58 protein-coding genes (1 of these 58 running past the window's edge) are annotated in these 54,824 nt (G+C 63.7%); 22 read left to right on the top strand and 36 right to left on the bottom strand.

The window, feature by feature from the left end:
- A protein-coding gene (locus FJ957_RS22785; protein ID WP_140835088.1) for an aminotransferase crosses the window boundary here: on the bottom strand, positions 1–932 show its 5' portion. The gene continues 487 nt to the left of window position 1, outside the view; the window shows 932 of its 1,419 coding nt (coding positions 1–932); its start codon is at positions 930–932; its stop codon lies off the left edge, out of view.
- A 291-nt stretch (positions 933–1,223) separates the two neighbouring features.
- Between FJ957_RS22785 and FJ957_RS22780 the strand changes: the two genes are divergently transcribed.
- Genes FJ957_RS22780 through FJ957_RS22770 form a run of 3 tightly spaced genes read left to right on the top strand, consistent with a single transcriptional unit; the run spans position 1,224 to position 4,070 of the window.
- Complete coding sequence (locus FJ957_RS22780; RefSeq protein WP_140835087.1) at positions 1,224–2,141, top strand: ABC transporter permease; 918 nt, start codon at positions 1,224–1,226, stop codon at positions 2,139–2,141.
- Entirely contained in the window at positions 2,138–2,959 is an 822-nt protein-coding gene (locus tag FJ957_RS22775) for an ABC transporter permease (RefSeq protein WP_140835086.1), read from the top strand. The genes FJ957_RS22780 and FJ957_RS22775 overlap by 4 nt, the downstream gene beginning before the upstream one ends.
- 37 nt (positions 2,960–2,996) lie before the next feature.
- The gene (locus tag FJ957_RS22770) at positions 2,997–4,070 is read left to right on the top strand and encodes an ABC transporter ATP-binding protein (RefSeq protein WP_140835085.1); all 1,074 of its coding nucleotides are present in this window, start codon (positions 2,997–2,999) and stop codon (positions 4,068–4,070) included.
- On the opposite strand, the gene FJ957_RS22765 is transcribed toward FJ957_RS22770, so the two are convergent.
- Complete coding sequence (locus tag FJ957_RS22765) at positions 4,071–5,030, bottom strand: SDR family oxidoreductase (protein ID WP_140835084.1); 960 nt, start codon at positions 5,028–5,030, stop codon at positions 4,071–4,073. It lies immediately after the preceding gene.
- Between the two features lie 81 nt (positions 5,031–5,111).
- On the opposite strand from FJ957_RS22765, the gene FJ957_RS22760 reads away from it, so the two are divergent.
- Entirely contained in the window at positions 5,112–5,981 is an 870-nt protein-coding gene (locus tag FJ957_RS22760) for a helix-turn-helix transcriptional regulator (RefSeq protein ID WP_181177707.1), read from the top strand.
- Here the strand turns inward: FJ957_RS22760 and FJ957_RS22755 are convergent.
- The 5 genes from FJ957_RS22755 to FJ957_RS22735 all read right to left on the bottom strand — a co-directional run bounded on the left by FJ957_RS22755 (position 5,968) and on the right by FJ957_RS22735 (position 11,094).
- Positions 5,968–7,269 (bottom strand): flavin monoamine oxidase family protein, encoded by a 1,302-nt coding sequence (locus FJ957_RS22755; RefSeq protein ID WP_140835083.1) that lies wholly within the window; start codon positions 7,267–7,269, stop codon positions 5,968–5,970. The two genes, FJ957_RS22760 and FJ957_RS22755, sit on opposite strands and share 14 nt — an antisense overlap.
- Positions 7,266–8,342 (bottom strand): extracellular solute-binding protein, encoded by a 1,077-nt coding sequence (locus FJ957_RS22750; protein WP_140835082.1) that lies wholly within the window; start codon positions 8,340–8,342, stop codon positions 7,266–7,268. The genes FJ957_RS22755 and FJ957_RS22750 overlap by 4 nt, the downstream gene beginning before the upstream one ends.
- 116 nt (positions 8,343–8,458) lie before the next feature.
- Positions 8,459–9,541 (bottom strand): ABC transporter substrate-binding protein, encoded by a 1,083-nt coding sequence (locus FJ957_RS22745; protein ID WP_140835081.1) that lies wholly within the window; start codon positions 9,539–9,541, stop codon positions 8,459–8,461.
- Positions 9,542–9,606: 65 nt separating this feature from the next.
- The gene (gene betI, locus FJ957_RS22740; protein ID WP_246674403.1) at positions 9,607–10,272 is read right to left on the bottom strand and encodes a transcriptional regulator BetI; all 666 of its coding nucleotides are present in this window, start codon (positions 10,270–10,272) and stop codon (positions 9,607–9,609) included.
- Between the two features lie 27 nt (positions 10,273–10,299).
- Positions 10,300–11,094, bottom strand: a complete 795-nt coding sequence (locus FJ957_RS22735) for a class I SAM-dependent methyltransferase (RefSeq protein WP_140835079.1) — start codon at positions 11,092–11,094, stop codon at positions 10,300–10,302.
- A gap of 256 nt (positions 11,095–11,350) precedes the next feature.
- Between FJ957_RS22735 and FJ957_RS22725 the strand changes: the two genes are divergently transcribed.
- Genes FJ957_RS22725 through FJ957_RS22710 form a run of 4 tightly spaced genes read left to right on the top strand, consistent with a single transcriptional unit; the run spans position 11,351 to position 16,081 of the window.
- Positions 11,351–12,970 (top strand): NAD(P)/FAD-dependent oxidoreductase, encoded by a 1,620-nt coding sequence (locus FJ957_RS22725; protein ID WP_140835077.1) that lies wholly within the window; start codon positions 11,351–11,353, stop codon positions 12,968–12,970.
- Positions 12,957–14,531 (top strand): NAD(P)/FAD-dependent oxidoreductase, encoded by a 1,575-nt coding sequence (locus tag FJ957_RS22720; RefSeq protein WP_140835076.1) that lies wholly within the window; start codon positions 12,957–12,959, stop codon positions 14,529–14,531. The genes FJ957_RS22725 and FJ957_RS22720 overlap by 14 nt, the downstream gene beginning before the upstream one ends.
- A 51-nt stretch (positions 14,532–14,582) precedes the next feature.
- Entirely contained in the window at positions 14,583–15,821 is a 1,239-nt protein-coding gene (locus FJ957_RS22715; RefSeq protein WP_140835075.1) for an aminomethyltransferase family protein, read from the top strand.
- Between the two features lie 2 nt (positions 15,822–15,823).
- Positions 15,824–16,081 carry a hypothetical protein gene (locus FJ957_RS22710; RefSeq protein ID WP_140835074.1) on the top strand — a complete coding sequence of 86 codons (258 nt, stop codon included), beginning with the start codon at positions 15,824–15,826 and terminating at the stop codon, positions 16,079–16,081.
- A 5-nt stretch (positions 16,082–16,086) separates the two neighbouring features.
- Here the strand turns inward: FJ957_RS22710 and FJ957_RS22705 are convergent, their stop codons facing one another.
- From FJ957_RS22705 to FJ957_RS22690, 4 genes are all read right to left on the bottom strand, one after another.
- Positions 16,087–17,145 carry a dipeptidase gene (locus tag FJ957_RS22705; protein WP_140835073.1) on the bottom strand — a complete coding sequence of 353 codons (1,059 nt, stop codon included), beginning with the start codon at positions 17,143–17,145 and terminating at the stop codon, positions 16,087–16,089.
- A 255-nt stretch (positions 17,146–17,400) separates the two neighbouring features.
- Complete coding sequence (locus tag FJ957_RS22700) at positions 17,401–17,700, bottom strand: GNAT family N-acetyltransferase (RefSeq protein WP_027166574.1); 300 nt, start codon at positions 17,698–17,700, stop codon at positions 17,401–17,403.
- Entirely contained in the window at positions 17,693–18,328 is a 636-nt protein-coding gene (locus tag FJ957_RS22695; RefSeq protein ID WP_140784452.1) for an alpha/beta hydrolase, read from the bottom strand. The genes FJ957_RS22700 and FJ957_RS22695 overlap by 8 nt, the downstream gene beginning before the upstream one ends.
- Positions 18,329–18,331: 3 nt before the next feature.
- Positions 18,332–19,264 carry a VOC family protein gene (locus FJ957_RS22690; RefSeq protein WP_140784451.1) on the bottom strand — a complete coding sequence of 311 codons (933 nt, stop codon included), beginning with the start codon at positions 19,262–19,264 and terminating at the stop codon, positions 18,332–18,334.
- Positions 19,265–19,478: 214 nt separating this feature from the next.
- On the opposite strand from FJ957_RS22690, the gene FJ957_RS22685 reads away from it, so the two are divergent.
- On the top strand, positions 19,479–21,047 hold the full coding sequence (locus FJ957_RS22685) for an alkaline phosphatase family protein (RefSeq protein ID WP_246685934.1): 1,569 nt from the start codon (positions 19,479–19,481) through the stop codon (positions 21,045–21,047).
- 109 nt (positions 21,048–21,156) lie between these two features.
- Here FJ957_RS22685 and FJ957_RS22680 read toward each other — a convergent pair whose 3' ends face one another.
- Complete coding sequence (locus tag FJ957_RS22680) at positions 21,157–22,521, bottom strand: PRC-barrel domain-containing protein (protein ID WP_140835072.1); 1,365 nt, start codon at positions 22,519–22,521, stop codon at positions 21,157–21,159.
- A gap of 246 nt (positions 22,522–22,767) precedes the next feature.
- On the opposite strand from FJ957_RS22680, the gene FJ957_RS22675 reads away from it, so the two are divergent.
- Positions 22,768–23,688 carry a diacylglycerol kinase family protein gene (locus FJ957_RS22675; RefSeq protein WP_140835071.1) on the top strand — a complete coding sequence of 307 codons (921 nt, stop codon included), beginning with the start codon at positions 22,768–22,770 and terminating at the stop codon, positions 23,686–23,688.
- Here the strand turns inward: FJ957_RS22675 and FJ957_RS22670 are convergent, their stop codons facing one another.
- The 4 genes from FJ957_RS22670 to FJ957_RS22655 form a co-directional block, all read right to left on the bottom strand.
- Positions 23,689–23,892, bottom strand: coding sequence for a hypothetical protein (locus FJ957_RS22670; protein ID WP_140835070.1), 204 nt, complete (start codon positions 23,890–23,892; stop codon positions 23,689–23,691). It abuts the gene before it with no gap.
- 197 nt (positions 23,893–24,089) lie between these two features.
- A complete protein-coding gene (locus FJ957_RS22665; protein ID WP_140835069.1) occupies positions 24,090–24,554 on the bottom strand; it encodes a phage holin family protein in 465 nt (154 codons plus the stop codon).
- Positions 24,555–24,560: 6 nt separating this feature from the next.
- A complete protein-coding gene (locus FJ957_RS22660; RefSeq protein ID WP_140835068.1) occupies positions 24,561–24,887 on the bottom strand; it encodes a DUF883 family protein in 327 nt (108 codons plus the stop codon).
- Between the two features lie 78 nt (positions 24,888–24,965).
- A complete protein-coding gene (locus tag FJ957_RS22655; protein ID WP_140835232.1) occupies positions 24,966–25,727 on the bottom strand; it encodes a Crp/Fnr family transcriptional regulator in 762 nt (253 codons plus the stop codon).
- A gap of 152 nt (positions 25,728–25,879) precedes the next feature.
- Here FJ957_RS22655 and FJ957_RS22650 point away from each other — a divergent pair, with 152 nt between their 5' ends.
- A complete protein-coding gene (locus tag FJ957_RS22650; protein ID WP_140835067.1) occupies positions 25,880–26,260 on the top strand; it encodes a response regulator in 381 nt (126 codons plus the stop codon).
- A 35-nt stretch (positions 26,261–26,295) separates the two neighbouring features.
- Here the strand turns inward: FJ957_RS22650 and FJ957_RS22645 are convergent, their stop codons facing one another.
- Together FJ957_RS22645 and FJ957_RS22640 are read right to left on the bottom strand one after the other, a co-directional pair.
- On the bottom strand, positions 26,296–26,847 hold the full coding sequence (locus FJ957_RS22645; RefSeq protein WP_140835066.1) for an RNA polymerase sigma factor: 552 nt from the start codon (positions 26,845–26,847) through the stop codon (positions 26,296–26,298).
- A 3-nt stretch (positions 26,848–26,850) separates the two neighbouring features.
- Positions 26,851–27,054 carry a NepR family anti-sigma factor gene (locus FJ957_RS22640; RefSeq protein WP_140648115.1) on the bottom strand — a complete coding sequence of 68 codons (204 nt, stop codon included), beginning with the start codon at positions 27,052–27,054 and terminating at the stop codon, positions 26,851–26,853.
- A 217-nt stretch (positions 27,055–27,271) separates the two neighbouring features.
- Between FJ957_RS22640 and FJ957_RS22635 the strand changes: the two genes are divergently transcribed.
- From FJ957_RS22635 to FJ957_RS22615, 5 genes are all read left to right on the top strand, one after another.
- Entirely contained in the window at positions 27,272–28,066 is a 795-nt protein-coding gene (locus FJ957_RS22635; protein WP_140835065.1) for a response regulator, read from the top strand.
- Between the two features lie 170 nt (positions 28,067–28,236).
- A complete protein-coding gene (locus FJ957_RS22630; RefSeq protein WP_108606680.1) occupies positions 28,237–28,401 on the top strand; it encodes a DUF1328 domain-containing protein in 165 nt (54 codons plus the stop codon).
- A 279-nt stretch (positions 28,402–28,680) separates the two neighbouring features.
- The gene (locus FJ957_RS22625) at positions 28,681–29,631 is read left to right on the top strand and encodes a PAS domain-containing sensor histidine kinase (RefSeq protein ID WP_246674395.1); all 951 of its coding nucleotides are present in this window, start codon (positions 28,681–28,683) and stop codon (positions 29,629–29,631) included.
- A 218-nt stretch (positions 29,632–29,849) separates the two neighbouring features.
- The gene (locus tag FJ957_RS31900) at positions 29,850–30,020 is read left to right on the top strand and encodes a hypothetical protein (RefSeq protein ID WP_181177696.1); all 171 of its coding nucleotides are present in this window, start codon (positions 29,850–29,852) and stop codon (positions 30,018–30,020) included.
- Between the two features lie 499 nt (positions 30,021–30,519).
- Entirely contained in the window at positions 30,520–30,765 is a 246-nt protein-coding gene (locus FJ957_RS22615) for a YMGG-like glycine zipper-containing protein (RefSeq protein WP_140835063.1), read from the top strand.
- A gap of 69 nt (positions 30,766–30,834) precedes the next feature.
- Here FJ957_RS22615 and FJ957_RS22610 read toward each other — a convergent pair whose 3' ends face one another.
- From FJ957_RS22610 to xylF, 4 genes are all read right to left on the bottom strand, one after another.
- Complete coding sequence (locus FJ957_RS22610) at positions 30,835–32,469, bottom strand: CHASE domain-containing protein (RefSeq protein ID WP_140835062.1); 1,635 nt, start codon at positions 32,467–32,469, stop codon at positions 30,835–30,837.
- Between the two features lie 124 nt (positions 32,470–32,593).
- Entirely contained in the window at positions 32,594–33,394 is an 801-nt protein-coding gene (locus FJ957_RS22605) for an ATP-binding cassette domain-containing protein (protein WP_140835061.1), read from the bottom strand.
- Positions 33,395–33,490: 96 nt separating this feature from the next.
- Positions 33,491–34,843, bottom strand: coding sequence for a sugar ABC transporter permease (locus FJ957_RS22600; protein WP_140835060.1), 1,353 nt, complete (start codon positions 34,841–34,843; stop codon positions 33,491–33,493).
- A gap of 150 nt (positions 34,844–34,993) precedes the next feature.
- The gene (gene xylF, locus FJ957_RS22595; RefSeq protein ID WP_140835059.1) at positions 34,994–36,034 is read right to left on the bottom strand and encodes a D-xylose ABC transporter substrate-binding protein; all 1,041 of its coding nucleotides are present in this window, start codon (positions 36,032–36,034) and stop codon (positions 34,994–34,996) included.
- A gap of 268 nt (positions 36,035–36,302) precedes the next feature.
- Here xylF and FJ957_RS22590 point away from each other — a divergent pair, with 268 nt between their 5' ends.
- Positions 36,303–37,544: an ROK family protein gene (locus FJ957_RS22590; protein ID WP_140835058.1), complete on the top strand. Its 1,242-nt coding sequence runs from the start codon at positions 36,303–36,305 to the stop codon at positions 37,542–37,544.
- A gap of 46 nt (positions 37,545–37,590) precedes the next feature.
- Here the strand turns inward: FJ957_RS22590 and FJ957_RS22585 are convergent, their stop codons facing one another.
- Positions 37,591–38,502 carry a LysR family transcriptional regulator gene (locus tag FJ957_RS22585; RefSeq protein WP_140835057.1) on the bottom strand — a complete coding sequence of 304 codons (912 nt, stop codon included), beginning with the start codon at positions 38,500–38,502 and terminating at the stop codon, positions 37,591–37,593.
- A 122-nt stretch (positions 38,503–38,624) separates the two neighbouring features.
- On the opposite strand from FJ957_RS22585, the gene FJ957_RS22580 reads away from it, so the two are divergent.
- Positions 38,625–39,557, top strand: coding sequence for an alpha/beta hydrolase (locus FJ957_RS22580; RefSeq protein ID WP_140835056.1), 933 nt, complete (start codon positions 38,625–38,627; stop codon positions 39,555–39,557).
- 63 nt (positions 39,558–39,620) lie between these two features.
- Positions 39,621–40,259 carry an SDR family oxidoreductase gene (locus FJ957_RS22575; protein ID WP_140835055.1) on the top strand — a complete coding sequence of 213 codons (639 nt, stop codon included), beginning with the start codon at positions 39,621–39,623 and terminating at the stop codon, positions 40,257–40,259.
- 46 nt (positions 40,260–40,305) lie between these two features.
- Here the strand turns inward: FJ957_RS22575 and phoB are convergent, their stop codons facing one another.
- The 7 genes from phoB to FJ957_RS22540 all read right to left on the bottom strand — a co-directional run bounded on the left by phoB (position 40,306) and on the right by FJ957_RS22540 (position 49,449).
- Positions 40,306–40,995 carry a phosphate regulon transcriptional regulator PhoB gene (phoB, locus tag FJ957_RS22570; RefSeq protein ID WP_140835054.1) on the bottom strand — a complete coding sequence of 230 codons (690 nt, stop codon included), beginning with the start codon at positions 40,993–40,995 and terminating at the stop codon, positions 40,306–40,308.
- Positions 40,996–41,011: 16 nt separating this feature from the next.
- Positions 41,012–41,719, bottom strand: a complete 708-nt coding sequence (phoU, locus tag FJ957_RS22565) for a phosphate signaling complex protein PhoU (protein WP_140835053.1) — start codon at positions 41,717–41,719, stop codon at positions 41,012–41,014.
- 20 nt (positions 41,720–41,739) lie between these two features.
- Positions 41,740–42,543, bottom strand: coding sequence for a phosphate ABC transporter ATP-binding protein PstB (pstB, locus tag FJ957_RS22560; RefSeq protein WP_140835052.1), 804 nt, complete (start codon positions 42,541–42,543; stop codon positions 41,740–41,742).
- Positions 42,540–43,391: a phosphate ABC transporter permease PstA gene (gene pstA / locus FJ957_RS22555; protein ID WP_140835051.1), complete on the bottom strand. Its 852-nt coding sequence runs from the start codon at positions 43,389–43,391 to the stop codon at positions 42,540–42,542. Before pstA ends, pstB begins: the two co-directional genes overlap by 4 nt.
- A 3-nt stretch (positions 43,392–43,394) precedes the next feature.
- Positions 43,395–44,381, bottom strand: coding sequence for a phosphate ABC transporter permease subunit PstC (gene pstC / locus FJ957_RS22550; protein WP_140835050.1), 987 nt, complete (start codon positions 44,379–44,381; stop codon positions 43,395–43,397).
- Positions 44,382–44,445: 64 nt separating this feature from the next.
- Positions 44,446–45,504 carry a phosphate ABC transporter substrate-binding protein PstS gene (gene pstS / locus FJ957_RS22545; protein ID WP_140835049.1) on the bottom strand — a complete coding sequence of 353 codons (1,059 nt, stop codon included), beginning with the start codon at positions 45,502–45,504 and terminating at the stop codon, positions 44,446–44,448.
- A 558-nt stretch (positions 45,505–46,062) separates the two neighbouring features.
- Positions 46,063–49,449, bottom strand: coding sequence for a response regulator (locus FJ957_RS22540; protein WP_246685933.1), 3,387 nt, complete (start codon positions 49,447–49,449; stop codon positions 46,063–46,065).
- Between the two features lie 199 nt (positions 49,450–49,648).
- On the opposite strand from FJ957_RS22540, the gene FJ957_RS22535 reads away from it, so the two are divergent.
- Both FJ957_RS22535 and FJ957_RS22530 read left to right on the top strand, forming a co-directional pair.
- Positions 49,649–49,996 (top strand): hypothetical protein, encoded by a 348-nt coding sequence (locus FJ957_RS22535; protein WP_140835048.1) that lies wholly within the window; start codon positions 49,649–49,651, stop codon positions 49,994–49,996.
- 517 nt (positions 49,997–50,513) lie between these two features.
- Positions 50,514–50,729 carry a hypothetical protein gene (locus tag FJ957_RS22530; RefSeq protein ID WP_140835047.1) on the top strand — a complete coding sequence of 72 codons (216 nt, stop codon included), beginning with the start codon at positions 50,514–50,516 and terminating at the stop codon, positions 50,727–50,729.
- Positions 50,730–50,863: 134 nt separating this feature from the next.
- Here the strand turns inward: FJ957_RS22530 and FJ957_RS22525 are convergent, their stop codons facing one another.
- The 6 genes from FJ957_RS22525 to FJ957_RS31895 form a co-directional block, all read right to left on the bottom strand.
- The gene (locus tag FJ957_RS22525; protein WP_181175324.1) at positions 50,864–51,223 is read right to left on the bottom strand and encodes a hypothetical protein; all 360 of its coding nucleotides are present in this window, start codon (positions 51,221–51,223) and stop codon (positions 50,864–50,866) included.
- A 268-nt stretch (positions 51,224–51,491) separates the two neighbouring features.
- Entirely contained in the window at positions 51,492–52,331 is an 840-nt protein-coding gene (locus FJ957_RS22520; protein ID WP_140835046.1) for a glutathione S-transferase family protein, read from the bottom strand.
- Positions 52,332–52,353: 22 nt separating this feature from the next.
- Positions 52,354–52,935 (bottom strand): VOC family protein, encoded by a 582-nt coding sequence (locus FJ957_RS22515; protein WP_140835045.1) that lies wholly within the window; start codon positions 52,933–52,935, stop codon positions 52,354–52,356.
- 195 nt (positions 52,936–53,130) lie between these two features.
- Complete coding sequence (locus tag FJ957_RS22510) at positions 53,131–53,490, bottom strand: hypothetical protein (RefSeq protein ID WP_140835044.1); 360 nt, start codon at positions 53,488–53,490, stop codon at positions 53,131–53,133.
- 174 nt (positions 53,491–53,664) lie between these two features.
- A complete protein-coding gene (locus tag FJ957_RS22505) occupies positions 53,665–54,042 on the bottom strand; it encodes a helix-turn-helix transcriptional regulator (protein WP_181177698.1) in 378 nt (125 codons plus the stop codon).
- A 44-nt stretch (positions 54,043–54,086) separates the two neighbouring features.
- On the bottom strand, positions 54,087–54,263 hold the full coding sequence (locus FJ957_RS31895; protein WP_181180674.1) for a hypothetical protein: 177 nt from the start codon (positions 54,261–54,263) through the stop codon (positions 54,087–54,089).
- Between the two features lie 265 nt (positions 54,264–54,528).
- Between FJ957_RS31895 and FJ957_RS22500 the strand changes: the two genes are divergently transcribed.
- A partial coding sequence (locus tag FJ957_RS22500; protein WP_140835042.1) for a hypothetical protein occupies positions 54,529–54,824 on the top strand: 296 nt, incomplete at its 3' end.

Here is a 54,824-nt window from a genome sequence, read left to right as displayed (position 1 = left end):
ATGACGCCGCCGAGCGGGAAATAGCCCGATGTGACGCCCTTGGCGAAGGTGATCATGTCCGGCTCGATGCCGAACATATCGCCGGAGGCAAAGACATGGCCGAGCCGCCCGAAGCCGGTCACCACCTCGTCCGAGACATAGAGGATATCGTTCTCGCGACAAATCTCGCGAATGCGCTTGAGATAACCGTCCGGCGGCACGATGACGCCTCCGGAAGCCTGCACCGGTTCGCCGACAAAGGCGCCGATCCGGTCGGCGCCGACACGCGCGACGGTGTCGCGGAACTGGTCGACCAGGAAATCGGTGAAGGCGGCAACGCCCATGCCTTTCGGGCGCCGGAACGGATCGGGCGAGGACAGCTTGACCACCAACTCGTCGGCGCCGTCCATCCAGTCGCGGTCGCGCGGGCGGCCGTTGAGCGAGGCCGACAGATAGGTCGAGCCGTGATAGGCGCCGCCGCGGCTGAGGATGAGCTTCTTCTCCGGCCGTCCGCGCACATTGTTGTAGAACTGCATGAAGCGCAGCGCCGTCTCCACCGCCGACGAGCCGCCGGTGGTGAAGAAGGTGTGGCTGAGGTCGCCAGGCGCCGCATCGGCGATGCGCCGGGCAAGCTCGGCCGAGGGCGCGTTCATCGTGTACCATGGCGTGTTGTAGGAGAGCGCCATCGCTTGGTCGTACATGACCTTAGCCAGTTCCTCGCGGCGATGGCCGACATTGATGCACCACATGCCGGCCGGGCCGTCGATCAGGCGCTTGCCGGAGCCGTCGGTGATGTAGATGCCGTCACCCTCGCCGATCAGCGCGCGGGCTTCGTTGCCGACCGAGCCGGCATAAGGCCAAGGCTGCACGAGGTGGCGCTTGGCGAGCTCGACCGCATCGCCATCGCCGGGCTCGATGAGTTCGCCTGCCTTGATCTTGCTTTGAGCCGCCATTTTCGCCTCGCATTGCCAGAGTTGTCAGATTTTCGTCGGATATCAAACGGCATGGAAAACCATGGAAATTCGGCTTTTCATCACTTCATTTTGAATATCCGTTCAATCAATATCGCAGAAATAGCGCTTGATTTCAATCGGCGGATGCGCTCATGATGAAAGAAAGCCGGCAAGCTAGGAGCGATCGCGCTCCGAGCATAAATCGGGAACAGGCGGCCGGCGTCACGAATGGGAAGGCCGCATGGCGGGACAGTCCGAGCCAGCTACCGAAATCACGCCCGGAGCGCTGCAATGACGGCGGCGGCGGAAGGGACGCCCCCGCTGCGCATGGCGGGACCGAGACGAAGTCCCTTTCTGCAATCGGAAGCCGTCCAGGGCTTTGCCCTGATCAGTCCGACCTTCGTTTATGCCCTTATTCTTCTCGTCCTGCCGATCCTGGTCGTCATCGCGCATTCCTTCTGGACGCAGAACTATCTCACCATCGACCACACATTCACGCTGGAGAATTACCGGATCGCGCTGACCGAGCCGATCTACCGCGACCTGCTCTGGCGCTCGCTCTACATCTCGCTGACGGTCAGTCTGCTGACCGTGGCGCTTGCCTACCCGATCGCCTATTTCATTTCCTTCCATGGCGGCCGCCACAAGAGCCTGTGGCTGTTCCTCATCACCATCCCGTTCTGGACCAGCTACCTGCTGCGGGTGATGTCGTGGAAAGTGATCCTCGGCTATAACGGCGTGCTCAACTCCGGCCTGATGGGCCTCGGCATCATCCAAGAGCCATCGGATGCGCTGCTCTACAATTCCACCGCCGTCATCATCACGCTGACCCATGCCTGGGCGACCTTCGCCATCCTGCCGATCTTCGTTTCGCTGGAGAAGGTCGACCGGACCCTGGTCGAAGCGGCGACCGACCTCGGCGACGGGCCGCTGCGCTCCTTCCTGCGCGTCACCTTGCCGCTGTCGGCGCCCGGCGTCATCTCGGCGGCGCTGATCGTCATGATCCCGACCGTCGGCGACTACGTCACGCCGAAACTGGTCGGCGGCAAGGACGGCGTGATGATCGCCAACGCCATCCAGGCGCAGTTCGGCAAGGCGTCGAACTGGCCGCTGGGTGCCGCGCTCTCCGTCACCACCATGATCATCGTCTCGCTGATGGCCGGCGCCACCGTGCTGGTCTTCCGCGCCCTGCAGAGGCTGGCACGATGACGGCGATAAGACGTTTCTTGCCCGGTTGGCTCTCGAGTTACGCCGTCCTCTATCTGCTTTTCCTTTATCTGCCGGTGATCTTCCTGCCGATCTTCTCGATCAATACGGCAGCGACGCCGAAATTCCCGCTCTCGGGCGTCACGCTGCACTGGTATGAGGACCTGCCGCGCACGCCGGCGCTGATCGACGCCACCTGGAACAGCCTGATCGTCGGCGTCTCCGCCGCGATCCTGTCAACGGTGCTGGGCATCCTCGCCGCCCGCTCGATAACCCGCTACCGTTACCCGGGTCGCGGCGCCATCAACGGGCTGATCATGGCGCCGCTGGTGCTGCCGGAGGTAATCGTCGCCATCTCGATGCTTTTGGTCATGCTGCAACTGGGCCTCAGCCTGTCGCTGTTCACCGTCGTGCTCGGCCACGTGCTGGTCTGCATTCCCTATTCGATGACCGTGCTGACCTCCGGCTTCGAAGGCTTCGACCGCAGCCTGGAGGAGGCTTCCGCCGATCTCGGCGAGAGCGCCTTCGGCACCTTCTGGCGCGTGACGCTGCCGATGGTCGCGCCGGCGATCATCTCCAGCCTGCTCGTCTGCTTCACGATCTCGCTCGACGAATTCATCATCGCCTTTTTCCTCACCGGCACCGAGGCGACGCTGCCGATCTACATCTGGGGCCAGTTGCGCTTCGCGGCCAAGCTTCCCGGTGTGCTGGCGCTCGGCACCTTGCTGCTCTTTGCGTCCTTCCTGCTGATGACGATTGCCGAAATCCTGCGCCGCCGCGCGGCGAGACGCACCCAGAACGAGGGAGGCCTCTATGCTTGAGCGGGTCCAATCCGAACGTACCCAATCGGATCGCACCATGATCGAGATCCGCGACGTGACGCGCAGCTACGGCGCCTTCAAGGCGCTGGACAATGCCTCGCTGGCGATCAGGGAGGGCGAGTTCTTCTCCCTGCTCGGGCCCTCGGGCTGCGGCAAGACCACGCTCTTGCGCATGATCGCCGGTTTCGACACGCCGACCAGCGGCTCCATTGCCGTGGACGGCCAGCCGATGGACGGCATTCCCGCCAACCGCCGGCCGACCAACATGGTCTTCCAGAGCTACGCGATCTTCCCGCATCTCAATGTCGAGCAGAATGTCGCCTATGGGCTGAGGCGGCTGAGGCTCGACGCCGGCGAGGAGAAGCGCCGCGTTGAGGAAGCGCTGGCGCAGGTGTCGCTCACCGGTCTCGGCAAGCGTCGCGCCACCGAGCTTTCCGGCGGCCAGCGCCAGCGCGTCGCTTTGGCCCGGGCGCTGGTCATGCGACCCAAAGTGCTGCTCTTGGATGAACCGCTCTCGGCGCTCGACAAGAAGCTGCGCGAGCAGATGCAGGTCGAATTGCGCCGCCTGCAGCAGGCGGTCGGCATCACCTTCGTGCTGGTCACGCACGACCAGTACGAGGCCCTGGCCATGTCCGACCGCATCGCCGTGATGTTCGGCGGCCGCATCGCGCAGGTCGCTTCGCCTAAGGAGATCTACCAGCGCCCCGTCAACCGCAAGGTTGCCGACTTCCTCGGCGGCATGAATTTCGTCAAGGCCGAGATCGTCGAGGAGAACGGCGCTTCGCTCGTGCTCGACACGCTGGGCTTCGGCCGCGTCAAGACCGACAAGCCGAGGGCTTTCGTCCGCAATGGCGGCGCGGCGACGCTTGGCATCCGGCCCGAACGCCTGCGCGTCTTGTGGGACAATGCGACAGCAAAATTCGAGGTCGCCGGCAAGGTGGTCGAACGCCACTATTTCGGCGAGATCACCCATCTGATTGTCGAGATCCCGGGGCTGGAAAAGCCGCTCTCGGTCACCGAGACCAATGATTTCGGCGCCGACGACATCCCGGTCGGCACCTCGATCCGCCTCGCCTACGACCCAGAGGCTTTGGTCGCGATGTCGGATTAGTCAGGACCCTGGCGCAAAGTAGTGGGCGTCCATGTCGGCGAGCAGGCTCTCCTGTTCAGGAACCCAGCCGAGCGCCTGGCGAGTCCACTCGCTGGACGCAGGGTTATCGAGACCTACGAAATTGCTCAGAATTCCAAAATGCTTGGCCGCTTTGGCGGCGGGAATGCCGACGGCAGGCAGCCGGAGCCTGGTCGCGATCAAAGAAGCAATATCGCGAAACGGGATGCCGACCTCGCCAACCCCATGATATTTTGCGCCGCTGACGCCCTTTTCCAGGGCGAGCCGGAACAGCTTGGCTGCGTCGAGTCGATGCACCGCAGCCCATCGGTTGGCACCACTATCGATATAGGGAGAGACGCCCTTCTTACGGGCGGCTGCGATGATCTGCGCGGCAAATCCGCGATCGCCGAAGCCATGCACGGTCGGTGCCAGCCGGATGATGGAGGAACGGACGCCGCGCGCAATCAGGCTCAGGGCCGCCGCCTCGGAGAAAGAACGATTTGGGCTGTCCGACATATGGTCGTCGCTTTCCGTCGAAATCTTCCCTTGCGGCAGGAAGGCGACTCCCGACGTCACCACGAGGGGGCGCCCGGAACCTTCCAGGCCTGAGCCCAGAGCCAGGATCGCCCCGGACTCGGTTTCAGCAAGAATTCGCAGGAAGCTGGCGACGATACCTCCGTTGAGCGCCCCCGCGAACAGGCGCAGGCGTGTCGTCAAGCTCATGTGGGACAGGTCATGAATGAAAGCCGTGTGGATCACGGCATCGCATCGCGCGGCCGCGTCGCGAAGCAGATCGTGTTGAGCGAGCCTTCCCACACGCGCCTTCGCTCCCAGCTTTTTCAGCCTCTCTGCTCCGTCTGCCGTGGTGGTCAGTCCCGTGACCTGGTGTCCTGCGGAAACCAGTTCTTTGACGACGGCCGAGCCGATCCATCCTGTGGCGCCAGTGACAAACACACGCATGAGCAATGTCTCCAAATTTCGCTGGAGACACATGTCGTCGTTCGGATTATGATAGTAAAGTAGGGAGATTATGGTAGTAAAATGAATAACACCATAAGCAAGCATCCGGATATGGAGAACCGTCTTGGTACCTACCTCCGGGATCGTCGCGGCAAGCTCGATCCAGGCGCTCTCGGCTTCCCCGCCAAGCGCCGCACAAGCGGCTTGCGTCGTGAGGAAGTGGCGCAGCGGGCCAACATCAGCCCGACGTGGTACACATGCCTTGAACAAGGGCGCGGCGGCGCGCCTTCGCCGGACGTCCTCGACCGGATCTCGCGCGCGCTCATGCTGACGGATATCGAGCGGGAGCACCTTTTTCTGCTTGGCCTCGGCCGCCCGCCCGAGGTGCGCTACCGACGGGACGATGGTGTTACGCCACGACTGCGGCGCGTCCTTGAGGCGTTGGAGCCAAGCCCTGCGCTCATCCGAACGGCGACCTGGAACGTGGTCGCCTGGAATCGCGCCGCCACCGTTATGCTGGGCGATTACGGATCCCTGCCGCCGGATCAGCGCAATGTGCTGCGCATCGTCTTCCTCGACCCGCGCGTTCGCGCAGCGCAGTACGACTGGGACAGCATGGCGCGCCATCTGGTGGGGATGTTCCGTGTGGATGCCGCGCGTGCGGGGGCCGGAGCGGAAGCGGAGCCTCTTGTTGATGAACTCTGCCGGCTTAGCCCCGAGTTCAGGGCGATGTGGCACGACAACGATGTTCGCGGCGCATACGGCGAAGCTGTCAAGCACATACGCCACCCGACGCTCGGTCCGCTTGCCTTCGAGTATTCCTCTTTCGCCGTCGACGGCAGGCCGGACCTCAGCATGGTCGTCTACAATCCTGCGACTGAGGAGGATATGCGGAAAATCAGTTCGTCGATCGACATGACGCCGATATCCGGGGAGATCACGCTCGGCTAGTCCAAGAAGCTGAAGCCCCGTCGATGATTTTCTGCGCGGCGATGCGCCCCGCCACGATCGCGCCTTCGACATAGCCTGGAAATGACGGCGACAGTTCCGAACATGCAAAATGGACCGGCGGCGCGCCGGCAAGGATCACGCGCTCGGCATCGCGTGCGGTCACATCGGTGACGAGATCGCTATAGGCGCCGCCGCTCCAGCGGTCATGCGTCCAGTCTCGCACGCTGAAATCGACGATGTCGGCGGCCTGCGGGCCGAGCGCCTGGACAAGCCTCGCGGTGATTTCCGCCTGCAATGCCGCCTCGCCGAGCGCATGCCAACGCAGCGCCAGCGGCCCGCCGACAAAGACGACAAGCGCGACATGGTCGGCATCCTTGCTGGCGTCGCAGGCAAACAGCCCCGGCTGGTCGCGCCACATCACCATGCCGCTCAAGGTGCGCTCGCGCCAGAACGGCTTTGCGTAGCGCACCAGGATCTTGATCACCGCGCCGCTTTCCCAGACGCCGAGCGCGCCTGCGAGCGCCGCCGGCAGGGCAGGCACGAAATCGAGCTTCGCGGCCGTCGCCGGCGGCAAGGCGATCAGCGCCGCGCGCGCTTCGATCACACCGCGGGCCGAAACGATCCGAACGCCTTGCGGCCCATGCTCGACGCGCGCAACCGGCTCATTCAGCCGCAGCCGATCACCAAGGTCTGCCGCCAGATCGTCGGCCAGCGACTGCATCGTCTCGCGCAGGAAATACTGCAGCTCGAATACTTCGTTGGTGATGCGGCGATCATTGTCGATCAGGTACCACAGCGGCACCTTGTCCAGCGCCAGGCACCACAGGCCCTCGATCATAGAACGGAAGGCGGCCTTGGCGTCGGTCGTGTCTTTCTGGCGCTTGAGCCATGTCGCGACCGTCAGCCCAGCGATCGACGGATCGTCCGGCTCGATCCTGTTCATGCGCTCGCGGATCGCCATCGCGACCTGGTAGGTCCGCTCGGCCTCCTCGACCGACATCCACGGATGGGTGATGAACTCGCCTTCGATATAGGTCTCGACGAAAGTCTTGCCGCGCGCCTTGGCCAGCGCCATCAGCTCAGGCATGTCCTGGCACAGGAACTGGCCGCCGCTGTCGATCAGTTCGCCGAGTCCATTGCGGACAGCCTCCACCCTGCCACCGACGCGGTCGCGCGCCTCCAGCACAAGGAAATCGACGCCGGCGCGCTGAAAGTCGAGCGCGGCGGACAGGCCGGTGAAGCCGGCGCCGACGATGACGACGTCGGTTCTTTCGATGCTGCTGCTCAATAGCCGGCCTTGATCTTCTCAAACTCGGCGACCATGCGCTGCTTGAGGTCCGGCGCAATCGGCTGCTGGAACAGCGTCTTGTCGAGGAACTTGTCGAGATTGTCGAAGCCGCGTTCGGTGAGCAGCTTCTGGTCCATCGCCGCCATGCCCGCGCTGTTGCCGTGACCGTAGCCGAAGGTCTTCACCATATACTCCGAAACGCCCGGCGCGTTGACGGCGCTCAAGAAATCATAGGCCTGGTCAGGCTTGCCCGGCGCATCCTTGAGCAGCACATAGCCGCACACCCACGTTGAGATGCCTTCCTTGGTGTCGCGGTTCATGGCGATAGGCAGGCCCTGCCCTTTCAACGTCACATAGGTCTCGTTCCAGCCCCAGACCAGATCGACTTCGTTGCCCGTGAAAGCCTGGTTGAGGTCGGTGTCGTCGGTCCAGTAGAAGCGGATGTTCTTGTGCACGTCGCGCAGGAAGGCGGAGGCCAGTTTGAACTGCTCGTCGGTCATCTTGGTCCAGTCTTTCAGGCCGATGACCAGGCTCGCCAGCGCATAGGCGTCATCGACATTGTCGCCGATGGTGACGCGGCCCTTGAATTTCGGATCGGCGAAGATCTTCAGCGACTGCGCCTCGTCGGCGGTCACCTTGTCGGTGCGATAGAGCAGCGAAGTGTTGCCCCAGTCGAAAGGCATGAACCAGGCCTTGCCGTCGGCGGTGGTGGCGAGATCCTTCATCGCCATGATGCCTGGATTGAGGTCCTTCCAGCCGGCGATCTTCGAGGTATCGAGCGGTTGCAGCAACCCGGCCTCGCGCCATTTCACCACGCTTTGCGAGCAAGGATGCGCGATGTCGGCCTTGAAGCCGGCGCGCATCTTCTCGAAGGCCTCGTCCTCGTCGCCGAAGAAGGAAAAGATCGGCTCGGCGCCGTGTTTGGCGGCGTAGGCCGGATGCAGCAGCGGGTCCTCGTAGCCGGACCAGTCGAAGACGACGAGGTCGCCGCCGCCTTCGGCAAGCGCATAGGCAGTACCCGCGCCGACGGTGACGACGGCAGCCAAGGCAAAGCGGCGAAGCATGGTTTTCATGGCGCGAGAAACTCCCCCATCGCGGACATATCGGGAGAGGTTAGGAGAATTCCCGGGCTTTGGCGAGCCCGCCCACCTTGCTCTGCTTTGTAGTGAGCGGGCCGCTGAAGTCCGGCTCAATAGCCGGCTTTGATCTTCTCGAACTCGGCGATCATCTTGAGCTTGAGCGCGGACGGCACCGGCGACTGGAACAGCGTCTTGTCGACGAATTTTCCCACGTCGTCATAGCCCTTTTCCTTCAGGATCGCCGGGTCGACGCCGGCCATGCCCTTGGCATTGGCCTGGCCGTAGCCCCAATCCTTGACCAGCACCTTGGCGACTTCCGGATCGTTGACGGCGTTGAGATAGTCATAGGCCTTGTCGATGTTGCCGGGGGCGTCCTTGAACAGCACATAGCCGCACACCCAGGTCGAGATGCCTTCGTCGGTGTCCTTCTTGGACTTGATCGGCACGCCGGCGGCCTGCGACTGCACCGCCGCGTCGTTCCAGGCCCAGGCCAGATCGACCTCTCCGCCGGAGAGCAGTTGCACGACGTCGGTGGTGTCGGTCCAGTAGGAGCGGACATTCTTGTGCACCTGGCGCAGGAAGTCGGACGCCTGCTTGAACTGGTCGTCCGTCATCTTGGTCCAGTCCTTGAGCCCGATGGCGAGGCTGGCCAGCGCGTAGGCATCGTCGACATTGTCGCCGATCGAAACCTTGCCCTTGTATTTCGGATCGGCGAAGGCTTTCAGCGACTGCACGTCCTTTTCGGCGATCTTGTCGGAGTTGTAGGTGAGCTGGGTGTCGCCCCAGTCCCACGGCATGAACCAGGCCTTGCCGTCGGACGTCGTGGCGAGGTCCTTCATCGCCATGATGCCGGGGTTGAGATCCTTCCAGCCGGCGATCTTGGAAGTGTCGAGCGGCTGCAGCAGGCCCGCCTCGCGCCACTTCACCACGCTCTGCGAGCAGGGATGGCCGAGATCGGACTTGAAGCCGGAGCGGATCTTTTCGAACGCCTCATCCTCGTCGCCGAAGAAGGCGAAGGTCGGAGAGTCGCCGTTCTTCTCGACATATTTGCCGTGGAAGCTCGGATCCTCGTAGCCGGACCAGTCGAACACGATCAGGTCCTTGTCGGCGGCGACGGCGAACGCTGCCGCGGAGGCCGCGAGCGCGCCGCCAAGCGCCAAGGTCAGTGTCAGGCGTCGGCTGAATTTCTTCATGCTGTTCCATCCTCTTTTGGTTTTGCCGGTCTTGTTTGGCCGGCTGTTGCTAACCCCGGCTTTTGCTAGCCATAGTGTTTCGGGAAAGCGGCGGCCAAAAATGCATTCGCCGACTGCAAGGCCGTCTCCCGCGTCGTGTCCTCGGTGCCCATCATCAGCCGCAGCCACAGGCCCTCGAGCATGGCGCTGAGCGCCAGGGCGATGACCTGCGGGTCATAGGCGTAGCCGCCGCTCTGTTTGAGCGTCGTGCAGAGGTCGATGAAGACCTGCTGGTAATAGGCGTCGCGCGAACTGCTCAGCGCCTGGTAGGTCGGCCGCGACTTGGCCTCGCCCCAGAAGGCGAGCCAGGCGGCGAGCTTGCGCTTGTTGCAGATCGAGCGGTCGAAATCGGCCCATACCAGCTGCTGCAGTTGCCTTGCCGGATCGTCCCCCGCCTTCTGCAACGCAGCACGCCAATGCGCCGAATACTCGTCATACATATGCTGCAGCGTGGCGATCAGCAGCTTTTCCTTGCTCTCGAAATGGAAGTTGACGATGCCGCGCGACAGGCCCGCGCCGTCGGCCACGTCGGCCATCGTCGTTTCCGCATAGCCGCGCTTGGCCAGTGAATCGATCGTCGCCTCGATCAGCTGCAGCTGCCTGACCTCTTTCGAGGCCTTGCGGCCGCGCTTTTCGGCATCGCCTTTGCGTGCCGTTTCAGGGAGGGCGCCGCTCGCCTCTGCAGTCTTCATGGGTGTGACGGTCTCCAGCATCGCCGGCTATCCAACCGGCTTCCAACCGCGCAGATGAGTGGGGCGGTGCTCGCCACTGTCAAGCACCTTCTGCATCGCCTCCCAGGTCTTGATGTTCTTGTCGACATAGGCCGCGCCGACCGCCGCGGCGGCCTGTGCGTAGAGCGGTCCCTTGAGGCGCGCCAGTTCCTCCCGCGCGACCTCGCGGTACCATGGATTGCGGTCGCGGACGGCAATGTCGGTAAAGCCGGCGCGCCGCATCGCTTCGGCATAACGCGCCGGCGAGGCCATGGCGAAGGAGAGCCCCTCGACCGCGATATAGGCCTTCATCTGAGGCGACGGCTCGCCGTCATGCCCGATCATCCAGTTCGACGCCGCAAAGACCCCGCCGGGCTTCAGCACGCGAAAAATTTCGGCGAACAGCGCGTCCTTGTCCGGCACATGCAACAGCGCGTCCTTGGAGAAGACGACGTCGAAGGAAGCGTCCGTGAAAGGCAGCGGCCCCGGCGGCGCCTGGACGAAGCTGACGCGGTCTTCGAGACGTTGCCGGGCCGCCCCTCGCCTCGCCGTCTCGATCACCGGCTTCTCGACGTCGAAGCCGGTGGCTCGCGCCGCGCCGTGCCGCGCGGCCAGATGCAACGTGATGCCGCCGGTGCCGCAACCGACATCGAGGATCGTCTTGCCCTTGAGCGAGAGGCCTTCGACCACGCGGTCGACCTCTTCCGGGCCGCCCGGCGACAGGTAACCCTCGCCCCACAGCGCTTCGAGGAAGCGAATGGCGGTGTCGTCATATTCCGGCTCGGCGTCAGCCGTTTCGATCATCGGATCTTCAACCCCAAATGCCGATGCGGATCAGTCCAGAACGCGGGCAAAGCCTAGCGCATCAACGGGAAAACGCAACACCATTTGTTGAACATTCATTCAATATGGCTGGACAAAAAACTGTGATCCGTGCCAAATTCGGGCAATCGGGGAACAACACGTGCCGAGCAATTCCAGGAAAAGCGTGAAGCGGTTTTCCGTCCGGAATTGCGTAAAAACAAGAAGATAGGGGAAACCGGATGAAGGTGCAGCGCGCATGAAGGCATGGGACGCGATCGTCATCGGCGGCGGCCACAACGGCCTGGTCAATGCCTGCTATCTGCAGCGCGCCGGCCTGGATGTGTTGGTGGTCGAGAAGAACGACTGGGTCGGGGGCGCGGCCACCAGCCGCGAGCTGACGCCGGGCTTCCTCTATTCGAACTGCTCCTATGTCTGCTCGCTGTTCCGGCCCGAGATCATGCGCGATCTCGAGCTGCCGCGCTTCGGCCTGCAGGTAATCTCCTACGAAGGCGGCGCCGTGTTCACGCGCGACGGCGACTACCTCGCCAACTACCGCGACCACGACGCGCATCGCCGCGAGTTCGCCCGTTTCTCGAAGCGCGACGCCGAGGCCTATGACCGCTACTCACGCGACGTCACGAGGCAGTGCCGCTTCATCCAGCCGCTCTTGATGCGCACCGCGCCGGATCCCACCAGCTTCAGGCCGCGCGATCTCGGCGAACTGCTCTATCTGGGGAAGAAATTCGCCGGTCTCTCGGCCGAGGAAATGGCGCTGACCCTGCGCTTCTGGACGATGTCGATCTCGGACTTCCTCGACGAATATTTCGAGACCGACGTCATCAAGGCGAACTTCGCGCTTTCCGGCATCATCGGCACGGCGCTCGGCCCGATGTCGCCCGGCACGGCCTATGTTCTGCTCCACCACTATATGGGCGAGGTCGATGGTTCGGTCGGCGCCTGGGGCTATGCGCGCGGCGGCATGGGCGCCGTTACCAAGGCGCTGGCCGCGTCTTTCAAGGCTAGCGGCGGCACCATCCGCACTGGCGCCGAGGTCGACCATGTGCTGATCAGGAACGGCAAGGCCAAGGGCGTCGTGCTCGCCGGCGGCGAGGAGATCTTTGGCAAGCTCGTCATCTCCAACGCCGACGTCAAGCGCACCTTCCTGAAGCTGGTCGAGGAAAAGGAACTGCCCGATATCTTCCTGCGCCGTGTCAAGAATTTCAAGATCCGCGGCTCGTCCGGCAAGGTCAACATCGCGCTGGATTCATTCCCCGAATTCCCGGCTCTGCCGAAGGATTCGCCGGTCTATCGCGCCGATATGCATTTCACTGATTCCATCGAACGCATGGAGCGCGCCTATGACGACTGGAAGGCCGGGCGCTGGTCGGCCGATCCCTTCCTCGACATGATGATCCCGACCACGCTCGACCCGACCATGGCGCCGCCGGGCAAGCACTTCATGAGCTGCTTCGTGCAATACGCCCCACCCAAGATAAACGACCGCGACTGGACCGATGCCGACCGCGATGGCTTCGCCGAGAGCGTGATTTCCCAGATCGCCGAATATTCGCCCGGCTTCCGCGATCGCATCGTCCATATGGAAGTGCGCACGCCGCGCGAAATCGAAGCCGAGGTCGGCCTCACCGAAGGCAACATTTTTCAAGGCGAGCTCACCTTCGACCAGTTGCTGTTCAATCGCCCGGTGCCGGGTTACGCGCAATACCGGTCGCCGGTCGGCGGGCTCTATATGTGCGGCTCCTCCACTCATCCCGGCGGCGGCGTCATGGGCGCACCCGGACGCAATGCCGCCGCCGAGATCCTGCGCGATCTCGCCAAGCCGACCCTGCATATGAGCCCCGCCCATGACGTCATCTGATTTGAACTGGGACGCCATCGTCATCGGCGGCGGCCACAACGGCCTCGTTGCCGCCGCCACGCTGGCCAAATCCGGCCGCAAGGTGCTGGTCCTCGAAGCCGGCAACGAGGTCGGCGGCGCCGCGCGCACCGAGGAGTTCGCGCCGGGTTTTCGCGCTTCCGCCGTCGCGCATCTGCTCAATCGCCTGCATCCCGATGTCGTGAAAACGCTGGAGCTGGAGCGGCACGGGCTGAAGATCGAGCGCGGCGATTTCGTGCCGTCGGTGGCGCTGTCGAGACACGGTCCGCTGGTGCTGCATGGCGCCTATGGCGAGGTGCTGACCGGCGCCAGCCCTTCGGAGCAGTCCGCCTGGAAGGAGCTGCGCGCGCAATTACTGCGCTATGCCGGCGTGCTGAAGCCTTTCCTGTCGCGCCGGCCGCCGGACCTTGCCGGCATGTCGCTGGCGGAAATGACCGGGCTCGGCCAGACCGCGTTGGCGCTGAAGCGGCTCGGCAAGGAAGATATGCGCGACTTCCTGCGCGTGCTTTTGATGAATGTCTACGACCTGCTCGACGAACAGCTGTCTGACGATCGGCTGAAGGGCCTGCTCGCCTTCGACGCGACGCTCGGCTCGCATCTGGGACCGCGCTCGCCGACCTCGCTGCTCGGCCTCTACTATAGGCTGGCCGGCGAGATCGGCGGCCTCGCCGGCGCGCAGATGCAGCCGAAGGGCGGCATGGGCGCCGTCGTCGCCGCCATCCGCGCGGCGGCGGAAAACGCGGGCGTTTCGATCCGCCCGGCTTCGCCGGTCGCCAAGGTCATCGTCGAGAAGGGCCGCGCCGTCGGTGTCGTCACGCAGAGCGGCGAAATCTTGCGCGCCAAGACCGTCGTTTCCGCCATCAATCCCGCAACGACGATCCTTGATCTCGTCGGGCCGCGCGAGGTCGACACCGGCTTCGTGCGCAAGGTGAAGAACATCCGCATGAAGGGCGACGCGGCAAAGCTGCATCTGGCGCTCGATCGGCCGCCGCAATTCACTGGCGTGGACGCCGCCGGCCATAAGGGCCGCCTCGTCATCGCGCCTTCGCCCGACCATGTCGAGCGCGCCTTCAACCCGTCGAAATATGGCGAGTTCTCGCCCGAGCCGGTGATGGAGATCACGCTACCCAGCCTCGCCGATCCCGCACTCGCGCCGTCCGGTGCCTGCGTGCTCTCGGCGGTGGTGCAATATGCGCCCTATGCGCTGACAGAGGGCTGGACCGCCGGCAAGCCGCAATTCCTCAAGGCGATCATGGCGCAGCTCGAAACCTATGCGCCCGGCATCGGCGCGACGGTGCGCCACGCCGAGCTGTTGACGCCCGCCGACATAGAGGCGCGCTACCGTATGCCCGGCGGCCACTGGCATCACGGCGAATTGCAGGCCGACCAGATGCTGGTGTCGCGGCCCGTCTCCGGCTGGTCGGGCTACGACACGCCGCTCGAAGGGCTGTTCCTTGCCGGCGCCGGCTCGCATCCGGGCGGCGGCATCTCCGGCGCGCCGGGCCTCAACGCCGCGCGCCGCATCATCGCGATGAGGGCATAGGATGTTTTTGCAAATCGCTGAAGCCGCGCTCTACGGCGAAGGAACGCCGTCATGAACCATCATCCCACCATCAAGCCGTCAACCGACGCCCGCACCCTCGCGCAATCCCATTTCCGCACGCTGCGGCTCGGCACGCCGTTCCAGCCACGCATCGACGCGCTCGGATTGAAGCAGGATTGGTACAACTGGGCCGGCTACCGCGCGCCACATTCGCTGTGGGATGAGGAGCTCGAATATTTCGCCATCCGCAGTCAGGCGGCGCTGTTCGACATCTCGCCGATGACGAAATACCGGATCGAAGGTCCGGACGCCGAAGCCTATCTCGACCGCGTCACCTTGCGCGATGTGACCAAGCTGAAACCGGGTCGCGTCCACTACACCGCCTGGTGCGACGACGAAGGTTTCGTGCTCGACGATGGCACTTTGTTCAGGCTCTCGCCGACACGCTTCCGGCTGTGCTCGCAGGAACGGCACTTGCCCTGGCTGCTGGACAGCGCGATCGGCTACGAGGTCAGTGTCGAGGAAGAGACCGAGGCGGTTGCCGGCTTGGCGCTGCAGGGCCCGACCTCCTTCGCCATCCTGCGCGACGCGGGCTTTGCCGGCATCGAGCGGCTGAAGGTCTTCGACCTCGCCGAATTCGCGCATGATGGCGCTGCCCTGACCATATCGCGCACCGGCTTCACCGGCGATCTCGGCTACGAGCTGTTCGTGCCGGCGGACAAGGCGCTGAGCCTGTGGGACCGGCTGATGGCGGCGGGCGAACTGCGCGGCATCCGCGCCATCGGCTATACGGCGTTGAACCGCGCTCGCCTCGAAGCCGGGCTGATCGTCGCCAACGGCGACTTCACAGCTGCCGAGCACGCCATCCGCACGGACCGCCTGCGCATGCCGGACGAGATCGGCCTCGGCTTCATGATCGATCCGCAAAAGGGCCACTTCAACGGTCGCCGCGCCATCCTCGAAGCCCGGTCGAAGAAGAAGCTGCGGCATTTGTTGGTCGGGCTGGAGATCGAAGGCAACATTCCAGCCGAACACGCCATCCTCTACTACCGCAAAAGCCAGGAGGTCGGATTGGTCAGCGCGGCGATGTGGTCGCCCATGGCCAAGCGCAACATCGCGCTTGCCTCGCTGCGGCGGCCTTATGGCGATACCATCGTCGACGACCTCTGGGTCGAGATCTACGCCATGCGCGAGCTGCAGTACCAGAAGCTGATGAAACGAGCGAAAGTGGTGCCGCGGCCCTTCATCAAGCTCGACCGCCGCACAGCCAACCCGCCAGCGGACTTTTGACCATGGCAAGCGAAGCGGAAGACCTGGAAGCGGAGGCCACCGAGCAGTGGCAGCTGGTTAACACGCCGCTCGGCGAGATGTGGTCCGGCCGCACCCGCTACGCGGCGGCCATGTTCTTCTTCAAGCGCGGCGAGATGAACGCCGAGACGCTCGAGGTCTACCGCATCTGCGCCCGGCTCGACGCGGAAAACCCCTTGCCGATCATCCGCGATCGCGCCGTCGGCAAGGAATGGCTGAAGCGCATGGGTTACGCGCTGTAACGCGCTCAGCCGATCGTCCTTTCCAACACGCTCAACCAGTTACGATAGGCGATCTTCTCGATCAGCGTGCGTCCGAAACCGCGCGCGGCGAGCGCGGCGATGAGCTTCGGCAAGCCGGCGACGTCGCCGATAGGGGCCGGGATCATGGCGCCGTCGAAATCGGAGCCGAGGCCGACGCCGTCCTCGCCCAGCGCCTGTAAGAGCGAGTCGATATGGCGCACCATGATGTCGATGCTGGTGTCGGCGTTCATGCGACCGTCCTCGCGCAGGAAGCCGGTGGCGAAATTCAGCCCCACCATGCCGCCAGACTCGCGGATCGCGCCGAGCTGCCAGTCGGTCAGGTTGCGCGAGTGGCCGCAGATCGCATGCACGTTGGAATGGGTGGCGACCAGCGGCGCGTCGCTCAGCGCCGCGACATCGCGAAAGCCCTTCTCGTTGAGATGCGAGAGGTCGATCATGATCCTGAGCTGATTGCAGGCCTTGACCAGCGCCTTGCCGGCGTCGGTGAGGCCAGGCCCAGTGTCAGGCGACGACGGAAAGCGGAACGGCACGCCATTGCCGAAGGCGTTGGGGCGACTCCAGACGATGCCCAGCGAGCGCAGGCCTGCGGCGTGAAGCACGTCGAGCATGGCAAGCCCGGGATCGATCGCCTCGACGCCCTCGATGTGGAACACCGCCGCGATCGAGCCCTTCGCCATCGCGTCACGCACATCGCCGGCGCTGCGGCAGACGGTCAACGCGCCGGCACGCTCCAGCCGAAACAGGATCGAGGCCATGCCGATGGTCGAGGTGATCGCCTCGGCCTGCGGCAGCTCCGGCGGCAGCGGCTCATTGTCGCTCGGCGCCGGCGGCACGGCGCTGCGCTTCGACTTCTCGACCGGCGGCGGAAAGATAGCGAACATGCCGCCGGCAAAGCCGCCCTTCCTGGCGCGCGGCAGGTCGATATGGCCGCCCGGCGTCCCCTCGATGAACAGCTTTTCGACGTCGGTTTCCTTCGACTGGTAGAGCCGAAGCAGCGTGTCGTTATGTCCGTCGAAAACGGGGATCAGGTCGGTATCGGTCATCAGGGAAGCCATTCAAATCGGGGACAGGCGGGACGACAGGTTTCGTCCGGGCGAACCGTCAACTTAGGCAAGATGATCGGGCCGTGCAAATGCCAAGGGCTTCTCCTTCTCCCCTTGTGGGCCCCCTATGGGAGAAGGTCGCCGAAGGCGACGGATGAGGGGTGTTCCAGGGAATGCCGACGTCTCACTCTGCTGGAGCATCCCTCATCCGTCTCGGCGCTGCGCGCCGATCCACCTTCTCCCAGAAGGGAAAGCTCATTGCTTCAGCACATCCGCCCATTCCGGATGACGGCGGAACTGGGCGTTGGCGAAGGGGCAGAGCGGGATGATCTTCTTGCCGGCCGCGCGTGCGTCCTCGACCGCGCGGGTGACGAGCCGAAGTCCGGCGCCCTGGCCGCGAAAGACATCCGGCACCTCGGTGTGGTCGATGATGAGCTGATGCTCACCGATCTTGGTGAAGGTCATCTCAGCCTCGGCGCCGCCGGGGCCGCGCAGCACGTAGCGTCCCTTGGAGCCGCGGTCCTCCAGTTCGATCTCGGGCAGTTGGTCAGCCATTGTTCTTGCCTCCTTCAGCGGGCGCGAGCGCGAACAGCCGCCGCGCCGCTTCGATTTCATTCGGCCGAACCTCATGCCCGCCGTCGTGCCATTCCACTGTGACATCGGCGCCGTCGGCGCGCAAATAAGCCTCAAGCCGCGATGTCAGGCTGGGCGGACAGATCGGGTCGCGCCTGCCGGCCGTGACCAGGATGCGACGACCGGCAAGGCTGCCCCGCACCTCAGGTTCGAACGGGATCAGCGGATGCATCAGCGCCGTGGCGTCGAACAGGCTCGGCTCGGCGAACACCACCGAAGCCAGGATGTTGGCGCCGTTGGAGTAGCCGAGGCCGAACACCGCCGAGGGTTTTGCCGCCTCGACATGCGCCTTGACGAAGCCCGCCATCTTCGATGTCGCGCGCGCCAGGTCGTCCATGTCGTAGACGCCCTCGCCGGTGCGGCGGAAGAAGCGGGCGGCACCATGCTCCGACACGTCGCCACGTGGCGAGACGATCGTCGCCGAAGGCACAAGCTCGCGGCCGAAGCCAAGAAGCTGGTTCTCATCCGCGCCAGTGCCGTGGAAGACGAAGAGCAGTGGGCCGCCCGGCGAACCGGGCAGCACCTTGTGGATGTAAGCGTCCTTGCTCATGGCTCAGCCTTCCAGTTTCTGCAGATGCTCTTCGAGATAAGGCCGCAAATGCTGATGCTGGGTCGGCAGCTTCAGCGCCTCGCCGAGATGCGCGGTGTCCTCATCGCGGTCGAATCCCGGTTCGTTGGTCGCCACCTCGAACAACACACCGCCCGGCGTGCGGAAATAGATCGCCCAGAAATAGTCGCGATCGATGACCGGCGTCACGCCATAACCCGTGTCGATCAGCGCCTTGCGCACTTCGAGCTGCTTGGCGCGATCCTCGACCGCGAAGGCGACGTGATGCACTGAGCCGGCGCCGAGATTGGCAAAGCCGGCACCCGGCAGCGATTCGATGTCGACGACATCGGCGCCGTTGCCGTTCTTGATGGCCAGCCGGCGGACGTTGCCGGACTTGTCGACTTCCTCATAGCCCATGAACTTCAACAGCTCCTCGGTGGCGCCGCCATCCTTCAGCCGCAGCGAGACCGAGTGAAAGCCGCGGATCGCCTCGTCGCCGGGAACCCCGCCCTTGACCCAGGGCGCCCTCTTGTCGGCCTTGTCCTCGACGAGCGCGAAGCTGTCGCCGTCCGGACCGGTGAAGGTGAGCCGCTTCTCGCCAAAACTCTCCGTGCGGGCGACGTTGCCCACACCCTCGTCGGCGAAGCGCTTTTCCCAATAGGCGAGCGTGCCTTCCGGCACCGAGAACACCGTCGTGCCGACTTCGCCGACGCCATGCCGGCCCTTGCCGATATCGGGGAACGGGAAATAGGTCATCACCGAACCCGGCGTGCCGACCTCGTCGGCATAGTAGAGATGGTAGACATCCGGCGCGTCGAAATTGACGGTCTTTTTCACCCGGCGCAGGCCGAGCTTCTTGGTGAAGAACTCGTTGTTGCGGCGAGCGTCACTCGCCATCGAGGTGACGTGATGCAGGCCCTTGATCTGATTGAGCATGATCGTGCTCCTTCCCTTGTCCTTGTGCGGCCCCCGCCGCTGTCCACGCCAATATGAGGATCGGCGGGCCGGCGGCAAAGCGGGCAAACACAGAATGGACTGTGTCATAAAAGTGAACGACTGTTCAAAATATGTTCACCAATCCATCACCGGCTTCGGCTTGCAACGCCGGTGATTTCCGTTCCATCTGGGGCGCGTCCACAAGGAGATGATCTTGGACAATCCGACGAGCCGCCCGAATGTTCTCCTCATCACCTGCGACCAGTGGCGCGGCGATTGCCTGTCGGCCGCCGGCCACCCGGTGGTGAAGACGCCGAATGCGGATGCGCTCGCCGCGCAAGGCGTGCTCTTCCGCCGGCACTACGGAGGCGCAGCTCCCTGCTCGCCGGCCCGCGCCTGCCTCTATACCGGGCTCTACCAGATGAACAATCGTGTCTGCCGCAACGGCACGCCGCTCGACGCGCGCCATGGCAATATCGCGCTTTCGGCGCGCGCGGCGGGCTACGATCCGACCCTGTTCGGCTACACCGATGTCTCGCTCGATCCCCGACAACTCTCCCCGGAGGATCCGCGGCTGCGCAGCTATGAAGGCGTGCTGCCGGGATTCACCGTGCGCCAAGCCCTGCCCGAGCATCAGAAGCAGTGGCTGTCATGGCTGCAGGCGCAGGGCATCGATACCGGCGCGGGTAGCCCCGGCATCCACCGTCCGGCCAACGGGCAAGCGGAACGCGACGTGACCAACGCGCCGCCCGTCTATTCGCAAGACCAGACGCCGACCGCTTTCCTGGCCGGCGAATTCATCCGCTGGCTCGGCGAGCAGGAGAAGAGCGTGCCGTGGTTCGCGCATGTCTCCTTCATCAGCCCGCACCCGCCCTTCATCGTGCCGGAACCCTACAACACGATGTACGATCCAGGCGATGGTCCCGCCTTCCGGCGCGCTGCAAGCTGGCAGGCCGAGGCGGAAAGCCATCCCTATGTCGCTTACGATCTCGACCGGCAGAAGCGGACAAAATTCGTTCCCGGCATCGAAGGCAAGGTGCCGGACTGGAGCGAGGAAAATTTCCGCTTAGTCCGCGCGATCTATTACGGCATGATCGCCGAGGTCGACGCGCAGCTCGGCCGCATCTGGCGGGCGATCAAATCGGCGGACGCCTGGGACGACACCGTCATCGTGCTGACCTCCGACCATGCCGAGATGATGGGCGACCATTTCATGCTCGGCAAGGGCGGCTTCTTCGACGCCAGCTACCATATTCCGCTGATCATCCGCGATCCGCGCCGGAGCGCCGGGGCCGGTTCATCCGTCGACCGTTTCACGGAGGCGGTCGATATCTTCCCGACCTTGCTCGACCTGATCGGCGCCGCGCCACAGCGCCATCTCGACGGCCGTTCGCTCGTGCCCTGGATCGAGGGCAAGACGCCGGAGACCTGGCGCGACGCGGCGCATTGGGAGTTTGATTTCCGTACAGTCGCCAAAGATGAAGCGGAGCGCCATTTCGGTATCGCATCGAGCGCCTGCAACCTTGCCGTCATCCGCACGGCCGAGTTCAAATATGTCCATTTCGGCGGCGGTCTGCCGGCGCTTCTCTTCGACCTCTCGAAAGACCCGGGCGAGTTGAACAACGTGGCAGGCGACCCGGCCTATCTGCCCGTACGGCTTGAGTTCGCCGAAAGGATGCTCGCCTGGCGCGCCGCGCATCTCGATCAGTCGCTGGCATTGGCGGAACTGACGGAAGATGGCGTGGTTGGGTACGTGAGTCAGGCAGTAGGCAGTAGGCAGTAGGCAGTAGGCAGTAGGCAGTAGGCAGTGAATATCCCAACCGTGGGTTGCTTCGCCAACTTTTCTTCGTCTACTGCCTATTCCCTACTGCCTACTGCCTAATCCCTAATCCCTATTTCAACATCATCCGCTGCTGGTCGCGGTTGGCGGCATAACTGCTCTTGTCATAGGCCGTCTGCGCCTGCAACTGTTCCTTGGTGAAGTTGGTATAGAGATATTTCTTGCCGTTCTTGTCGGTCATGAATTTGAGCTTATCCATGCCGATCGCCACTTCCTTGGCGCCGATGCCGAGGAAGCCGCCGACATCGACAATGACTGCGTCCGGCTTGTTGTCGGGCGTCAGCACGACATCGCCGATCGAACCGATCTCGGCATCGTTGGCGCCATAGACGGTGGTGCCCTTGAGATCGTCACCGCGGATGTTGCCCATCGGCATCTCGGTCAGCGTCGACTTGTCGATGGAAGCGGTCTTGGTCTGGTCGGTTGCGGCCGCGCCGTTATCGGCGGGCTTGTTCTCGGCCTTGCTCTGGGCCGGCGGCGTCGCAGGTTTGTTCTCGGCCGTCGACTTGGCGGGCTCTGCCGGTTTGGCCCCCTTGTCGGAGGTCGTATCCGAAGACACCACCGCGGGCGTGGTCGCCGCAGGAGCGTTGCTCGCGGCCGTCGTCGAGCCGGGCGCCGGATCATAGGCCTTGCGGTTGAAATCGGGCTGGGCCTGCAGTTCCTCCTTCGTCGTCTCGGCCACCAGCCAGCGGTCGCCGTTCTTCTCGGCCCATTTTGCCTTGGCAAAGTCATAGGTGACATTCTTGGTGCCGATGCCGAGGAAGCCACCGACGCCGATCACCAGCGACTCGGCCTTGCCGTCCTTGGCAAGTACGATGTCCTTCACGTCGCCGATCTTCTGGGCGTCGTCCGCGGTGTCGTTATAGACCGACTCGCCCATGATGTTGGTGGCGAGGTTGCCCTCGGCCTTCTTCACCGGCTCGGCCGGTGCGGCCGCCGGAGCCTGCGTTGTGGTCGTGTTGTTAGCAGGTTGCGTAGCGTCGGCCGACTGCGCTGGCGCCGGATCATAAGGCTTGCGGTCGAATGCCGGCAGAGCGTTCAGTTCCTCTTTCGTGGACTTGGCGACCAGCCAGCGGTCGCCGTTCTTTTCGGCCCATTCCAGCTTGCCGTAGTCGAAAGCGACGTCCTTCTTGCCGACGCCAAGGAACCCGCCGACCCCGATAATGGCGGATTTGGCATTGCCGCTGGAATCGAAGACGACATCATCGACCTTGCCGATGTCCTGCGCATCGTCGCCGGTGCCGTTATACACAGACTCGCCGATGATATTCGTCATCAGCGCGCCGTCCGAGCGCATGACCGGAGCCGGATTTTCAGCGGCCGGGGCCTGGGCGGGAGCGGGCGTAGCCGTTTGCGCAAAGGCGCCGGTTGCAAGCAGCGTTGCCAGCGCGGTGGTCGCAAAAAGGGTGCGGATCATCATAGTCTCTCCTCGTGCCTGATCTGTGCATTGCGCTTTCTCGGCCAGCCTCTGGGGGCGGGTCGGGAGCGGCAGTGTCGATAGGTTCACAACGTCGTGACCGGGGTGTTGTTCCAACCACAACGCATTCATGACTGGCTGGAATCCTGAACCTCGGGGTGGAACCTTTGCGGCCGCATCTTCGTTGCGGCGTGCGGCTGAGGGTCTGCCGGCTTAAACTGGCCTGAAGGCAATACGGAGTGGTGCATGCGGTTTGCTGCGGTGCTGAACCAGGACGGCGGCACGCTCCGCACCATCGATTTGGAAGCATTTTCCGAGCAGCTGCGTCAGACGCTGGAAGCGGCGGGACATTCGGTCGATATCGGTATCGTCGCCGGCCGCGACATCGCCACGGCGCTGGAGAAGGCCATCGCCAGGCGGAACATCGACGTCGTTCTTGCCGGAGGCGGCGACGGCACGATTTCCACTGCGGCGGCTCTCCTCATGAACAAGAAGAAGGTCCTGGCCATCCTGCCCGCCGGCACGATGAACCTCTTCGCGCGCGGCCTGGGCATTCCGCAGACACTGGAAGCCGCCCTGCAATCCTTCGCTGATGGAGAGGTGATCGCAGTCGATATGGCCAGCGCCAACGGCCAGCCTTTCGTGCACCAGTTCTCCGTCGGCATGCACGCCGAGATGGTTCAGCTGCGTGAAAGGATGGACTTCGGCTCGCGCCTTGGAAAGATGCGGGCATCCGTGCGCGCCGCATGGGCGGCGATCAACAATCCGCCCGCCCTCAAGGTCAGCCTGAGCGTCGGCAAGGCCGAGATCGTCACCCGCACCACCGGCATCGGTATCTCCAACAATCTGTTCGGCGAAGGCCATCTGCCCTATGCCGACAACCCGGCCGGGGGCGTGCTCGGCATCTATGTCAGCGTCGCGCGCCGGCGTCATCACTTGGCAAAACTCCTGCTGGACATGCTACGCGGCAGGCTGCGCCAGAGCGCGCATGTCGAAGTGCATCAGGCAGGCAGGGCTGTGCTGAAGATTCACTCGCCCGCCAAAAAGTTCAGCGCGGTGCTGGATGGCGAACTGATCAGGCTGGAGCGCGAAACGACGATCGAAATTCACCCCGGCGCGCTGAAAGTGCTCGTACCGGCAAGCAATGCCCAGGCAAGAGCGGCGTGATCAACCGCCCTGGACGGATTTCTGTGCCGCGGGCGGCGCTTCCGGCACGGCCTGCTGCGTGGTCGGCGATTTGATCAGCTCGCCGTAAATCTCGACTGCCCCCCAAGCGATGAAGGCGAGCAGCAGCCCGGCGATGAGGATCCTGAGCGCATGCCAACCCCAATGCCCCTGGCGTGCTTTGTCTTCGGGTACGATCTTGGTCACTCTTGGCCTCCATGCTGCGCGGCGGCGGGCGCTTTACGTACGGTCGGGTAACGGGTCTTGATCGGGAAGGTTCCGAGCCAGGGAATGACATCCGCCGCCTTGCCCAGGTCAGCGACGTTGGCCGCGAGTTCCGCCGGCGTCCCTCGCCCGCAGGAAAGATGCCGCCGAGCCTGAGGTCCCGGCGTTTCCTGAAGCGCTTACGACATGTCCTGCGGGTCCTGCTTCGGTGGCGTGGGCTTGGCGTTCTCGCGATAGATGGCGTAGGCGACGACCGCCAGGGCGGGCGCGATGACGGCTCCTAGCCCGCCCTTGCTCTTGGCAATGGCCGGAAGCAGGGCAAGTGCCGCGGTAACGCCCAGCGCGGTCATGTCGGCCTGCCGCCGTCTTGCGCGCCGCCTGCTGCGCATGCTGGTCGTCAGCTTGTGAATGACAAGGATGAGACCGGCAACCACCAGGAAGCCGATGCCGAAGCCGAGACTGGTCGCCAAAGGTCCGTAGCGCGCCGCCAGCCAGACATAGGCGGCGCCGATGAGGAAACCGACGCCGCACAAAGCAAAAACGGCGGCAAGTCCATAAAGGATTGCCGCCGTCCGCGCCCTGTGCAAGGCGGCCATGGCCTCGCCCGAGGCGAGGGCCGAGATCAGCGAGACAAGCGTCCCCATCTGCGGCTAGCGGCGGGAAAGCAGGGCGAAGAGGAAACCGACGCCCGCCGCGATGGCCAGCGACGTCACCGGCTTCTCGCGCACTTTGGCGATCAGCTGCGCTTCGATGTCCTCGGCATTTCCCCGCATGCTCTCGAACGCGGCTTCGCCCTGCGCCCGCAATTGCTCGACGCCATCCGAGGCGGCGCGACGGGCCGCGCCATAGCCGTGTTGACCGGTCTTGGCGAGCTGCTCCGTAAGTTTTTGGATATCCACCTTCAGCTGCTCGATATCGGCCTCGAGATCGGCGGTGGTTGCTTGGTCCGTTGCGGATTTGCCTGCGGCGGTTGCCATTCTCTAACTCCTTGGGTTTGCGTTGGTTTCAACGCCCGTTCAGCGCCATGGTTCCGGTCGTCGCGACCCCTAAGCATCCTAGATGAGTGGCCTGCGTTCCTCGCCCAGTCCCTCCCATCGGGCAAGCTTCTTCAGTCCATCATAGTCGATCACTTCGCAGCCGCCATCTCGCCACATCACGAGCTTGCGGTCCATCAGCTTGCGGATGGTCTTGTTGGTATGGACCAGCGAGAGGCCCAGCGTGTCGGCGATATGCTGTTGTGTGATCGGAATCTGCACCGGTGTCTTGCCATTCAATCCGGCGCTGCGCGCCCGACCGGCGATGAAGGCGACGAGATAGGCCGCTCGTTCGAGCGCGGTGCGGCGGCCTATGCTGAGCAGATTCTCGTCCAGCATGCGCTCCTCGCGCGACGCGATCCATGTGATATCATAGGCAAGGCCGGGATGGTTGCGATAGAGTTCCTGCAACTGGTCGCGTTCGAAGACGCACAGCAGCATCTGCGACAGCGCCTCGACAGAATGCTGCATCTCGCCCATTAGGCTTCCCTGCAGGCCGATGAGGTCGCCGGGCATGGAAAAATTGAGGATCTGCCGACGTCCGTCGGGCAAAAGCTTGTAGCGGAACGCCCAGCCGGACAGCACAGTGTAGAGATGCGCGCTGTGGCTGCCTTCGACCAGGACTGTCGCCCCCTTGTCGACCGCAAGTTCACCGCGCTTGAAGGTGCCGATGAATGACAATTCCTGCTTGTCGAACTCACGGAACGCCGGCAACGGCCGCAATGGGCACTTTTCACAAGGATATTGACGGCTGGCAACCGCGCGTGTGCTTTGGCCGGACATTTCGACCCCTCTTCGAAATCCCTGCCCTGATGGGCGCAGGGAAACGCTTGAGACCGGCAGGGGTTCCGTGAGGCTGGGACCCATGTCTTTTTTAAATGACATGGCGGCCAATTCCGCGCATGAGTGCGGCCCTGCCGAGGAGACACTGATAAGTGCCAGCACTGCTTGATGGACTGCGTATTCTCGTTCTGGAAGACGAGTTCCTGATCGCGATGGACGTCGAGCAGCTTTGCCGCGACCACGGCGCCGCGGATGTGACGATCGTGCGTGAGCTCGGCGAGATCGACGGGCGGGCGCTGCCTGCGCGCTTCGACGTGGCGGTTGTCGACCTGATGCTCGGCGGCGTCTCGACTCTGGATTTCGCCGCGCGGCTGCGCAGCGAGGGCGTGCCGTTCGTATTTGCCTCCGGCTATTCGGATTCGGACGAGATCAAGGATTCGTTCCCGGATATCCGGCTGATCGCCAAGCCCTACTCGGGCGACGATCTGATCGAAGCCGTGGCCATGGCCTGCGGCCGGGCCGCCCCGGCCTGAGGCCATCCTTGCAGTCGCAATCGTAACCGGTCGGTTCAAGCCGCGTTCGAACCTGTGACCTGCGCCGAGATCGCGTCGGGCCCGAACTCGTCCTCTCCGGAAATCTTGAGGATCTCCTGCAGCCTCGCGCGCGCCCGGCTGACGCGGCTCTTGATCGTGCCGACCGCGCAGCCGCAGATCTCGGCGGCTTCCTCATAGGAGAAGCCGGAGGCGCCGATCAGGATGATGGCTTCGCGCTGGTCCTCGGGCAGTTGCTCGAGCGCGCCGCGGAAATCCTTGAGGTCGAGCTGGCCGTGCTGGGACGGGTGGACGGCAAGCCTGGCCGTCATGATGCCGTCGCTGTCCTGAACTTCGCGGCCGCGCTTGCGCATCTGCGAATAGAATTCGTTGCGCAGGATGGTGAACAGCCAGGCCTTCAGATTGGTGCCGGGCTGGAAGCTCTCATGCTTGTCCCAAGCCTTGACCAGCGTTTCCTGGACGAGGTCGTCGGCCCTGTCGGCATTCTGCGTCAGCGACACGGCAAAGGCGCGAAGGCTCGGGATCGCACCGAGCAACTCGGTCTTGAAGTCCTGGGATACCGCCGCCATGCCTCAGTCCTTTTTCTGGGCAGGTTCGGTCTGTTCCAGTTGGCTGAGCAACTGAGCGAAACGGTCCGGCACATGGTCCGAGACCAACTCGTCATAATATTGTTTGAGCTTGCGGGCTATTTCTGAGTTTGCCCCAAGCGGATTGCCGTCCCCGTTCCGATGCCTGCTTGCGGCATCAGCCAACTGTTTTTTCTTCATTTCTTTCATAGGTGCCCTAGTTTCCAGCGCCTGAACCGCTCTTCGACTTCAAACCACAACGCAAGCGGAACCTTCGTCTGGTTGCCCATCCCAAGCCTCGAAACGCCCGATCGCTAATTTAGTTCCACAGCCGGCGGAACTTTTTCCGAAAGCCGGCGTTTAACTTTCAGGGGCATGCATCGGTGCGGCCTTGAACGTGCAACGTCATCTGAGGGAGACGTCAATAATGAGTTTGTCCGCAACCATCGCGCCGCATCTTCCGTTCCTGCGCCGCTTCTCGCGGGCGGTATCGGGATCGCAGGAAAGCGGTGACGCGTTGGTCGCCGCAATGCTGGAAGCCATCATCGCCGATACCAATATCTTCCCCGAAGCCTCGAGCGACCGCATTGCGCTGTACAAGGTTTTCGCCAGACTGTTCACCTCCGTGGCCATCCGCGTGCCGCAGGAACAGGCCCAGACCGCCTGGGAGCAGCGGGCCGCGGCCAATCTGAATGCGATCGCACCCCTGCCAAGGCAGGCTTTCCTCCTGGTTGCCGTCGAGGGCTTCAGCGAGGATGAGGCGGCGGAAATCCTCGATGTAGACGAGGACGAGTTCTCGGAACTGCTTGCCCAGGCGAGCAATGAGATTTCCCGGCAGGTCGCGACCGAAGTGCTGATCATCGAGGACGAGCCGCTGATCGCCATGGATATAGAGGAGATGGTCGAGAGTCTCGGCCACCGCGTGGTCGGCACAGCGCGCACGCATGCCGAGGCTGTGGCCGTGTTCGGCAAGACGCGGCCGAAAATGGTTCTGGCCGACATCCAGCTCGCCGACGGCAGCTCGGGCATCGAAGCCGTCAACGAGATCTTGTCCTCCACGCCGGTGCCGGTGATCTTCATCACCGCCTTCCCGGAACGCCTGCTGACCGGCGAACGGCCCGAGCCGGCCTTCTTGGTCACCAAGCCGTTCAATCCCGACATGGTCAAGGCCTTGATCAGCCAGGCCTTGTTCTTCGACCGTCAGGCCAAGGCCGCCGCCTGATCTTCTTCGAGGCTTGGACCTTGAGCGTCATGCGAGGCCTTCGCGCCGCTCGTGAGGCTTGGCCGTTTGCGGTCTGAAAAGCCCCTTCAAGGGGATCGTCTTTTTCAGCAAATGGTGGAACAAACGACACCGAGCCACGTTCTTTTCCCGACGTAAGAAGGAGACGCATCATGCTGTACTGGGCGCTCGTATTTCTCGTAGTTGCGATCATCGCCGGCGCGCTTGGATTCGGCGGCATCGCCGGCACATCGGCAGGCATCGCGCAGATTCTGTTCTTCGTTTTCCTCGCCTTCCTGGTGATTTCGCTCATCGCAGGCCTCTTCAGGAGAGCCTGACCGCAACACTGGAAGCCGCACCCCTCAAACGGTTTCCAGCCACCGCCGGACGGCGCCTCGAAAGAGCACCGTCCGGCGGACCGTTTTTGGAGAGCCCTGCGATTTCAGGGGCCGAGCCCCACCGCGATTTCCAGGCGCTGGCTGACGCGGAACCAGTTGCGGATTGAGCCGTTCAAGGACCGAGTACGGGATGTTCCAATGCCTTCCGAGGGTCCCACGAAAGACAGAATTGAAAAGCAGAGCGGCGACGTCATCGCAATACATCCCTCGGAGAACGGGATGCAGTTGGGGCGAGCCTTGCTCCATGCCCTGCACAACGCCGGGATTTCGGTTCTCTACCAGGACCGGCAGATGAAGACGGTCTGGGCGCGCAACATGAGCGCGCCTTGGGCGTCAGAAACAGCCGACGGCAAGGACCTGCTTTCGCCGGCGCAGGCCGAACGCATACAAGCCGCCAAGCTCAAGGTGGTGGAATCCGGCAAGGCCGACCAGCTTGAGCTCAGCATCCCGGGAAGCCAGGGTGTCCGCTGGTTCCAGCTTTGGATCGATGCCGACCGCGGCGACGCCGGCGATGTCCTCGGCGTCGTCACCACCATGGTGGAGACGACGGAGCAGAAACGCCGCGAGCAGACGCTGAAGGCGTTGCTGCGCGAAGTCAGCCATCGATCGAAAAATCTTCTGGCCATCATCCAGAGCATCGCCACTCAGACCGGGCGCTATACGGAGACGCTCGGCGAGTTCCTGGCGCGGTTTCGCGGCCGGCTGCAATCGCTGGCGTCCTCGCAGGATCTGGTCACATCCTCCAACTGGCGGGGAGCGGCGCTGCAGGAACTCGTCTCCGGCCAGGTCGGCCGCTACAGCAGCGATCTGGCCAACAGTCTGCGGTTCGCAGGCGAAAATCCCTATCTCAATCCCAATGCCGCCCTGCATATCGGCCTGGCGATGCATGAGCTGGCCGTGAATTCCGTGAGCTACGGCGCGCTGTCGCGGCCGGAGGGCCATGTCGAGGTCCGCGCCAGGCTCGAGGCCGAAAACGGAACCCCGCCCAACCTTCTGCTGACCTGGACGGAGGCGGTCGGCGACACGCCGCGCAATGAGAAGCGTTTCGGCAGCGTGGCACTGGAACGCGTCGTGCCGATGTCGCTGAATGGCTCAGCGACGTTGGAAATCGGCAAGGACCGCATGGAATACCGTCTCACTGTCCCGCACGGGAATTTCGAGACGGACTGATAGCGCCGGGCGTGAGAGCAATTCCAGCAAAAGTGTGCAGCGGTCAGGCTCGGCCGCTTCGCGGTACCGTCCGTCCGGAATTGCGTCAAAACGGAGAGGGAGCGCCTTGCCGGCGAAGGCCCTTAACCGGCTGTTCACCATAAAGCCGGATCCTGTGCTCCCGGCCGACGATGCGCCGGAAACCCATCCGCGCCCCGGCGCGACCGGGGAGAACTGAAATGATGGTTGCCGACATGAACAGGCTGGAGCAGGCCGCCCGCGTCTCGATGAGCGGCTTCCAGGACGCCGAGCCGCCGCCGGCGTCGCAGTCGTCGCATCTTTCGCTCCGCGTGGGCGCGATCGCGCTTCTGGCCGCCGTGGCCTTGACCGCGGCCTGGCAATTGTTCTGACCCCACATGCGGCTTTGACGCCCAGACTTTAGCGCCGCCGTTTCGCGCGGAGCGCTTCAGGCTCCAGCCTGGAACTTTTGTTCGCCGAGATTCGTTGTTTGCGGCGAGAGGTTTGGAGCCATTGAACACATCGCCGTATTGCTCTTCGTCGTCGGCTGTTCGAGCACGACGGCCGATTGCGGGAACTCGAATTGCCCGTCAGGGTCTTCGAAACCGCACAGGCTCGGCGCCCTGCAGGGTCACGCCCCCAACATCATCGGCAAGTGCCTCTCCGTGGATCCCGCGCTGGAGGACGACTACGAGCGGATCGTCTGAACGTGCGGCCCGACGGCGCTGGTTGCATCGCTGGAGGCGTCTGGCATGCTTGTCGCGTCGAACGGCGGACGCCCCGAAAAAGACTATGTTAGGCAACAGTAGAATCTGGCAGGCAAAGCACTTTTTTTCATGCTAAATGGTTGCTGGCACTGCCGAAAGTGAGGACAAAGTGAGGAGCAATTCTATGCGGAAGATGATCATTGCCATGTTTGCCGTGGTCGCCGTCAGCGGCTGCACCACGACCGAGCAGGACGTCGTCGGCGGCGGCCTGATCGGTGCTGGTGTGGGCGGCTTGGTCGGCGGCGGCAAGGGTGCGCTGATCGGCGCGGCCGTCGGTGCCGGGTCGGGCCTTCTGGTTCGCAACCTGCGCAACGGCTATTGCCAGTATCGCGATCATCGCGGCCGGATCTACACGGCTCGCTGCAACTAGTTCAGCACCCGAAGACCGGAGGCCGGCTGCCGGCCTCCGGTTTTTCAAAATTCAAATCGCGGATTTGCCTCACGCTGCCAGCGGGATCCTGATCTCCACCTTCAATCCGTCGGCGTGGTAGTCGCGCACGATCGTGCCGCGCAATTCGCGTGTGACGTTGAGGTCTATCAACTTGGTGCCGAAGCCGGTCTTGACTGGCGCTTCCAGTTCCTTCTGACCCGCCTCGCGCCAGTTCAGGACCAGCGTCCGCTCACGACCGCGGCCTTCGACGCTCCAGACGACCTTGAGAGCCCAGCTCCCCTTGACCGAATTGGCGCCGGCCTCGCCATATTTCAGCGCGTTGGTGGCGAGTTCATGAAAGGTCAGCCCGAGCGCCTGTGTCGTCGTCTCGTCCAGCAGCACTTGCGGCCCTGACAACACGCCTTCGGGAAGGTCCTTGCCGAACACTTGCCCGAGTTCGATGCGCAGCAGGTCGCCGAGATCGGCTTTCTGCCAGCGCGAGCGCGTGAGCATATCCTGCGATGCCGCCATGGCCTGCAGGCGCGCCGAAAACGATGCCGAAAACTCCTTGACGTCGGTGGCTTGCGAGGCCGTCTGCCGCGCGATCGCAAGCACGCGCGTAATCGAATTCTTGATGCGGTGCTTCATCTCCTGCAGGATCAGGTCCTTTTCCAGCAGGCTCTTTTCGGTCGTCTCGTGCAGCGCCGATTTCGCGTCATAGGCGCGTTCCTGATAGCGCGCCACCAAGGCGATGGCGCCGGCGAGCAGCAGGCCGAACAGCCCGAGCATCACCGGAATGGCGCGCGAGGACGGCGGCTCGAAGGCGCTTGTCGGCCGAAACAACAAGGTCCACGGCTGGCCCGCCACGACGATATCGCGGCGCGCCAAAAGCTTCGCGCCGATGCGTTCTGCCGGCGGAGCTTCCGACCGGAACAACAAATTGCCGGCCTCGGGCTTGCCGTCATAGACCTCGACATTGACCGGCAGCAGCGGCGAATGGTTGAGCGCGACCTGGAACAGGTCCTGCGCGCGGAAGGCGGCGTAAAGAAAACCGGCCGTGGAGGAGCGGCTTGCATTGATCACGTCAGGCGCGGTTTCGACGTTCAGCCGCACGAAAACCAGGAATCCCGTGAAGGTCTGCGTCACGCCAGCGCCCTGGCCGAGCTGGACCATGCCGCTAGCATGCTGCTGGTCATCCGCCATCGCCTTTTCGATGGCCGCGCGCCGTACCGGCTCGGTGAACATGTCGAAGCCGATGATCGACTGGTTGGACGTATCGAGCGGCTCGAACAGCACGATCGGCGTGCGCCATTGCTGCGTCGTGGCGGGATAGATCGGATGCGCCGACCCATGGTCGTGCAGGATGTCGCGTTCCACCGCCGCCTCGTCGCCGGTTTTGGCGAGCCTCAGGAAGCCGACGCCGCGCAGCCCCGCGAAATTGTCGTCGATGTCGAGCGCGGTGAAGAAGGCCTTGAATTCGCCGCGCGAGATGTCGCCGTTGCGGGCATCGAACAGCGCCTGTGTCGAACGCAGCAGCGACAGATGCAGGTCGATGCGGCTCTCGATACGGCTCAGCGCGTCATCGGCGGTGCCCTCGAACTTGATCCGAGCCGCCTCCTGCGTCGCGAAATAGGCAAACCCCGCCATCGTCAGGCTGATCAGCGCGACGGCGACGAAGGCAACGATCGGAAAGAGCTTCTTCAAATCAAGGATGCGGCCCGTGGACGGTCGAGGACCTTTATGGGCAAGTCTCCGCGCCAACACAATGGCGCGGTCAAATCATCACCGCGGCTGGTACATCACGCAGTCGTTAATTAGCCGGCTATTATCACGCCGCGATCTTCAGCGCGCCCGGACCCGGAATGGCGCCTGGCGGGCATTTGCCCAGGATGATCATTCCGAGCACCTCGTCCTGGGTGACGTCGGTGGTGCGCGCGGTCCCGACCACTTGGCCGTTCTTCATCACGCAGACCCGGTCGGCGAGCTCGAACACGTCGTGGATGTCGTGGCTGATCAGGAAGATGCCGATGCCATCGGCCTTGAGCTGCTTGACCAGTTCGCCGACTTGCGCCGTCTCTTGCGGACCGAGCGCCGCCGTCGGCTCGTCCATGATCAGGATGCGGGCGTTGAACAGGATCGCGCGCGCGATCGCCACTGACTGCCGCTGTCCGCCCGACAGCTTGATGACCGGCTCCTTGAAGCGCTGGAAGCGTGGATTGAGGCGGCCCATCACCTTGCGCGCCTCGGCTTCCATGGCGACGTCGTCCAGCGTGCCCCAACCCGTCATCAGCTCGCGGCCGAGGAACAGGTTGGCGGCGGCATCGACATTGTCGGCCAGCGCCAGCGTCTGGTAGATCGTCTCGACGCCATATTTCTTGGCATCGCGCGGATTGGAGATCGAAGCCTCCTCGCCATTGATGAATATCTGCCCGCTGTCGCGCTTGTAGGCGCCGGACAGGATCTTGATCAGCGTCGATTTGCCCGCGCCATTGTGGCCGAGCAGCGCCATCACTTCGCCGGGGAAAAGATCGACGGAGGCGTCGTCGACGGCGCGGATGCCGCCGAAGGCGATCGAGATGTTGCGCATGTCGACCAGCGGAACGCCGGTGGGAGCGATTTCGTCAGCCATGGTCCCTCTCCTCCCTATAGTCCATGCTTGAGCATGATCTCGTCCGAAAACCGGTTTTCACTTTTTGCTTCGCTGACCTTCGGTTCGGGATCATGCTCAGACGCGCTTGCGATAGATGGTGTCGAGCCAGACCGCGACGACCAGTACCGCGCCGACGACGATGCTCTGCAGCGGCGAATCGACGCCAAGCAGCACCATGCCGGACTGCAGCGACTGCATCAGCAATGCGCCCAGCATGGCGCCGAGCACGGTGCCGGAACCGCCGGCGAGCGACGTGCCGCCGATGACTGCCGCGGCAATGACCAGCAGTTCGTCCAGCGTCCCCAGCACATTTGTCGAGGAGTTCTGCCTGGCCGACGAGATCGCCGCCGCGATCGTCGCCAGCACGCCCATGATCATGAACACCTTCATGGTGATCCAGCGCGTGTTGATGCCGGCGAGATTGGCTGCTTCCGGATTGCCCCCGATGGCGAAGACGTAGCGGCCGAAGCGCGTGCGCTTGGTGACGAAGGTCATGATCAGGCCGACGGCAACGGCCATCAGCACCGGAACGGCGATGCCATGCGCGATGAACAGCCCGCCTTCGGGAACGGTGATGTTGTTGGCGGCGGCGTAGCGGTTCACGATGCCGACGGGCCACGGATAGGAATTGGCGAGCCACACCGCGCCCAGGATGACCGCGCAGGTGACCGTGGCGAGCAGCGTCTCGGCCCAGACCGGACGCAGCGGGAAGCGGAAGCGCTTGCGCTGCACGCGGCCGTTGAAATGCATGAAGACAACCGCCAGGCAGGCGACGATGCCGACGGCCCAGCTCCATCTGGCGCCGATCGAGCCCGCCGGGCCACCGCCCATCAGCTGGAACGTAGCGTCGAGCGGCGCCACCGTCTGGCCGCTGGTGACCCACCAGGCAGCGCCACGCCATACCAGCAATCCGCCCAGCGTCACGATGAAGGCCGGCACTTCGAGATAGGCGATGATGAAGCCCTGGAAGGCGCCGATGATGAGGCCGAGCGCCAGGCCGATCAGCAATGCCAGCATCCAGATCCACGGATTGCCCAGGTCAAGCCCGACGAAGCGCACGAGGAAATGCACTTGGGCAAAGCCCATGACCATGCCGATCACCCCTTCGGCCGATCCGACCGACAGGTCGATGTTGCGCATGACGATGACCAGCACCATGCCGGAGGCCATGATCGCCACGGCCGAAGTCTGAACCGACAGGTTCCACAGGTTGCGCGGCGTGAGAAACGTGCGGCTGTCGAAGTCGAGTGGATTGACGCCGAGGCGCAGGCTGGAAATCACATGCAGCCCGATCCAGATCAAGAGCAGCGCGCCGATCATGCCGAGCATGCGGGTGTCGAGCTCGGTCGCCTTCAGGAACCGGGCGACGGCGCCGAGTTCCGACGCGCGCGCGGTGTCCGCCGGTTGGGTAGACGTCGTGTCGGTCATGATTTCCTCCCGCCCGGCCTGCCCGTCTGGCGCGGAATGCCTGGCCAAGCCTAGAAGCTATCCGCCACAGGCGGAAACACAAATCTTTTTGAGAAAACGCCGCGGCTTTCAGGCCGCGGCGCAGGGATTTTGATCGAGAGCCGGCAAAACTTAGTTGCAGGCCTTGACGCTACCGGCGGCAACGCCCGCGCAGACTTCGTCCTTCTTGATCCAGCCGGCGTCGATGACGACGTTGAGATTGTCCTTGGTGATCGCAATCGGAGTCAGGAACAGCGACTTGACGGTGTTGCCGCCAGGCGTCGTGAAGTCCTTGGCGCCGGCGATGTCGCCCATCTTCTTGCCGGCGGCGAGCTGCGAGGCGATCTCGGCGGCGTTCTTCCCGAGCTCGCGCGCGTCTTTCCACACCGACACGGTCTGCGTACCGAGCGCGATGCGGTTGAGCGCCGCGTGGTCGCCGTCCTGGCCCGAGACCGGAACGGTGCCGGCCAGGCCTTGCGCCGTCAGCGCCGCGACGACGCCGCCGGCGGTGCCGTCATTGGCCGCCACGACCGCGTCGACCTTGTTGTCGTTGGCGGTCAGGAACTGCTCCATGTTCTTCTGCGCGTTGGCGGGCAGCCAACCGTCGGTGTAAGCCTCGCCGACATTCTTGATCTTGCCGCTGTCGATCGCCTCCTTCAGCACTTCCATGGAGCCCGAGAACAGGAAGTCGGCGTTCGGATCGGCGCCCGAGCCCTTGATGAAGACGTAGTTGCCTTCCGGCTTGGCCTTGAACACCTCACGGGCCTGCATGCGGCCGACTTCCTTGTTGTCGAAGGTCAGGTAGAACACGTCCTTGTTCTCGATCAGGCGGTCGTAGCCAACCACCGGAATGCCTTCATCGAGCGCCTTCTGCACCGCCGGGCCGATCGCCGAGGCATCCTGCGCTAGGATGATCAGCGCGTTGGCGCCCTGCGAGATCAGGCTTTCAACGTCGGTCAGCTGCTTGCCCGGATTGGACTGCGCGTCGGCCGAGATATACTTGTCGCCGGCAGCCTCGATGGCGGCCTTCATCGCCGCTTCGTCAGTCTTCCAGCGCTCTTCCTGGAAATTCGACCACGACACGCCGATCACCTTGTCCTTCGCCTCGGCGACCGACGCCAGTGTCAGCGACATGGCAACGCCCGCCAGAATGGCGGCTGCGAATTTCTTCATGATATCCTCCCTGCGCCAGTGCGGCGCGACCCAGACTGGCCCGAAGGCCGGCACAGAGGCTTTTTTTCGCGCCTCAAAAAAATAGTGATCCAGCAAAACGAAGCTGTCAACTGCGATTCTGATGGGTTTTGATGGGCCAGGGCATTTTTTTCGGCATCCGCAATAAATAATGACACAGGCTGCGGCTTCTGCCACTATCCCTAGCATGTCACCGACAGGCCATGGCATCATCATCAAGGCCGCGATGACTTGGAGGACGCGCGAGACAATGTCGGTCGGAATCCGCCACGACGATTTGCGTCGGCGCAACCGTGCCATGGTGATTTCGGCCGTGCGCCGCGCCGGCCAGCCCTCGCGCACGGAGATTGCCGCCACCACCGGGCTCAGCCACTCGACCATTTCGGCGATCTCCGCCGATCTGATCCAGGAAGGCATTCTCACCGAAAGCAAGGCCAGCGAGCCGACGGCATTGAAACGCGGCCGGCCGCAGATCGGCCTGGCGCTGAACCCCGAAGCCGCCGCGGTGCTGACCGTGGTGCTGTCGCTGAACTTCCTGTCGGTCGCCGTGATCGATTATGCCGGCCAGGTGGTTGCGGAGGAGCAGCAGCGCCTGGACACGCTCGTCATGCCCCGTGACGAGTTGATCGGCGAATGCATGGCGATCGTGCGGCGCCGGATGCGGGATCCCGACCTCGACGTGGGCAGCGTCGCACGCATCGCCATGGGCATTCAGGGCATCACCGATTCCCATTCACGCGCCATGCTGTGGTCGCCGATCACGCCACTGACCGACATCCCCTTCGCCGACCTCCTCGAAAGCGAATTCGGTATTCCCGCCACCATGGAGAACGACTGCAACATGATGGCGGTGGCGCTGCAATGGCGCGATCCCGAGCGTTATCGCGACGACTTCATAGCCATCCTGCTCTCGCACGGTATCGGCATGGGCCTGGTGCTGAAGGGCGCGCTGTTCAGCGGCACGCATTCCTCCGGCGGCGAGTTCGGCCATATGATCCATCGTCCGGGCGGCGCGCTCTGCCGCTGCGGCCGCCGCGGCTGCGTCGAGGCCTATGCCGGCAATTACGCGATCTGGCGCAGCGCCATGGGAATAAGCGAGGATGCCACGCCGACCGACGTCGGCGACGCCCATATGCGCGCGCTGGCCGCGAAAGCCCGGCAGGAGGACGGACCCGAGCGGGAGGCTTATCGCCGGGCGGGCGAAGCGCTCGGTTTCGGCCTCGGCAGCCTGTTCGCCCTCATTGACCCCGCGCCTGTCGCCATGGTCGGCGTCAGCGCGGCCGCCTTCGACCTGATCGAGCCGGCGCTGCGAGAGGCGATCGCCCAGACCGCCGGCGGCCAGCACTCGGAATCGATCTCCTTCGACACCGAGCCGAACGAACTGCCGCTGATCCGCGAAGGCTGCGCCATGCGCGCGCTGACCTTCGTCGATCAGGAGATTTTCGCGCCAGGGGTGCAGGCAAGAGCGGGGGCCGGGAAGAACGTGGCCTGAGGACCAGGAGACCACTGAAGGACCGAGTTCGGCCTTGAGCGGGAAATCATCCCTCGGCAGCGGGTTCTCCGCGATATCGCAGCGCGTCGACCACCACCCTGAAAGCCGACGAGTTCAGCCGCCTGTTTGCATAGTAGAGATAGTAGCCGGGGAGCGGGGGAACGAACACATCGAGCACGCTGACCAGCACTCCGCGGTCGAGATGGGCCTGTACCTGGTCGAGAGGCAGCAGCCCCAGGCCGACGCCGGCAAGGGCTGCATCCAGGATGAGATCGATCGAATTGTAGGTCGCCTGGCCTTCGACGCTGACGCCGACGATCCTCCCGCCGATCTTCAGGTTCCAGGCATAGAGCTTGTTTGACGTGGGCAGGCGCAGGTTGATGCAGCGATGCTCCGTCAGTTCATTGGGCTCGAGCGGCGCGCCGCGCAATCGCAGATAGTCGGGCGAACCGACGATCGCCATCGCGATATCGGGCGAAATTCTGACGGCAATCATGTCTTTGGCCACCTGCGAGCCCAGCCGCACGCCGGCATCGAAATTGTCGGCCACGACATCGGCCAGGCTGTAGTCGATGAATATCTCCACGTTCAGGCCGGGATATTGCGGCAACAGTTTCGCGATCGCCGGTGACAGGATCGTCCGAGCTGCGTGTTCAACCGATGTGATGCGGATCGTGCCGGCGGGCGTTTCCCTGAACTCGGCCAGCATCTCGATGCTCTGGTCGAGTTCGCGCAGCGTAGGCCCAAGCGTTGCCAGCAAACGCTTTCCCGCTTCCGTCGGCGCCACACTTCGTGTGGTCCTCGCCACCAGCAGGACGCCGAGACGCTCCTCAAGCCGTTTGACGATCTGGCTCAGTGTCGACTGGGAGATGCCGAGTTTCGCGGCGGCCTTGGTGAAGCTGCGTTGCTCCGCGACCACGTGGAAGGCGGCCAGGTCGGCGATCTCTTCGCGTCTCACTTATCATCCTACCAATAAGTCATAGTGGATTTTACCGGCTAATTCGATGAATTGCCACGGCCTAGAATGCAAGGGATCTCGTGCAGATGCATCGACGCCAACCCAGTGCAAGGAGTGCCATCATGGGCAAAATCAGCTTCCCCAACTCCAACAATCAGGCAATCGCCATGTCGGCCGTCATCAATTTTCCGGAAGACTTCAACAAGACCAGGACCTACCCGGCAGTCATCGTTTCGCATCCAGGCGGCGGCGTGAAGGAGCAGACGGCGGGCACCTATGCAAGGAAGCTCGCCGAACAGGGCTTCATCACCATCGCCTACGATGCCTCCTACCAGGGCGAGAGCGGCGGGCAGCCGCGCCAGCTCGAAAACCCCTCTGTCCGCACCGAAGACGTGAGCGCCGTGCTCGATTACCTGACCACGCTCCCCTATGTCGACAATGACCGTATCGGTGCGATGGGCATCTGCGCCGGCGCCGGCTATACGGCCAATGCGGCAATTGACGACCCGCGCATCAAGGCCGTCGGAACCGTGAGCGCCGTCAATATCGGCCAGATGTTCCGCAACGGTTGGGACAACAATATCAAGGATGCAGACGCCCGCGCCGTGATCGCGGCCGGCGCGGCGGCACGGACTTCCGACGCCAACGGTTCGGAGGTCGGCAGGATTCCGTTGGCGCCACTGAAGGAAGACGACGCTCCGAACGAAGAACTGCGCCAGGCCTGGGAATATTATCACACGCCCCGGGCCGAATACCCGACCGCACCCGGTTATGCGACGGCTCGCAGCCTGTCGCAGATCATTCCCTACGACGCCTATTCCAAGGCCGAGGCCTACCTCACCCAGCCGCTGCAGATCGTGGCCGGGAGCAAGGCCGGCAGCAAATGGATGAGCGACGACCTCTATAGCCGCGCCGCCAGCAAGGACAAGAGCTACCATGTCGTTGAAGGGGCCAACCACATGGATCTCTATGACGGCGAGAGATATGTCGATGAAGCAGTGTCGGTGCTGGCGCCTTTCTTCGGCAAGACGCTGCAACCCATCGGCGGAAGGTAATCGTCCAAGGGATGCGGGATCGACCAGGGTTCGTCCCCTTCGACCCGGAACAAGCGAGGTCATATGATCAAGGTTCTCATTCTCGGCGCGGGTGGCCAGATTGCCCGCCACGTCATCGACATGCTGGCGGGCGACGGTGACCTTCATCTGACCCTGTTTGCCCGCAACACGGCGCGCCTTGCCGGCCTTGCCGGGCCAAATCAGAACGTTGTCCAAGGCGACGTTCTGGACGCCGCAAGGCTCGACGAAGCGATGCAGGGACAGGATATCGTCTACGCCAATCTGACCGGCGCGGACCTCGACAGGCAGGCTCGGGCCGTGATTGCCGCCATGAAGAAGGCCGGCATCAGGCGACTGATCTTCATTCTGGCGCTCGGCATCTATGACGAAGTGTCCGGCAAGTTCGGCGAATGGAACGCCGCCATGATCGGCGAGGACCTGAAACCCTTCCGGCGCGCCGGAGACGCCATCGAGGCCTCCGGTCTGGAATACACGATCCTGCGGCCCGCATGGCTGATGGACGAGGCGGTCATCGACTATGAAACGACCGCGCGCAACGAGCCATTCAAGGGCACGTCGGTATCGCGCGTCAGCGTGGCCGATCTGGTTGCTCGGATTGTCCGAGCGCCGGATCGGCATGTCGGCGAAAATCTCGGCGTCGACAAGCCGGGCACGGATGGTGACAAGCCCGATTTCATGTGAAGCGGCGGCGGGGCAGAGGGCGGTTCCCACCGAACGGTGAACCGCTCTAATCCTCCCTGATCGCGTACCCCGCCCCGCGGATGGTGCGGATGACGTCCGGCATGCGGCCGTTGTTGACCGCCTTGCGCAGGCGCCCGACATGGACGTCCACGGTGCGCTCGTCGATATAGATCGTCTCGCCCCAGACATTGTCGAGCAGCTGGCTGCGCGAGAACACGCGGCCGGGATGGCGCATCATGAATTCGAGCAGGCGGAACTCGGTCGGGCCGAGCCTGATCTCGCTCTTCTTGCGGTAGACGCGGTGCGATTCGCGGTCGAGCACGATGTCGCCGACCTTGAGCACGCTGGACAGCACCTCCGGCTTGGCGCGGCGCAGCAGCGCCTTGACGCGCGCCATGAACTCCGGCGTCGAGAACGGCTTGACCAGATAGTCGTCGGCGCCGGTCGAGAGGCCGCGCACGCGGTCGCTTTCCTCGCCGCGGGCCGTCAGCATGATGATCGGCAGCCGCTCGGTCTCGGGCCGCATCCTGAGACGCCGGCAAAGCTCGATGCCGGAAACCGCCGGCACCATCCAGTCGAGCACGAGCATGTCGGGAACGTTTTCCTGAAGGCGGATTTCGGCCTCGTCGCCGCGGGTCACCACTTCGACCTGGTAACCCTCGGATTCGAGATTGTAGCGGAGCAGCACCCCCAGCGGCTCCTCGTCCTCCACCACCATGATGCGTGGCGCGATCATTGGGGTAACCTTTTCGTCAGGCCGCCGGCGCCGACATTGCGGTCTCGTCCTGCTTCGGACGATTGGCGGGCAATTGCGTGCCGGTCAGCACATAATAGGCGTTCTCGGCGATGTTGGTCACATGGTCGCCGATGCGCTCGAGATTCTTGGCGCAGAACAGAAGATGCGTGCAAGCGGTGATGTTGCGCGGGTCTTCCATCATGTAGGTCAACAGCTCACGGAAGACGGAGGTGTATTTGACGTCGATGCGCTCGTCGTCGTTGCGAAGCTTGGCCAGCGCCGTGGCATCGCCCACCATATATTCCTGGATCACGGCCTGGACCTGGATCAGCACCATCTGCGCCATGGAATCGATCGAATGCGTGAGGTCGCGCGGCGCGGCGCTGACGCCGACCGAGCCGACGCGCTTGGCGATGTTCTTGGCGAGATCGCCGATGCGTTCGAGGTCGCCCGCCATACGGATCGAGCCGACCACGTTGCGCAGGTCGTCCGCCATCGGCTGCCGCTTGGCGATCAGCGTGATGGCGCGGTCGTCGAGCTCGCGCTGACGAGCGTCCATGATGGCGTCGTCGGAGACGACGCGCTGCGCCAGCGCATTGTCGGTCTCGAGCAGCGCCTTGGTCGCGCCGCCGACCATCGAGCTGGCGAGATCGCCCATGTCGTTGATGAGCCGGCTGATCTGCCTCAGATCCTCGTCGAAGGAGGCGACGGTATGTTCGGCCATGATGATGTCCTCGTATGAACTCAGCCGAAGCGGCCGGTAATGTAGTCCTGCGTGCGCTTCTCGCGGGGCGAGGTGAAGATCTTCTCGGTCCGGTCGAACTCCACCAGCTCGCCCAGATACATGAACGCCGTCTGCCGCGACACGCGCGCCGCCTGCTGCATGTTGTGGGTGACGATGACGATCGTGTAGTCGGCCTGCAACTCGTCGATCAGTTCCTCGATCTTGGCGGTCGACAGCGGATCGAGCGCCGAGGCCGGCTCGTCGAGCAGGATGACCTCGGGCTTCACCGCCACGGTACGGGCGATGCACAGGCGCTGCTGCTGGCCGCCCGAGAGGCTGAGGCCGCTGGCGTTGAGCTTGTCCTTGACCTCGGTCCACAGCGCGGCGCGCTTCAGCGCCGACTCGACGCGGCTATCCATCTCGGCCTTGCTGATCTTCTCATAGAGCCTGACGCCGAAGGCGATGTTCTCGTAGATAGACATCGGGAATGGCGTCGGCTTCTGGAACACCATGCCGATCTTGGTGCGCAGCAGGTTGAGGTCCTGCGAGCGGTCGAGGATGTTCTTGCCGTCGAGCAGCACCTGGCCCTCGGCGGTCTGCTTCGGATAGAGCTCGTAGATGCGGTTGAGCACGCGCAGCAGCGTCGACTTCCCGCAGCCCGACGGGCCGATGAAGGCTGTCACGCTGCGCTCGGGCAGGGACAGGTTGATGTCCTTCAGCGCCTTCGACTGGCCATAGTAGAAATTGAGGTTCTTGACCTCGATCTTCGACTTCTCGACGGTCGTGTCGGCTACGTTCAAATCGGTGGACAACATCGGTTTCATCTGTCCTCTCTGCGTCCGGTGAGGCTGCGCGCGAAGATGCTCAGCCCGAGAACCGTCAGGGTGATTATGAGTGCGCCGGTCCACGCCAGTTGCTGCCATTCCTCATAGGGGCTGAGGGCGAACTGGAAGATGGTCACCGGCAAGCTGGCCATCGGCGCGTTGAGATTGCTCGACCAGAACTGGTTGTTGAGCGCGGTGAAGAGCAGCGGCGCCGTCTCGCCGGAGATGCGGGCGATCGCCAGCAATATGCCGGTAACGATGCCGGACAGAGCGGCGCGATAGGCGACCGAGCGGATCACCACCCAGCGCGGCGCGCCGATGGCGGCGCCTGCTTCGCGCAGCGCGTTGGGCACGAGGTTCAGCATGTCCTCGGTGGTGCGCACCACCACCGGGATCACCAGGATCGACAGCGCGACGGCACCGGCGATGGCCGAGAAGTGCCCCATCGGCCGCACCATCAGCTCATAGACGAACAGGCCGATGATGATCGACGGCGCCGACAAGAGGATGTCGTTGATGAAGCGCACGATCGTGGTCAGGCGCGAGAAGCGGCCGTATTCGGCCATGTAGGTTCCGGCCAGGACACCGATCGGCGTGCCGACGATGACGCCGATGACGGTCATCACGATGCTGCCGTAGATGGCGTTGAGCAGGCCGCCGGCATCGCCTGGCGGCGGCGTCATTTCGGTGAACACCGCCAGCGAGAGGCCGGATAGGCCCTTGTAGAGCAGTGCGCCGAGGATCAGCGCCAGCCAGGCAAGGCCGATGCCTGCGGCGACGACGCACAGCATCATCATCACGCTGTTCTTTCTCTTGCGGCTGCTATGAAGTGCAAGCGACGTCGACATCGGTCAGGCTCCCGTGCGGGCGTCGATGCGCATCAGCATGTAACGTGCGAGCGCGAGGATGATGAAGGTGATGATGAACAGGATCAGGCCGAGCGATACCAGCGAGGATGTATAGAGATCGCCGTCGGCTTCGGTGAATTCGTTGGCGATGGTCGCCGAGATCGTCGTGCCCGGCGCAAACAGCGAGGCGCTGATGCGGTGCGCGTTGCCGATGACGAAGGTAACGGCCATCGTCTCGCCGAGCGCGCGGCCGAGGCCAAGCATGACGCCGCCCATGATGCCGACGCGGGTATAGGGGATGGTCACGCGCCGGGTCACTTCCCAGGTCGTGCAGCCGATGCCGTATGCCGATTCCTTCAGCACCGCCGGCACCGTGTCGAACACGTCCTTGGTGATCGAGGTGATGAAGGGCAGCACCATGATGGCGAGGATCAGCGACGAGGTCAGCAGGCCGATACCGTAGGGCGGGCCGGCAAACAGATTGTTGAGGCCGGGGATATCTTTGAAGAGCCCGATGACGAAGGGCTGGATCGTCGTCTGCAGGAACGGCGCGAACACGAACAGGCCCCAGATGCCGTAGATGATCGAGGGGATGCCTGCGAGCAGCTCGACCGCGATGGCGATCGGGCGCCTGAGCGGACGCGGGCAGAGCTCGGTCAAGAAGACGGCGATGCCGATGCCGATCGGCACAGCGATTAGAATGGCGATGGCCGAGGTGACGATGGTGCCGTAGATGGGCGCCAGGGCGCCGAAATTCTCGGTGACCGGGTTCCAGGATTCGGTGGTCAGGAAGGAGAAGCCGAACTTCGACAGCGCCTCCCACGAGCCGCTGACCAGCGAGATCGCCACCCCGCCGAGCAGAACCAGCACGAGGATGGCGGAAAGGCGCGTGGCCGTCCGGAATGCCATGTCGGTGAAGGCGAAGCGGCGCACTGTCGCTTCTCTGGTCCGCAGGGCGGACGATGTCGCGGCGTCGGAAACGGCTGTCATTTAGCCCCTCGCATTTCGAAAGAGACAGGAGGGCGCCGGAGACGCCCTCCTTATTCCACAGGAATTACATGCCGGAGTAGAGCGGCTTGCCGTCCTTGTCGACGACGTCCTTGCCCCACATTTCCTCGACGCTCTTCACGACCGCGTCGGGCATCGGAACGTAGTCCAGGCCCGCGGCCAGTTCGTCGCCCTTGGCATAGGACCAGGCGAAGAACTTGAGCGCTTCGGCCGTGGCCGCAGTGTCGTCGGGCTTCTTGTAGACAAGGATCCAGGTGGCGGAGGTCATCGGCCAGGATTCAGCGCCGGCCTGGTTGGCCAGGATGACGCCGTAGCCCGGCTGCGAGCTCCAGTCGGCATTAGCCGCGGCGGCCGAGAACGCGGCGGCGGTCGGCTCGACCTTCTTGCCGTCCTTGTTGATCAGGTCGGTGTAGGTCAGCTTGTTCTGCTTGGCATAGGCGTATTCGACATAACCGATCGCGCCGCCGGTCTGCGAGACGTTGTTGGCGACGCCTTCATTGCCCTTGGCGCCGATGCCCACCGGCCATTCGAGCGCGGTGTTGACGCCGACCTTCGACTTCCAGTCGGCGCTGACGTCAGCCAGGTAGTAGCTGAAGTTGAACGTGGTGCCCGAGCCGTCCGAACGGTGGACGACGGCGATCGCCTGGTCGGGCAGCTTGGCGTCGGGGTTGAGCTTCTTGATCGCTTCGTCGTTCCAGTTGGTGATCTTGCCGGCGAAGATGTCGGCCAGCGTCGGACCGTCGAGCACCAGTTCGCCCGGCTTGATGCCTTCGAGATTGACGACCGGAACGATGCCGCCCATCACCATCGGGAACTGCGCGAGCCCGGTGGAGTCCAGATCCTCGCCCTTCAGCGGCGCGTCGGAAGCGCCGAAGGTCACGGTCTTGGCCTTGATCTGCTTGATGCCGCCGCCGGAGCCGATCGACTGGTAGTTGAGACCGATGCCGGTCTCTTTCTTGTAGGCGTCGGCCCACTTCGCATAGATCGGATAGGGGAAAGTGGCGCCGGCGCCGGAGATATCGGCTGCCATCGCGGCGGAGATGCTAAGGGTTGATGCCGCAGCCATTGCAATCGCAACGGCCGCCGAGCGGATGAAATGTCTCATGTGGCCTGCTCCTGTTCGGAAGATGGTCTTTCGGCACCCGTTCTATCGGCGCCCGGTGAGGGCAATAGCCTTCGATTATTACAGTCGCATGACAGTTTCGTGTCAGCCCGGTAACGCCTGAACGGGAATGCTCGGAAGGGTCCGCGGCGGCCTCGATGGACCGGCCGGAGTTTGCCGCGGGAATCAGTAACTTGTCTGACTTTTGAAACAAAATTTATCCCGGCGGCCGGATGACGGCCGCCGGGAAATAAAATCCGGACGAGAGTGCGTTGCCTGAATGCCAGAGCGGATCATGGCCTGGCCATCGCCGAAAACAGGTCCGTTGGGGTAGAGTCGACGCTGTTTCTTGTTGGCGGTCGCTGCTCCCGCCCGTAACCGAAGAGCGGAATCAATGTCATGATTGTCCGAGCTTGGCGTTTGCTTTGGTATGGTGCGATCGCACCATACGCATGCGTCAACGCCTTGCGCCCGCCTGCCGGCTAAAAATCCGCCCTTGCCTCTTGATTTCGCGCAATTCCGGGACTGACGGCTACGGCGAAGGCGCCGAGCCTGAGCGTTTCAGACTTTCCCGATATTGCTATAACCTGCGTTGCGCCGGGTCTCGACGTCCGAGCCCAGCCATCGCTCGAGCTTTTCGAGCAACGCCCGCGGACTGATCGGCTTCGGCAGGTAATCGTCCATGCCGGCCTCCAGGCAGCGTTCGTGATCGCCCTTCAGCGCATGCGCGGTGACGCCGACGATCGGCACATGCGTGCCCATGTTTTCCTCGAGTCTGCGGATGGCGCCCGTCGCCTCCAGCCCGTTCATTTCGGGCATCGACACGTCCATCAGGATCATGCGCGGATCGAGCCTGCCGAAGGCGTCTAGCGCCTTGCGGCCGTTACCGACGATCTCGAAGCGGTAACCGGTCTCGCCGAGGATCTGGGTGAACACCAGTTGGTTCACCTCATTGTCCTCGGCGACGAGGATGTCGAGCCCGCGCTCCGCATCGGCAGGGCGTGGACGCGCCCGCGCCGGCGGCGGCTGCAGCATGGCGCGGTCCGATGCCGCCGTCTGCGCCGGCGCGGCTCGCGGGGGGCTGCCGGCGCCAATGGCGGGTTGCGGCTGCGCGGCCGTGCTGCTGTGGCGATGGCGCTGTATGGTCGCGACCAGCGTTTCCAGGAGGATGGAGGAGCGCGCCGGCTTGATCAGCTGCGCGTCGATGCCGAGATCGCGATAGGCCGTGTTGGCGAGCGACTGGTCGACCGAGGTCAGCATGATGATGGGCGTATGCGCCAGGCCCGCTGTGTTGCGCACGATGCGCGCCATCTCGGCGCCGGTCATGCCGGGCATCTGATAGTCGAGCACCACGCAATCGACGGGCACGCCATAGGCCGCGGCGGCAATCAGCACCTTCAACCCCTCGGTGCCGCTTTCGGCCGCGCAGGAATCGAACGTCCACGACGTCATCTGTTCGCTCAGGATCGAGCGGTTGACGGCGTTGTCGTCGACGATGAGCACGCGCGCGCCGGTGACGTCGATCGGCATGATGCGCTGCCCGCCCTGCTCGGCCCTGGGCAGCGTGACGGTGAACCAGAACGTCGAGCCCTTGCCTTCGGCGCTGTCGACGCCGATCTCGCCGCCCATCATCTCGACCAGCCGCGAGGTGATGGCAAGGCCAAGCCCGGTGCCCTCGTGCCGCCTGGTCGAGGAGGTGTCGACCTGGCTGAATTTCTCGAACACCAGCTTCAGCTTGTCTTCCGGAATGCCGATACCGGTATCCGTCACAGAAATGGTGAGCTTCGTGCCCGCGGGGACCCTATCGCCCGTCACGTCGACCAGGACATGGCCCTCGTCGGTGAACTTCACCGCGTTGCCGAGCAGGTTGGTGACGATCTGCCTGACCCGGCCGACATCGCCGACGAACTGGCCGTCGAGCCCCGGCTGGACACGGACGATGAGCTCAAGGTCCTTCTCCTTGGCGCGCGCCGACACCAGCGTCGCCACGTCCTCGATCGCCTCGGCGAGATTAAAGGGCGCCGGGTCGAGCACCATCTGGCCGGCATCGATCTTGGAGAAGTCGAGGATGTCGTTGATGATGGTGAGCAGCGCGTTGCCGGATTTGACGATGATGTCGGTGAACGTCTTCTGCTTCGGATCGAGGTCCGACTTTGCCAGCAGCTCTGCCATTCCAAGAACCCCGTTCATCGGCGTGCGGATCTCGTGGCTCATATTGGCGAGGAATTCCGACTTGGCGCGGTCGGCGAGCACGGCGCGCCGGCGCGCCTCGCTGAGCTCGGTCTCGCGCTGCTTGAGCTCGGTGATGTCGGTGGTGGAGCCGATCAGATAGAGCGAGCCGTCCGAGGCGATCATCGCGCTCTTGCGGGCGAACTGGTGCCTGACGCTGCCGTCGGGCATCGTCACCGTCTCTTCGATCTCCTGCGTCTCGCCGGTGCGCAGCACGGCCAGGTCGCTGGCGACGAAGGCTTCGCCGTCCGCGCCGAAAATCTCGACATCGGTCTTGCCGACGGCTTCTTCCTTGCTGAAGCCGGTGAGATCGCACCAGCCCTTGTTGACGTAGAACTGCCTGAGGTCCGAGCGCTTGGCGTAGATCGACACCGGCACGTTGTCGATAAGGCTGCGGAACACCTCGTTCTCGCTCATGCTCTGCCGGAGCGCCTGCTCGCGCGCCTTGACGTCGGTGATGTCGGTGCTGGAGCCGACCAGATGCACGGAGCCGTCGATCGCCACCAGCCGGCTTTTGCGCGTCATCAGCTGCCGCACCGTGCCGTCGCGGTGGGTGACGGCCTCCTCGATCTCGCGCCCCGAGCCGGTCGCCACGACGTCGGTGTCGTCATTGCTGAAACCGTCCGCCTCTTCCGTCGCGAAAAGCTCGCGATCGGTCTTGCCGAGCACCTCGTCCTTGGGCAGACCGGTTAGCGCGCACCAGGCCTTGTTGACGAATTCTATGCTGAGATCGTCGGCCTTGATGAAGGCGGCCACGGGCAGCTCGTCCATCACGTGCCTGTAAAGGTCGATCTGGCGCATGGAGTCGCGCAACGCCTTCTCGCGCGCCTTGATGTCCGTGATATCGACGCGCACGCCGATGAATGTGCCGTCGTCGGTGCGCATGTCATAGACCTGGTACCAGCGCCCGTCGGCGTTGAGGCGTTCGTAGGCGGAGCTTGGCAGACGATACCGCTTGAGCATGGCGTCGAGCCAGCGCTCGGTGTCGACGCCATACAGACCGTCGATGCCGGGATCGCCGCTCGAGCGGAAGTAGCCGACGGAGTGGCCGAGCGCCAGCGCCTCGCGGAAAGTGCGGCCAGGCTGCCAGGCCGGCTTCAGCGCCGGCAGCGTATCCTGCAGCTTGCGGTTGGCGAAGACGAAGCGGTCGTCGCGATCGTAGATGATGACCCCCGCCGGCAGCGACTCCAGCACGGTGGCGAGGTTCTTGCGCGCATCCTCCGCCTCGGTCTCGCGCTGTTTCATGTCGGTGATGTCGACATAGGAGATCAGCCGCTTGCCTCCGGGAAGCGGCGCCAGCGAGGCGATCAGTGTGCGGCCGCCCTTGCGCGGCAACTGCCTGGATCCCGCGGCTCCGGCGCGGATTTCGGCCTCCCGTTCGGCCACATGGCTTTGCCAGGCCTGTTCTTCGCCGCCGAACGGATCGACGTCACGGCTGGCCTCCATGAGGTCGCGAAAGCGACTGCCGGCCGGAGCCCGCCGCGGATCGATCTTCCAGAAATCGTAGAATGCCCGGTTGACCACCTCCGCCCGCAATTCGGCATCGAGAACGATGACGCCGATCGGCATCGAATCGACCATCAGCCTGAGATTGGCAAGCGCCTCCGAAGTCCCGGCCATATCGTGGACATCACCGAGAAAGCCGCCGTTGCCGCGCATGTCCGCCTTGTTGAAATTCCGCGCGCTCTCCGCCTCGGCAGTCCTGTCCCTATCCGCCATTCCTACCCCCAAGGCCGAACCGTGCCGGTCTGTCGGCGGAATGTGCCCGACAAGCATTAACGATCCGCTAACCATAATGATTGCAACCGCCTGCCGCCCGGTGCCATTGAACCAGTTTCCGGTCGAGGCGCCGGCTGCGGTAATCCGCCCATTGGCGATCGAGGCAACGACGCATTATAAGGTGCCTGAGGTGTTGCTAATGTTTGGTCGAATCGCGGCTTTCGTCCTGTGCCCGGCGCTGCTTGCAGCGGGCGGCTGCGTGCGCAGCGACGACGGCACGGTGGTCGTTCCAAGCCGGATGGATGTCAGGCGTGTGTGGGACAAGGCGCCGCCGGGAACGACCGGGGCGCGGCAGATCGCATCGGACGTCTTTCCGCCGCCGCCGGGCGCGCCGCCCGGCCCAGCTGTCCGCCGCTATCCCAGGCGCGCTTCGATGGCGCCATCCCTGAACCAGGGCCTGCCGGACGAGTCTTCCGGCGAGCAGAGACCTCTCGCCTGCAGGAATGTCGGCGAAAACGGCAAGCGCTACCGGGTCGTCTGCGAATAATGTTGCCTGGTCAAAACAGCCAGGCGGCCCTGCCGCAAGGCAGGGGCGATGGCCCGATCAATTCGCGGGGAAGAAGGCCGGCCCGACCACGCGCACCGGCTTTGCATCTGCCGGGACAAGCGCCTCGGGCTGCGCGATCGAGCTGGTCGCATCCGCTCCCGCGCCGTGAGCGCTGCTCGATGCAACGTCCGGGACCGTGCCCCGGTCCGGCCCCAGCTCCGGCCCTAGGTCCGGCCTTGTCGTCGGCAGGGGAATGATGGCGTTTTCCATGTTGCGCGGCGTCACCGTGCGTGCCCGGAGCTCGGCCTCCCGCTGCGAGTGGTGCTTGAGGTCGCAGGCCTTGAACTCGACGAATATTACGCTTTCACTTCAAGGTTGAGACAGGAGCCGAAAAACCATTTCCAAGCCGGCGATGGCCAGGGCCCCCGGCGCGATCACGGATCGCTGATGAAACCTTTGACCGGCGACGGACGTTGTTGACGTTGATGTGAGCCGCGCAGCGCGGAGGAGACTGAAGATGTCCATTCACTTCACCGTCTCTGGCTTGACCAGGAACCTGATCCATTCGCTTGGGCTGGATCATGAGCAGGCGCCGAGACCCCTTACCCCCGAACAAAGCCTTCTGCTGGATTGCTACCTGGCCGGGCAGATCCCGGACTCCGCCTGGAGCGATTACGTCTTCGAGATGCCGGAATTGGAAAAACACGCCCAGGTCAGGCGCGCACGCGGTTGACCTGCGTGCGGCAAGGCGGGCTCGGCGCCTTAGGACTTCCAAGAAAAGTGTGAGTGGCTAGGCTCGGCGTCTTCGCCGCCGCCTTCCGTCCCGGATGCGTGGAGAACAAACCGACAAACGGTCAAGCCTGCCGCTTAGGTTTTCGGCGAGTTGAACTGCAGCGTGAAGACGTTTCCGGCAACGCCTTGCGCTAGCGACGGCGAAAAGCTGAGCGGCAGGCAATCGTTCAGGGCCTTGGTCGCCGCATCGACATAGGCCTTGCGCGTCTTGTCGTCGCCGCTGACATGGATGGCGGTCGTCCTCGGCGGTCCGATCAGCGTGCCGTCGCGCTTGAAGCTGAAGCTGAGCGTGACCGAGGAATTGTCGGAATTGGCAGGCGGTGTCCAGCAGGCGAGCAAGGCGGCGCCGACCTCGTTCATGCTGCTGAGTGACGCGGCGGCCGATGGAAACGGCGCAATCGACAGCGCGCCCGCCATCATCAAGGATCTTGCCATGTTCATCGCGGGTTCCTCGTTGCCATCGCTCAACCGCCTGGCGGCATCGTAAGACCCATGACGGGGATGACAATAGGATTTCAGCCCGCCCGCCGGCGCCGCAATCATACTGTCGTGATCGCGGCGCCGTGGCCGCGAAAAAGCAAAAGGCCGGCACGGAGCCGACCTTTCCCTTGCCTCGTCATGGCGCCAGTACATCCGTGGTCGCGGCGAGGACTGCGACCAGTAGACAGGCCTTAGGTAAACGAATCCTTAACACGAGGGACTGCTACGCCCCGGCCTGCGATTTCACATGCGCGATGTAGCCGCGCACGTCGCCGGCGGGTTCGGCATAGGCCTTGCCGAGCTTCTTCTCCAGCGCCGCCATATATTCCTTCGCCCATTTGGGCAGCGCGTAGTCGACGACCGCCAGGAATTCGAGCGTTGCCGCCAGCCTTATATCGGCGATTGACGGGTTGTTGCCGCCGATGAACGGTTTGCCGTCGCGGAAGAAGGAATGAAACACCTCGAGCGGCTCGGCGATCGCAACCATCGCCGCCTTCTGCGCTTCCGATTTCTTGTCGGGATGGGCGTCGCTGTGGCCGACCTCGCCGGCATATTGCGGGAAGCCGAGGGCTGGATACGTCGCGCGCGCGACATACGGATAAAGCGTGCCGACCAGATAGAACATGGCGCTGTCGATCATCGCTCGCTTGGCCGGCGCCTTCGGATAGAACTTATCCAGCCCGTGCTTGTTGGCGAGATACTGCATGATGGCGCAGCTTTCCCACAGCACGCCGCGCGGCAGGCCCTTGTCCTCGATCATCGGCGTCAGATGCGCCGGATTGCGCGCCAGGAACTCGGGCGAACGCGTATGGCCCCAGGTATCGGTCTCGGTCGGATCGAGCCCGGCCGCGCGCGCGAACACCCGCACCGTCATGTTGTTGACGCTCGGCCTCAGCATGCTGAGTTTCACGCCGGGCTTCTTGGCCGGCTTCGCCTTGGGCGCGGCTTTTGCCGCCGGCTTTGACGCGCCCTTGGCCGAAGCTATGGCGGCCGATCTGGCCGCCGCTTTCGGCGCCGCCTTGGCCGCGGGTTTCTTTGCACTCTTCGCTGCAGCTTTTGCCATGTCGGTCCTCCCTCTGACCCGGTTAATAAGGATTTTTAGCCGCCCTGTTTTCCGACAGGGTTTCGCGTGACCGCTCGACCAGCGCCTGGATGGCGTCGGCCAGATGCAGTTCGGCGATGTTGTAGTCGCCGCGCGCCACGCGGATCTTGTGCGCCTCCATCAGCACGTCGGCATGGGTGAAGCCGGCCGGCGGTTCGAAGCGGTAGGAAGCAAGCTCGACCAACAGTCCCAGCGGATCCTCGAAATAGATCGAATCCATGAAGCCGCGATCCTTGACGCCGCTGTGCTTGATCTCGCGCTCGTCGAGCCGCGCGACCGCCTGCAGGAAGGTGACCCGCGATACCGAGAACGCGATGTGGTGGACGCAGCCGATATCGGTCGGTATCCGCCGCCTGACCGGAACCCGGGTCTCGTCGGTGAAGACGGTGATCAGCCGCCCGTCGCCGGGATCGAAGTAGAGATGGCTTTCGCTCGCCTTGTCGAGATTGGGCTGCTCGAAGATGAACGGCATGCCGAGCACGCCCTCCCAGAAGTCGATCGAGGTCTGGCGCCCGGCACCGACCAGCGTGATGTGGTGAACGCCTTGCGACTGCAGCTTCCGCATTGGCTCCTCCCGCCTGCGTTTGCGCCTTGCCGGCCGGCAGGGTTCCCAGTGTCTGGCCGCGCTCGGCCCTGGGTACGCGACCGCCGCCCGGTTCTCATCGCTCCGCATTTCGCATCTTGTTGGATCGCGGCCGGAGCACTGATGAGGGGATGCTAATTCAATCCGGGACGTTACGCCAGAAGCGCCGCCGGGCCTTCACTGCGCTTGCGAGCCGTTGCCGCCGTCGGCGATGATGCGGATTGATCGCCGCTGTCCGGTTTGGATTCGGATGGCGGCCAGGCACTCACTGGATTCATGACCCCAGTTCTGCCCCTTGCAGGCGAAGTCGATCCCCGATCGGGGAACGATCCGCGGGCCTTTGTCGGTGGTGTTCACGACAAGCAAACCCGGTTCATGCACGGTTGAAGGGAGTACGAGGCCTGATACCAAGCCGACGACAACGAGGACCAGGCAGCAACCGGATGCGATCAGGGCGGCAGTCGCCACCGGATGCATGGCAATCCACCCCGAGAACCCCGCCAGCGGCCGCAAGGAGCGGCTGTCCGTTGCATTCATCTGACTCAATCCACGCTTTACTTGCCGGTGTCGAAGCGCGCGAAGGCCTGTTGCACGCGCCATCGACAGTCGGCTCGGACCACGTCCTATCGTGGCTCACGAAAGCGGAGCCATCCGACGAAGGTCATGACCGACGGTGACAGAAGTCATGTGCCGCCGTAGGCGCCTCGATCCTCAGGTCAGGATCCACGCCACGGTCCTGCCGGCATCGGCCGGAACACCTCCGATTCCGGCGGACAGATGAGGCGAAATGGCACCCAGGGGTACTTCCAAGATGTGCGCGATTGCCTTGAGAGTCTTGGTGGAGGCCGTCTTTCCGGAGCGCTCTATCTGCGACAGCATGCTCGGGGTTATCCCGGCTTGGGCGGCAAGCTGCCTTCCGCTCAGGCCGCGCAGGACCCTGACGGCGCGAACCGGGTTCTCGCCGGCGGCGATCTTGTCGAGGACGCGCTTGGGCAAGGGACTGTTGGAGGCAGGCTCGTGAAGCTCGCTCACACCCGCCATCGCCGTCCGCTTGAGTATGCGGAACTGGGATTCCGGCAGCACGACCATGCGCTCTTTCGAGCCTGGGTGCTTGATGAATTGGACGTTTAGCTTCATGGCGGCGACCAGCGTTCGGGTTTGGCTTGCTGCGCGGCTCGAGACGGAGCCTGGATTACCTGAAAATCAGAAGCACGAAGATCAGAAATGAGATCGACAGGATCGCGGCTACGGACAGAAGCGCCAATATCTGAAAGCTGATCGGCAACTGCCGAAACCGTCTCCACGTCCACGGTTCCTTTTCCCAGTGCTGAAATCGTGGCAACCCCAGCTCCCTTGGTCTGAGCTCATCGTGCCGGCGAACCGGACGAAGATCATCGTTTCAAACCACGTCGACAGGTTGCCGATGTCGACGACCTTCGATCTAGCCTCCTTGGCCGGGACGTGACATCTGCCGAAAGTCAGGGGCGATGATGACGAAAGTCATATTCGTTTGCGGCCGGTTCGGGCTTACGTCAAAGTGGACTGCCGCGCCTGCGGCTGTTTTTGCGAGAACGAATGATCGATATCGGCACAGAATTACTGCCGGCCGCGCAAGCGGAAGTCATCGGGCTTGCTGTTTTGCGGGCCGACAGGACAGTTCAGGAAAAAGTTGGGCGCCTGGTCGAGTGGCTCCCCGCCCTTGGAGCGGACTGCTGCCTGTGCACGCTCCTGGTCGGGATGGAGGCCGAGATGGCGGCCTTGTCCGCGGGACGCCGCGATCTGATCGCCTTGTCGGGCGTTCGGGCCGAATTGCCGGGGCTGGACCGCCCCGTCACCGCGGTCATCCTGTGGAATGGCGATCGATCGCACTA

The organism is Mesorhizobium sp. B2-4-6 (assembly GCF_006442775.1).
GTDB lineage: Bacteria > Pseudomonadota > Alphaproteobacteria > Rhizobiales > Rhizobiaceae > Mesorhizobium.
The sequence above is the reverse complement of the archived record's forward strand: the minus strand, read 5'-3'. Positions and strand labels throughout refer to the sequence as shown.

Bases quoted from the DNA above. Each gene is read 5' to 3' on its own strand.
- FJ957_RS22760 (WP_181177707.1), top strand. From the start codon at position 5,112: ATGAATAACACCATAAGCAAGCATCCGGATATGGAGAACCGTCTTGGT.
- FJ957_RS22675 (WP_140835071.1), top strand. From the start codon at position 22,768: ATGCGGTTTGCTGCGGTGCTGAACCAGGACGGCGGCACGCTCCGCACC.
- FJ957_RS22640 (WP_140648115.1), bottom strand. From the start codon at position 27,054: ATGAAAGAAATGAAGAAAAAACAGTTGGCTGATGCCGCAAGCAGGCAT.
- FJ957_RS22735 (WP_140835079.1), bottom strand. From the start codon at position 11,094: ATGATCGAAACGGCTGACGCCGAGCCGGAATATGACGACACCGCCATT.
- FJ957_RS22540 (WP_246685933.1), bottom strand. From the start codon at position 49,449: ATGGCGGATAGGGACAGGACTGCCGAGGCGGAGAGCGCGCGGAATTTC.
- pstC (WP_140835050.1), bottom strand. From the start codon at position 44,381: ATGACAGCCGTTTCCGACGCCGCGACATCGTCCGCCCTGCGGACCAGA.
- FJ957_RS22750 (WP_140835082.1), bottom strand. From the start codon at position 8,342: ATGAAAACCATGCTTCGCCGCTTTGCCTTGGCTGCCGTCGTCACCGTC.
- FJ957_RS22580 (WP_140835056.1), top strand. From the start codon at position 38,625: ATGGGCAAAATCAGCTTCCCCAACTCCAACAATCAGGCAATCGCCATG.
- FJ957_RS22680 (WP_140835072.1), bottom strand. From the start codon at position 22,521: ATGATCCGCACCCTTTTTGCGACCACCGCGCTGGCAACGCTGCTTGCA.
- FJ957_RS22630 (WP_108606680.1), top strand. From the start codon at position 28,237: ATGCTGTACTGGGCGCTCGTATTTCTCGTAGTTGCGATCATCGCCGGC.
- FJ957_RS22690 (WP_140784451.1), bottom strand. From the start codon at position 19,264: ATGCTCAATCAGATCAAGGGCCTGCATCACGTCACCTCGATGGCGAGT.
- FJ957_RS22705 (WP_140835073.1), bottom strand. From the start codon at position 17,145: ATGACCGATACCGACCTGATCCCCGTTTTCGACGGACATAACGACACG.
- pstA (WP_140835051.1), bottom strand. From the start codon at position 43,391: ATGTCGACGTCGCTTGCACTTCATAGCAGCCGCAAGAGAAAGAACAGC.
- phoB (WP_140835054.1), bottom strand. From the start codon at position 40,995: ATGATCGCGCCACGCATCATGGTGGTGGAGGACGAGGAGCCGCTGGGG.
- FJ957_RS22725 (WP_140835077.1), top strand. From the start codon at position 11,351: ATGAAGGCATGGGACGCGATCGTCATCGGCGGCGGCCACAACGGCCTG.
- FJ957_RS22505 (WP_181177698.1), bottom strand. From the start codon at position 54,042: ATGGTCGTGCTGCCGGAATCCCAGTTCCGCATACTCAAGCGGACGGCG.
- FJ957_RS22645 (WP_140835066.1), bottom strand. From the start codon at position 26,847: ATGGCGGCGGTATCCCAGGACTTCAAGACCGAGTTGCTCGGTGCGATC.
- FJ957_RS22765 (WP_140835084.1), bottom strand. From the start codon at position 5,030: ATGCGTGTGTTTGTCACTGGCGCCACAGGATGGATCGGCTCGGCCGTC.
- FJ957_RS22535 (WP_140835048.1), top strand. From the start codon at position 49,649: ATGTTTGGTCGAATCGCGGCTTTCGTCCTGTGCCCGGCGCTGCTTGCA.
- FJ957_RS31900 (WP_181177696.1), top strand. From the start codon at position 29,850: ATGATGGTTGCCGACATGAACAGGCTGGAGCAGGCCGCCCGCGTCTCG.
- FJ957_RS22635 (WP_140835065.1), top strand. From the start codon at position 27,272: ATGAGTTTGTCCGCAACCATCGCGCCGCATCTTCCGTTCCTGCGCCGC.
- FJ957_RS22710 (WP_140835074.1), top strand. From the start codon at position 15,824: ATGGCAAGCGAAGCGGAAGACCTGGAAGCGGAGGCCACCGAGCAGTGG.
- FJ957_RS22525 (WP_181175324.1), bottom strand. From the start codon at position 51,223: ATGGCAAGATCCTTGATGATGGCGGGCGCGCTGTCGATTGCGCCGTTT.
- FJ957_RS22770 (WP_140835085.1), top strand. From the start codon at position 2,997: ATGATCGAGATCCGCGACGTGACGCGCAGCTACGGCGCCTTCAAGGCG.
- FJ957_RS22520 (WP_140835046.1), bottom strand. From the start codon at position 52,331: ATGGCAAAAGCTGCAGCGAAGAGTGCAAAGAAACCCGCGGCCAAGGCG.
- FJ957_RS22715 (WP_140835075.1), top strand. From the start codon at position 14,583: ATGAACCATCATCCCACCATCAAGCCGTCAACCGACGCCCGCACCCTC.
- pstS (WP_140835049.1), bottom strand. From the start codon at position 45,504: ATGAGACATTTCATCCGCTCGGCGGCCGTTGCGATTGCAATGGCTGCG.
- FJ957_RS22615 (WP_140835063.1), top strand. From the start codon at position 30,520: ATGCGGAAGATGATCATTGCCATGTTTGCCGTGGTCGCCGTCAGCGGC.
- FJ957_RS22720 (WP_140835076.1), top strand. From the start codon at position 12,957: ATGACGTCATCTGATTTGAACTGGGACGCCATCGTCATCGGCGGCGGC.
- xylF (WP_140835059.1), bottom strand. From the start codon at position 36,034: ATGAAGAAATTCGCAGCCGCCATTCTGGCGGGCGTTGCCATGTCGCTG.
- FJ957_RS22745 (WP_140835081.1), bottom strand. From the start codon at position 9,541: ATGAAGAAATTCAGCCGACGCCTGACACTGACCTTGGCGCTTGGCGGC.
- FJ957_RS22700 (WP_027166574.1), bottom strand. From the start codon at position 17,700: ATGGCTGACCAACTGCCCGAGATCGAACTGGAGGACCGCGGCTCCAAG.
- FJ957_RS22515 (WP_140835045.1), bottom strand. From the start codon at position 52,935: ATGCGGAAGCTGCAGTCGCAAGGCGTTCACCACATCACGCTGGTCGGT.
- FJ957_RS22590 (WP_140835058.1), top strand. From the start codon at position 36,303: ATGTCGGTCGGAATCCGCCACGACGATTTGCGTCGGCGCAACCGTGCC.
- FJ957_RS22660 (WP_140835068.1), bottom strand. From the start codon at position 24,887: ATGGCAACCGCCGCAGGCAAATCCGCAACGGACCAAGCAACCACCGCC.
- FJ957_RS22600 (WP_140835060.1), bottom strand. From the start codon at position 34,843: ATGACCGACACGACGTCTACCCAACCGGCGGACACCGCGCGCGCGTCG.
- FJ957_RS22665 (WP_140835069.1), bottom strand. From the start codon at position 24,554: ATGGGGACGCTTGTCTCGCTGATCTCGGCCCTCGCCTCGGGCGAGGCC.
- FJ957_RS22780 (WP_140835087.1), top strand. From the start codon at position 1,224: ATGACGGCGGCGGCGGAAGGGACGCCCCCGCTGCGCATGGCGGGACCG.
- betI (WP_246674403.1), bottom strand. From the start codon at position 10,272: ATGAAGACTGCAGAGGCGAGCGGCGCCCTCCCTGAAACGGCACGCAAA.
- FJ957_RS22530 (WP_140835047.1), top strand. From the start codon at position 50,514: ATGTCCATTCACTTCACCGTCTCTGGCTTGACCAGGAACCTGATCCAT.
- FJ957_RS22775 (WP_140835086.1), top strand. From the start codon at position 2,138: ATGACGGCGATAAGACGTTTCTTGCCCGGTTGGCTCTCGAGTTACGCC.
- FJ957_RS22695 (WP_140784452.1), bottom strand. From the start codon at position 18,328: ATGAGCAAGGACGCTTACATCCACAAGGTGCTGCCCGGTTCGCCGGGC.
- pstB (WP_140835052.1), bottom strand. From the start codon at position 42,543: ATGAAACCGATGTTGTCCACCGATTTGAACGTAGCCGACACGACCGTC.
- FJ957_RS22605 (WP_140835061.1), bottom strand. From the start codon at position 33,394: ATGGCTGACGAAATCGCTCCCACCGGCGTTCCGCTGGTCGACATGCGC.
- FJ957_RS22655 (WP_140835232.1), bottom strand. From the start codon at position 25,727: ATGTCCGGCCAAAGCACACGCGCGGTTGCCAGCCGTCAATATCCTTGT.
- FJ957_RS22510 (WP_140835044.1), bottom strand. From the start codon at position 53,490: ATGAATGCAACGGACAGCCGCTCCTTGCGGCCGCTGGCGGGGTTCTCG.
- phoU (WP_140835053.1), bottom strand. From the start codon at position 41,719: ATGGCCGAACATACCGTCGCCTCCTTCGACGAGGATCTGAGGCAGATC.
- FJ957_RS22575 (WP_140835055.1), top strand. From the start codon at position 39,621: ATGATCAAGGTTCTCATTCTCGGCGCGGGTGGCCAGATTGCCCGCCAC.
- FJ957_RS22625 (WP_246674395.1), top strand. From the start codon at position 28,681: ATGCAGTTGGGGCGAGCCTTGCTCCATGCCCTGCACAACGCCGGGATT.